The following is a 55,761-nucleotide window of genomic DNA, read 5'->3' as shown; positions in this document are numbered from 1 at the left end:
GGAGAAGCAGGCGGCTCATGTCGGCACCAAGATCGTCAACGATCTCGTCAGCAAGCTCGAACTCGGCCAGCGGCCGTTTCGCCTGACCTGCGATAGCGGGGACGTCTATTTGGCCGAAACCGTCATCCTCGCGACTGGCGCGCAGGCGCGCTGGCTTGGAATACCGTCAGAAGAGAAATTCCAGGGGGGTGGCGTGTCCGCCTGTGCGACCTGCGACGGCTTCTTCTACCGCAACAAGGAAGTCGTGGTGGTCGGAGGCGGCAATACCGCGGTCGAGGAAGCCCTGTTCCTGACCAACCACGCCTCGCAAGTCACCATCGTCCATCGCCGCGATCATTTCCGCGCCGAGCGCATCCTGCAGGACCGCCTGTTCAAGCACCCCAAGATCAAGGTGATCTGGGATAGTGCGATCGACGAGATCTGCGGAACGGAGAACCCGAACAAGGTCACCCATGTGCGGCTGAAAAACGTCAAGACCGGCAGACTGACCGACGTGCGGACGGACGGCGTCTTCATCGCGATCGGGCATGCGCCGGCGACCGAGCTGGTCAAAGGCCAGATCAAACTCAAACCGTCAGGCTATGTCGAGGTGGCGCCGAATTCGACTGCGACCTCGATCCCCGGCCTGTTCGCTGCCGGCGACGTGGCCGACGAAACCTACCGGCAGGCGGTGACCGCCGCCGGCCTCGGCTGCATGTCGGCACTCGAGGCGGAACGCTTCCTGGCTCTTCGCGCGAGCGATCGCGCAGCGGCGGAATAATCATGGCACGCTCTCGCGACGGATTTACGGATATGGATTGGGACAAGCTGAAGGTGTTTCACGCGGCAGCCGAAGCGGGCAGCTTCACGCATGCCGGAGAGCAGCTTGGACTTTCGCAATCGGCGGTCTCCCGCCAGGTCAGTGCGCTGGAGCAGGAGCTCTCGGTCTCGCTGTTTCACCGCCACGCCCGCGGCTTGATCCTCACCGAGCAGGGCGACCTGCTGTTCCGCACCGCGCATGACGTGTTCATGCAGCTGCAGGCGGCGCGCGCAAAACTCACCGACAGCCGCGAGCGGCCGAGCGGCGACCTCAAGATCACGACGCCGCCCGCGCTCGGCATCAACTGGCTGATCCCGCGGCTCGACGAGTTCACCGCGCTCTATCCGGACATCCGTATCTCGCTGATCGTCACCGACGAGGATCTCGATCTGTCGATGCGCGAGGCCGACGTGGCGATCCGCACCCGCAAGCCGACCCAGCCCGACCTGATCCAGCGCAAGCTGTTCTCGATCGGCTTCCACGCCTATTGCTCGCCGGAATACATCAAGCGCTTCGGCACGCCGCGGACGCTGGACGATCTCGACTCGCACCGCATCATCATGCTCGGCGACGCGCAGGTGCCGCCGCATCTGCAGAACCGCAGCTGGTTGATCGATGCCGGGCGCAACGGTTCCGGCCCGCGCGAAGCCTACTTCAAGGTCAACAACATCCTGGGCCTGGTGCGCGCCTGTCAACAGGGGCTCGGCATCGCCGCGCTGCCGGACTATCTGGTCGAGGAGAACAACCGCCTCGTGCAGCTGTTCGGCGAGTCCGACTCGATCGCGCTCGACACCTACTTCGTCTATCCGGAGGAGTTGAAGACGGTGGCGCGGGTGCAGGTGTTCCGCGACTTCGTGGTCAGCAAGGCGCAGCGCTGGCCGTCCTGATTAAGCGGCCCTTATATGATTCAATTATAGGTGGTCGGCCCTGTCCAGAGGCCGACAAGAGGCCCCCCAAATCTCCGCATGTCAGACATGCGGCTCGGACGGTTGCCGCGTGGCGCCGATGGGGATCATAGTGTTGACACGCTGAGCGGTCGCGTCGCGCATATGTCCCCCTCCTCCAGCGGCGCGGAAGTTCAGTAATCCCTCTTGGAAGGTGATTGTGTCGGCCTCACGTGGCCAATACCTCAAGCCGGGCTCTCTCGAGCCCGGCTTTTTTTCATGCGCGCGTCACGTCGGTACATTGCGCGCCACGTCCGTGCGCTGGGCGTCACGACATTGACAATGAGAACGCAGCGCAGCATCATCGCGACATGATCACGACTTCGTGCGCCGTTCTGTCGTCGAAAAAAGCTCCCCTCCCGGGGACACGAGATCGCGCGCGATAAGATCATTTCGCATTTGACCGATCCCGAAACCCCGCCGCCTGGACGGGGTTTTTTATTGGTCCCGTCTCCGGCTTTGCCCCTGAGGAGATGGAACATGACCGATCTACAACAGCAATTGCAGGGCCTGTGGCTGCCCTTGATCACGCCATTTCGCAACGGCGAACTCGACGTCGACTCGCTGCGCCGTCTCGTGCAGCATTACGCCAGCGGCCCGGTGGACGGCTTTATCCTTGGTGCAACCTCCGGTGAAGGCATGTCGCTCGGCTTCAGCGAGCTGGAACGGCTGACGACCGTGGTGCGCGCCGAGTTGAGTGCCGGCTCCCGCCATCTGCCGATCTGCCTCGGGCTATCAGGCGCCAGCACCGCGCGGATGAAGGATGCGCTTGATGATACCGCCGATTGGCCGATCGACGGCTATCTGATCGCCAGCCCGTACTACACCCGCCCCTCGCAGCGCGGGCTGCTGCAGCATTTCAACGCGCTCGCCGATCACGCCGCCTGGCCGATCGTGCTCTACAACATCCCCTACCGCACGGCGGTGAACCTGACCAACGCGACGCTGCTCGCCTTGGCCTGCCACCCGAACATCGTCGGCATCAAGGATTGCTGCGCCGACCGCGCGCAATCCATCGACTTCGTCAACCGGCGGCCGGCCGGCTTCCGCGTGCTGACCGGCGAGGACACGCAAACCTTCGACGCCTTGTCCGATGGCGCCGACGGCGCGATCCTGCTGTCGGCGCATCTTCACACCGACACCTTCGCCTCGATCCGGACGCAGCTGCGGCAGGGCAACCGCGATGCCGCGTTGGCCGCGTGGCAGAGCGTCGCCAACCTGACCAAGCTGTTGTTCGCCGAACCAAGCCCGGCGCCGGCCAAGCACTGGCTGTGGCGGCAGGGACTGATCGACAGTCCCGAGGTGCGGCTGCCGATGGTCGAGGTGAGCGAGGATCTCGCTGCATGTCTCGATGCCGAGATCGAGCGCCGCGCGCCGCTTGTGTTGCAGAGCGCATGACCTCGTAGCCCGGATGGAGCGAAGCGCAATCCGGGGAGCCCTCTCCGTTGGAGGGATCGGCCCCGGATTTCGCTTCGCTTCATCCGGGCTACAAGGGATCTGATCAATCCAGCTTCACCCTGGCCAGCCGCAGCGCGTTGCCGATGACGCTGACCGAGGACAGCGCCATCGCGGCGGCACCGACCATCGGTGACAGCAGGATGCCGAACAACGGATACAGCACGCCGGCCGCAACAGGCACACCGGCGGCGTTGTAGACGAAGGCGAAGGTCAGGTTCTGGCGGATGTTGCGCATGACAGCGACCGACAGCCGCCGTGCGCGGACCAGGCCCATCAGGTCGCCGGTCAGGAGCGTGATGCCCGCGCTCTCGATCGCGACATCGGTGCCGCCGCCCATCGCGATGCCGACGTCGGCGGCGGCCAGCGCCGGCGCGTCGTTGACGCCGTCGCCGGCCATCGCGACCGTGCGGCCTTCGCCGCGCAGTCGCTGCACGACCTCGCTCTTGCGCTCCGGCAGGACGCCGGCCTCGACCTCGTCGATGCCAAGCGTGCGCGCCACGGCGCGCGCCGTCGTCTCATTGTCGCCGGTCAACATCACGATGCGCAGGCCCTCGGCACGCAGCACCTGGAGCGCTTGCACCGCCGACGGCTTGACCGGATCGGCGATCGCGATCACGCCGGCGACACGGCCATCGACCGCGATATAGATCGCGGTGGCGCCGTCCTGGCGTGCGGACTCTGCGGCCTGATCCAGCGCTGAGGTCGCGATCTTGAGTTCGCCCATCAGCACGGCATTGCCGAGCGCGACCTGTTTGCCCTCGACCGTGCCGGTCGCGCCCTTGCCGGAGGGCGAGGCGAAGTTGCCGACCGTGGCGAGTGCGAGCTTGCGGTCCTTCGCGGCCGCGATGATCGCCTCCGCCAGCGGATGCTCGCTGCCCTGTTCGACACCGGCAGCAAGGCGCAGCAGTTCGTTTTCGTCGACGCCGTCGGCAGGGATGATCCGCACCACCTTCGGCTTGCCCTCGGTCAGCGTGCCGGTCTTGTCGATCACAAGCGTATCGATCGCCTCCATCCGCTCCAGCGCCTGCGCGTCGCGGATCAGGATGCCGGAATGCGCACCGCGGCCGACGCCGACCATGATCGACATCGGCGTTGCCAGTCCGAGCGCGCAGGGACAGGCGATAATCAGCACCGTGACGGCAGCAACCAGCGCGAAGGTGAAGCGCGGTTCGGGACCGAAGCTTGCCCAGGCCACGAAGGCGAGCACGGCAGCCGCTATCACCGCCGGCACGAACCAACCCGCGACGCGATCGGCGAGCCGCTGGATCGGCGCGCGCGAGCGCTGCGCCTTCGCCACCATGTCGACGATCCGCGCCAGCATGGTGTCGCGGCCGATCTTCTCGGCACGCATCACGAGGCCGCCGCTTTGGTTGACGGTGCCGCCGATCACCCGGTCGCCCTCTTCCTTCGACACCGGCATCGACTCGCCGGTGACCATGGATTCATCGACCACCGCGCGGCCCTCGATGACGACCCCGTCGACCGGGACCTTCTCGCCGGGGCGCACGCGCAAGCGATCGCCGACCTTGATCGCGTCGATCGCGATGTCCTCATCGCCCTGATCGGTGACGCGCCGCGCGGTCTTCGGCGCCAGGCCCAGCAGCGCGCGGATCGCGCCCGAGGTCTGCGCGCGGGCGCGCAGTTCCAGCACCTGGCCGAGCAGCACCAGCACGGTGATCACAGCCGCCGCCTCGAAATAGACCGCGACCGCGCCATGCATATCGCGGAAGGCCGGTGGAAACAGCTGCGGCGCCAGCGTCCCGACGACGCTGTAAACGTAGGCGACGCCGGTGCCCATCGCGATCAGCGTGAACATGTTGAGATTGCGGGTGAGGATTGATTGCCAGCCGCGCACAAAGAATGGCGCGCCGGCCCACAGCACCACGGGCGTCGCCAGCACGAACGAGATCCAGTTCGACCAATTCGGCGGCACCAGATGCATCAGGCCGAGATGGCTGCCCATCTCGAGCACAAACACCGGCGAGGTCAGCGCCAGCGCGATCCAGAACCGCCTGGTCATGTCGATCATTTCAGGATCAGGCCCGTCATCGAGCGAGACCTGCTCGGGCTCCAGCGCCATGCCGCAGATCGGGCAGCTGCCGGGGCCGACCTGCCGCACCTCCGGGTGCATCGGACAGGTGTAGATCGTATCAGCGGGCGCCGGCGGCTCCGGCTCGCGCGGTTTCAGGAATTTCTCCGGCTCGGCCTCGAAGCGCTCGCGGCAGCGGCCGCTGCAGAAGAAGTAGTCTTCGCCCTGGTAGCTGAAGCGATGCCTGGCGGTCGCCGGATTGACCTTCATGCCGCAGACCGGATCGATCGCCAGCGCCGCCTCGACCGGCTTGTCGCCGTGCTCGTGCTTGCCGCCGCAACAGGCGTGCGCCGTCGCCCCATGCTGATCATGCGCGTGCGAATGGTCGTGTTCTGCGTGTGCCACGAAGCTCTTCCCGGCCGGTATCCCGGCCTCTTGATTATCATACCCTAGGGGGGTATATGACGCTTATGCGCGAAGAGATCAAGACGTCCTGTTTAAAACGGCTCAAACGGATCGAGGGCCAGGTCCGCGGCCTCGCCGGCATGGTCGAGGACGACCGCTACTGCATCGATGTGGTGACGCAGATCGCCGCAGCCCGCGCCGCGCTGCGCCGCGTCGAGGAGGAGGTCCTGCGCGACCATGTCGCGCATTGCGTGGAGCATGCGATCTCGTCCGGCGACAAGGCCGACCAGCGGCGCAAGATCACCGAGCTGATGGATGTGATCGGCCGCGCGGATCGGTGATCGGAGAAGGCTAAAGCAGCAGCGGAAGTTCACCTCTCCCCTTGTGGGAGAGGTCGGATCGCATCGCAGATGAGATCCGGGTGAGGGGTATCTCTCCGCATACTCTCACGTCATGAGTCCGCGGAGACGTACCCCTCATCCGGCGCTTCGCGCCACCTTCTCCCACAAGGGGAGAAGGGAAGAGAGTGCGGCCGCAATCGCGATCAGGTATTGAACCTGAAGTGCATCACGTCGCCGTCGACGACGACATACTCCTTGCCTTCGAGCCGCAGCTTGCCGGCATCGCGCGCGCCGGCTTCGCCATTGCCCGCGATGTAATCGTCATAGGCGATGGTCTCGGCGCGGATAAAGCCCTTCTCGAAATCGGTATGGATCACGCCGGCCGCGGCCGGCGCCTTGGTGCCGCGATCGATGGTCCAGGCACGCGCTTCCTTCGGACCGACGGTGAAATAGGTGATGAGGTCGAGCAGCTGGTAGCCGGCGCGGATCAGGCGGTCGAGCCCGGCTTCCTGGAGCTCCAGCGTCTCCAGGAAGTCGACGCGCTCCTCGCGCGACAACGTTGCGATCTCGGATTCGATCTTGGCCGAGATCACCACCGCGACCGCGCCCTCTTCCCTGGCGCGTTCGAACACCGCCTTAGAGAAATTGTTGCCGTCCTTGGCGGAGCCTTCCTCGACATTGCAGACGTAAAGCACCGGCTTCGACGTCAAAAGGCCGAGCATGCGGAAGGCGCGCTCCTCCTCCGGCTTGCGCTCCAGCCCGCGGGCCGGCTTGCCCTCGCGCAGCAGCACCAACGCGCGGTTGACCAGCTCGAGCTGCTCCTTGGCGTCCTTGTCGTTGCCCTTGGCCTTCTTCGTGAGGTTGTCGACGCGCTTTTCCAGGCTGTCGAGATCGGACAGCATCAGCTCGGTCTCGATGGTCTCGATGTCGGCGAGCGGCGCGATCTTGCCCTCGACATGGGTGATGTCGGAATCCTCGAAGCAGCGCACCACATGGGCCACCGCATCGACCTCGCGGATGGTGGCGAGAAACTGGTTGCCGAGGCCTTCGCCCTTCGACGCGCCGCGGACCAGGCCTGCGATGTCGACGAAGGTCAGCCGGGTCGGGATGATCTGGGCGGATTTGGCGATCGCCGACAGCTTGTCCAGCCGCGGATCGGGCACCGCGACCTCACCGACATTCGGTTCGATGGTGCAGAACGGATAGTTCGCCGCTTGCGCCGCGGCCGTCTCGGTCAGCGCATTGAACAGCGTCGACTTGCCGACGTTAGGCAGCCCGACGATCCCGCATTTGAATCCCATTGTCCGTCCCGAAATCTGTTGGAGAAGCCCCGCGGGTCACGCCGCGCCGTTCTCATCCTTGTCGAAAAATCCCTTGGCCTGCATCACCAGATGCACCTTGTTGGCGAACGACGCATCGTGGCTGGTCGCCAGCAGACCGGCATTGTCGGCGACGGCTGCACACAAGGCCTCCACCCACGCCCGGTCGCTTTTGGCGAAGTCCGACAGCACGTGGCTGTGCACCAGCTCCTTGACGCCGGGATGACCGATCCCGAGCCGCACCCGGCGATACTCGTTGCCGATATGCGCCGAGATCGAGCGCAGCCCGTTATGACCGGCGATGCCGCCACCGACCTTCAGGCGCACCTTCGCCGGCGGCAGTTCGAGCTCGTCCTGGAACACGGTGACGTCGGAGGCCGCGAGCTTGAAAAAGCTTGCCGCTTCCTGCACCGCGCGCCCGGACTCGTTCATGTAGGTGGCCGGCTTCAACAGCACGACCTTCTGATGGTCAAGCACGCCTTCCGCGGTCTCGCCCTGAAAGCGACGGCGCCATGGTGCGAAACCATGACGCCGTGCAATCTCATCGACCGCCAGGAACCCGATATTGTGCCGGTTGCTGGCGTATTTCGCGCCGGGATTACCGAGACCGACGAAGAGGCGCATGGCACGGCATCCCGTATCGGCGCGCCATCAGTTGATCGCGCGCCGACCTGATCGGTTACTTCTTCTTGTCGCCACCGGCAGGCGCCTTGGCACCTGCGGCCGGAGCCTTGGCACCCGCAGCCGGAGCCTTGGCACCTGCGGCCGGAGCCGCAGCACCCGCGGCCGGAGCGGCAGCAGGAGCCGCTGCACCCGCAGCAGCCGGCGCCGCGCCACCAGCAGCCGCCGCAGCCGCGGCCTTCAGCTCTTCGGCGTAACCGGACGGCGGCACGATGGTGACCAGGGTCGCGTCCTCGCGGGTCAGCGACTTCACGCCCGCAGGCAGCTTGATCTCGGAGAGATGCAGCGAGTGGCTGATCTCGAGCGTGCTGACGTCGGCCTCAATGTATGGCGGGATGTTGTCGACCGAGCACTCCAGTTCGAGCGCGTGGGTGACGATGTTGACGGTGCCGCCGCGCTTGATGCCGGGCGCGGCTTCCGCGTTCACGACGTGCAGCGGTACGCTGACGCGGATGGTGGCGCCTTCGCCGAGCCGCATGAAGTCGACGTGGATCGGGAAGTCCTTCACCGGATCGAGGTGGAAGTCACGCGGAATCACCCGATGCTTCTTACCCTCGAGATCGATGTCGTAAATCGTGGTCAGGAACCGGCCTGCGAGGATGCGCTGGCGCAATTCGCGGTCGTCGACCGAGATGGTGACGGGGGGCTGGTTGTTTCCGTAGATCACTCCGGGAACTCTCCCGGCGCGACGCTCTGCCCGGGCGGCCCCCTTGCCGCTCTGCGGACGCGCGGTCGCCTTCAATTCCTTGACGGTCGCCATAGCGTTAAGTCCTTGTATTTAAAAAGTTAAAGGCCGCAGCGCGGCCCATGCACAAGTCCACAGCAAGCCTCCAGGGGTGCGGGGGCCGCGGACGTGGCGGGCTTTTAGCCTCAAAGGGACGAAATGACAAGGAAATGAAGGGACTTTTCTTGCTCGCCGGCCGCAGAACAGCGAATCCGTAGCCCGGATGGAGCGCAGCGCAATCCGGGGCCGCTCCAACCGCGGATGGTCCGGTCCCGGATTTCGCTTCGCTCCATCCGGGCTACGGGTCTCGTTAACCCGTCGTCCCCGTCGCGCCGCCGAGCTTGGCTTCGAGGGCAGCAATGCGGGCCTTCAGCGCCTCGTTCTCCTCGCGGGCCAGGCGGGCCATGTCCTTGACCGCCTCGAATTCCTCGCGCTTGACCAAATCAAGGTCGCGCAGAATGCGTTCGGCCTGGTTGCGCATGACCGTGTCGACCTCACGCTTGACGCCCTGGGCGGCGCCCGCGGCATCGTTCATCAGACGGCCGATCTCGTCGAAAAACCGATTGCTGGTCTGGGTCATCTCGCAAACTCTCCGCGTTCACTTAACTCGCGCACAGACAATGGCGATCCCTGCGATGCGGTTCAAGCCCGCAATGAATGGCTGGCCCCCTGTAGCTTGCCTTGTCATGCTCCGGTTTCCTTGCAATCGTATTGAACCGACAACAGAAATCGCAAATCACAACGCGAACGGAAACGTCATGATCGAGCACACGGTCGATATCGAGACCAAGGACGGCAAGACCACCACCTTCATCACCCATCCCGAGCGCGGCGGACCGTTTCCGGTCGTGATCTTCTACATGGACGCGCCGGCAATCCGCGAGGAGCTGCGCGACATGGCGCGCCGGCTCGGCACCTCGGGCTATTACGTGATGCTGCCCAACATGTATTACCGCGCCGGCGCGATGGAGCTCGGCCCGATCAACCCCGATCCGGAATCGCCGGAGCGCAAGCGCATGTTCGCGCTGATGCACTCGCTCAACATCCCGCTTGTCATGGAAGACACCAAGGGCCTGCTCGCCTATGCCGAGACGCAAAAGGCCGCGAACACCGACATCGTCGGCACCGTCGGCTATTGCATGAGCGGCCGCTATGCGGTGAACGCCGCGACGCATTTCCCCGACCGGGTCAAGGCTGCCGCCTCGATCTACGGTACGCATCTGGCGACCGACCAGCCCGACAGCCCGCATCTCGCCACACAGAAGACCAAGGCCGAACTCTATTTCGCCTGCGCCGAGACCGATATCTACGCGCCGCAGGAGATCATCGAGCAGGTGAAGGTCGGCATGAAGGGATCGAACAACGAGGTCGAGATCTATCCCGGCACGCATCACGGCTTTGCGTTCCCCAAGCGCCCGGTCTATGACCGCGACGCCGCCGAACGCCATTGGGAGCGGCTGCTTGCCCTCTATCGCCGCAACCTCGTGAGCTGAGCCTCAAGACGCACGATGCCGTTCCTGCTGATCGACTTTCCGGTGTTCAACCCCGTCGCGGTCGCGCTCGGGCCAGTCGTGATCCGCTGGTATGCGTTGGCCTATATCGGCGGCATCGTGCTGGGGTGGATCTACGCCCGCTCGCTGATCAAGAAGCAACGGCTGTGGGGCGGGCCGGCGCCGATCACGCTGCCGCAGCTCGACGATTTCATCCTCTGGGTCACGCTCGGCATCATCGTCGGCGGCCGCACCGGCTATGTGCTGTTCTACAACCTGCCCTTCTTCATCGCGCACCCGGCCGAGATCCTCGAGCTGTGGAAGGGCGGCATGTCGTTCCACGGCGGCTTCATGGGCTGCGTCGTCGCGGTGATGTGGTTCGCGCGGAAGAACGACATCTCGATCCTGTCGCTTGGCGACATCACCACCGCGGTCGGGCCGATCGGGCTGTTCCTCGGACGGCTCGCCAATTTCATCAACAGCGAATTATGGGGCCGCCACGCCGAGGCGAGCCTGCCCTGGGCCATGATCTTCCCCAATGGCGGGCCGCTGCCGCGCCATCCGAGCCAGCTTTACGAGGCTGGCCTGGAAGGCATTTTGCTATTTACTGTGCTGGCCGTGATGATCCGGATGGGTGCGCTGAAGCGGCCCGGCCTGATCCTCGGCAGTTTCATCACGATCTACGGTTTTGCCCGAATCGCCGGCGAGTTTTTCAGAGAGCCCGACCCGCAGCTCGGATTCCTGTGGGGTGGGCTAACCATGGGTATGTTGCTGTCAGTGCCAATGATTATTGTGGGCGCTATCATCATCGTGGCCTCCATTCGCCGCAAGGCAAAGGGGCCGGTGCCCGATTCAATTTAAAGGGACGCCTGTGAGCGAACATTCCCCGCTGCTGGACGAGATCAGGAAGCTGATCAAATCGTCCGGACCGATGCCGGTCTGGCGCTACATGGAATTGTGCCTGATGCATCCGCAGCACGGCTATTATTTGTCGCGCGATCCGCTGGGGCGCGAGGGCGACTTCACCACGTCGCCGGAAGTCAGCCAGATGTTCGGCGAGCTGCTCGGCCTGTGGAGCGCATCGATCTGGAAGGCGATCGGCTCGCCGTCGACGCTGCGGGTGGTCGAACTGGGCCCCGGCCGCGGCACCATGATGTCGGATGCGCTGCGCGCGCTCCGGGTGCTGCCGCCGCTGTATCAGTCGCTCAGCATCCACCTCGTCGAGGTCAACCCGGTGCTGCGGGAGAAGCAGCGCGCGACGCTCTCAGGCGTGCGCAACGTCGCGTGGCACGAGACCATCGACGACGTCCCCGAGGGACCTGCGGTCATCCTCGCCAACGAATATTTCGACGTGCTTCCGATCCACCAGATGGTCCGGCGCGAAACCGGCTGGCACGAACGCACGGTCGGGATCGATGCCAATGGCAGCCTGTATTTCGCCGCGGCGCCGGAACCGATGCCGCGCTTTGAGGTACTGCTGCCGCCATTGGTGCGCGCCGCCCCGCTCGGCGCGGTGTTCGAATGGCGGCCCGACACCGAGATCATGAAGCTCGCAACCCGGGTGCGCGACCAGGACGGCGCCGCGTTGATTATCGACTACGGCCATCTGCGCAGCGACGCCGGCGACACCTTCCAGGCGATCGCGCGCCACAGCTTCGCCGATCCGCTGAAGAATCCGGGAGAGGCCGACGTGACCGCCCATGTCGATTTCCAGGCGCTGACGCGGGCTGCCGAGGATGTCGGCGCGCGCGTCCATGGGCCGGTGACGCAGGGCGACTTCCTCAAGCGCCTCGGTGTCGAGGCCCGCGCCGCCGGATTGATGGCGAAAGCCACGCCCGAGGTCTCCGCCGACATCGCCGGCGCCCTGCGGCGCCTGACCGATTCCGGCCGTGGCGGCATGGGCTCGATGTTCAAGGCGATGGCGGTCTCGGATCCACGCATCACCTCGATCGCTGGCCTCAGCGATCCGCCTGACGAGGCCGAAGAGTCATGACATTGGGATCATCTCTGCTGTCGGCCATCCCGGACCTGCGCCACGCTTTCTTCGCGCGCGAGGGCGGCGTCTCCGAGGGCATCTATGCCGCGCTGAATGGCGGCCTCGGCTCACGCGATGACCCCGCAAGCGTCGTTGAAAACAGGCGGCGCATGGCCGAACGACTGGGCGTGTCGCCGGCGCATCTCGTCAGCGTTCACCAGATCCACTCGCCAGACGTCGTGGTCGCCACCGGACCCTGGAACGGCGACGCGCGCCCGAAGGCGGACGCGCTCGTCACCAATGTCGAAGGTCTCGCGATCAGCGTCACCACTGCCGATTGCGGGCCGATCCTGTTCGTCGACCCCAATGCGCGCGTGATCGGCGCGGCGCATGCCGGCTGGAAGGGCGCGCTGACCGGCGTGCTGGAATCGACCATCGACGCGATGGAGACGCTTGGCGCCGACCGCAGTGGCATCGTCGCCGCGATCGGTCCGCTGATCCGGCAGGACTCCTACGAAGTCGGCAGCGAATTCGTCGAGCGCTTCATCGAGGCCGACGCCGGGAACGGGATGTTCTTCATTCCGGGCGAGCGCGACGGACATGCGATGTTCGATCTCGCCGGCTTCATCCGGATGCGGCTGGAGAATGCCGGCGTGCTGATGATCGACGATCTCGGCATCGACACCTATTCCGACGAGCGTTTCTTCAGCTACCGCCGTTCCGTGCACCGCAAGGAAAGCGATTACGGCCGGCACGTACATGCCATCGCGCTGATGCGGGAGTAGCGATCCAGCAAAGCTGGTCATCGTCTGGTCGACCAGGCAAGGAATTCGGTCCTGCCCCGTCGCCTGCCGGCCGGATCCGTTAAGACCTGTGCCCTCCCTGCCCTAGACGTTAAGCCGTTTTAACGATATCGCAGGACGCAATGAGGGAAGCGTCAAAAAGCCAGTTTCAAACTGGGACAGTCGTGCGCGTCGCGATCGCTGCGACGTGGCTTGCGATCGCCTGCGCGCTTGGCGGCTGTGCCGGCGGCGGTGGCGCGGCCGATTCCTATGCCATGGCCGCACCAAGCGGCGGCGCGACCGTCGCGTTCGAATCGATCGACGGCCCGCCGCCTCAGGTGTTCGACCGCATGGTCGGCGTGCTCGACAGTGAATCCAAGCTGCGCAGCCTCTCGATCGTGTCACGCGAAGGCTCTGCCGCCTATCGCGTGCGCAGCTATCTGTCGGCGCAGGTGGTGCGTGGCCGCACCGTGATCTCCTGGGTCTGGGACGTCTACGACAGCAACCAGCAGCGCGCGCTCCGGCTTTCCGGCGAGGAACCCGGCGGCAAGGCCGGCCGCGACGCCTGGGCCGCGGCCGACGACCTGGTCCTGCGCAAGATCGCCCAAGCGGGCCTCAGCGGCCTGTCCAGCATGATCAATGGCGGCCCGGCGGATGGCTCCGCGCGCACCCCGGCACCGGAGCTGCGCGGGCCGGCGGTGGCAAGCGCCCCAGCCGAGACCGTCGCGCTCGGATATTCCGCTAACTAAGCCCCGCGTTATCACGGGGATAGCCCATTTTTGACCGGGAAAACCGGCCCAATGGGTTGCCAGCCAAGGCGGCCGCCTGATATTCCCTCGCCCATCGAAAACCCGCCGGTTCTGTAGGGACTTGTGATGCTGAACGTCTTATCCAGCAAAGAGCGGGAGGAAGCCTCGATGTCGGCCAAGAACGGATCAATCAAGCTCGTCGCCGGCAACTCCAATCCTGTGCTGGCACAGGATATCGCCAAAGCGCTCGGAATCGAGCTGACCAAGGCCGTGGTCCGGCGCTTCGCCGACATGGAGATCTTCGTCGAGATCCAGGAGAACGTCCGCGGTTCGGACATGTACATCCTGCAGTCGACGTCGTTTCCGGCGAACGACAATCTGATGGAACTGCTGATCATCACCGACGCGCTGCGCCGTTCCTCGGCGCGCCGCATCACGGCAGTGATCCCCTATTTCGGCTATGCCAGGCAGGACCGCCGCTCCGGCTCGCGCACACCGATCTCGGCCAAGCTCGTCGCCAATCTGATCACCCATGCCGGCGTCGACCGCGTCATGACGCTCGACCTGCATGCCGGTCAGATCCAGGGCTTCTTCGACATCCCGACCGACAACCTCTACGCAGCGCCGCTGATGGTGCGCGACATCAAGGACAGGTTCGACCTCTCCAAGACGATGGTGATCTCGCCCGACGTCGGCGGCGTGGCGCGCGCCCGCGGTCTCGCCAAGCGCATCAACACCCCGCTCGCCATCGTCGACAAGCGCCGCGAGCGGCCCGGTGAATCCGAAGTCATGAACGTGATCGGCGACGTCTCGGGCTACAACTGCATCCTGGTCGACGACATCGTCGACTCCGGCGGCACGCTGGTGAACGCGGCCGAGGCGCTGATCAAGCACGGCGCCAAGGAAGTGTCGGCCTACATCACCCACGGCGTGCTGTCCGGCGGCGCCGCCGCGCGCATCGCCTCGTCGCGGCTGAAGGAGCTGGTCATTACCGACTCGATCCTGCCGACCGAGGCCGTCAACAAGGCGCCGAACATCCGCACCATCTCGGTCGCCGGCCTGATCGCCGAAGCGATCGGCCGCACCGCGGCGGAAGAGTCGGTCTCGAGCCTGTTCGATTAGTAGTTCACGCCGTCATTCCGGGATGGTCCGAAGGACCAGACCTCAGATGCGCAATTGCGCATCGGGGAATCTCGAGATTCCGGGTTCGATGCTTTGCATCGCCCCGGAATGACGGGATTCAAAACCCCGGCCGCGGCACGTGGCTCATCAGCGTGCGCGCATAACCGCCATCGACGATGATCTCCTCGCCGTTGACGTAGGACGACCGGTCGCTGGCCAGGAACATGATCGCATCCGCCATGTCCTGCGGCGCGCCGATCCGGCGCATCGGCACCACGGCGGTGCGACGCTCGGTAACCCCGGGGGTATCGTAGAAGGCCTGGCTCATCGGCGTGATCACGAGGCCCGGACTGACGACGTTGCTGCGGATGCCATGCGGGCCCCATTCAGCGGCGAGCTGCTGCGACAGCATCACAACGCCGGCCTTGCTGACGCTGTAGGCGCCGCTTTGTCCCTGCGCATTGCTGGCAGCGATCGAGGCGATATGCACGAGACTGCCGCGGCCCGCGTTGCGCATCTGGCGGCCGAACGCCTGCGCGCAGATGAAATAGCCGGTGAGATTGACCGCGAGCACCGCGTTCCATTCGGCGAGCGCGAGCGTATCGAGCCCGCCTGGACGCAGTACTGCGGCGGTGTTGACGAGAATGCCGCACGGCCCGAGCGCGCGCGCGACGGTATCGGCCGCCGCCGCGACACTCTCGGCGCTCGTCGTGTCGCAGCTTGCGATGAGATGGCCGTCGCCGAACTCGCGCAGCTTCGCCTTTGTTTCTGCAAGCCCGTGTTCGTCGCGATCGATCGCGGCGACCTTGACGCCGGCGCGGGCAAAACTGACGGCCGTGGCGCGGCCAATGCCGCCACCTCCGCCGGTGACGACGGCAACCCGGCCTGACAGGCCGAGCCAGTCGGAGGAATGTTGTTCGGTCATGGGCGCCTCCCGCGCTTTTTGGTTTATGCCCGCGAGCATAGCCGAAAGCGCGGCAGGCGAGAGCGATTCCGGCGCGCATGCCGGAATCGCTTTTGTGTGGCCCCTAGTCTAGCCCGCAATCCCCGCGGCGACCTGGCCGCGCAGGCGCTCCAGGCTGAGCAGCGTGTTGGCGCAGGCTTCCGCGACCTCGATGCCCTTGATCGTGAAGTGCCGGCGGAAGAAGTCGAGATGCACCTCGGTTTCGTGGAATTGCTGCGGCGTCAGCACCGCGGAGAACACCGGCACCTCGGTGCGCAACTGCACGTCCATCAGCGCCTTGATCACGGTGTCGGCGACGAATTCGTGGCGGTAGATGCCACCGTCGACGACGAGTCCCGCGGCCACGATCGCAGTGTAGCGGCGCGTCTTCGCCAGTATCTGCGCATGCAGCGGGATCTCGAACGAGCCCGGCACCTCGAACACGTCGACATTGGTGATGTGCCGCGCCTCGATCTCCTTGAGGAACGCGATGCGGCATTCCTCGACCACCTCGCGGTGCCAGGACGCCTGCACGAAGGCGACACGCTGCGGCTTCGCGAAGCGTGGATGGTCTGTCGCCGGCGGGGATACCGGCGTATCGGCAACGATTTCTGCTTGGGAGGTCTGGACGTCTTGGTCTTGCAACATCTGATTCATGGCTTTCCTCTTTCAGGACCAGAATCAGGGCATACGGACAACAACAGCCCCACGCGAAACCGCGCGGGTTGCCGCAACCGTTCTCTTTCATCCGGACTTTAACCGTCGGCCTCGGAATTGCACCGAATCTGCTGACCCTTCCTCAACTTCACGAAGAAGGCGCTCGCGGGCTTGGGCTTGCACCCTTACCGCCGGTGGGGACTTTCACCCCGCCCTGAGAACATCGGCCCGCCCGGGATGGACGTGCCTGCCAGCAAATATGACCAAAGCGCGACAGGCGGGCAAGGACCTTTGGCATGGGAAATTGTCATGTCCCCCATGAGCGATTTGCGAGTCTTGCGGGCCTGAGAGCTGATTCACGGATGCGGCGAAGCCGCGGCAAATAGTTAACAATTCGTTACCGCGCCCGCTCCGATTCCGATTTGTTCTCAAATTAATAAATGTGGCGTGATCAGCTGTGGACGATGCGCGCTTTGGCTGTGGACGGACTCGGCGTGCGGTTGCGCGGATTCCGCAAATCACATCACTTCAACCGCGTCAGGTCCAGGGGCATCCGGAAGCCCGTTTTGGGAACTGCACTCGGCCACGACGCAGTTGTCGCACGTGCCGGCTTCCGTGTGCGTATCAACAGAACATAAGAACAAGGGTCGAGACGGCATGTCCCTGCTCGAAGGCATTATTGATTCCCGGAACAACCCGCTTGCAGTGGTCGAGGATATCGCCGCTCACAACAACTGGGCGTTCGAGCGATCCGGCGAAGATGAAGTAACGATCGTCTCCAAGGGCGACTGGACCGACTATCAGCTCTCCTTTACCTGGATGGGCGAGATCGAGGCGCTGCATCTCGCCTGCGCCTTCGATATGAAGATTCCGCAAGCGCGGCGCGCCGAGGTGCAGCGGCTTGTCGCCGCGATCAACGAGCAATTGTGGGTCGGCCATTTCGACCTGTGGACCCATAGCGGCATGGTCATGCACCGCCAGGCGCTGGTGCTGCCCGGCGGCCTCACCGCCTCCGCCGCGCAATGCGAGAGCATGCTGGTCAGCGCGATCCACGCCTGCGAGCGCTACTATCCCGCATTCCAGTTCGTGGTGTGGGCCGGCAGGTCGGCCGCGGAAGCGATGTCGGCTGCGATGTTCGATACCGAGGGTGAGGCGTAGGGGTTTCTCCCTTCGTCGTCCCGGCGGAGGCCGGGACCCATACTCCGTGACGTCGGGGTTCGGCAAACTGCTTGTGACCTCTCCCTCGCTTCACTAGAACCGCCTGTGGTTATGGGTCCCGGCCTCCGCCGGGACGACGATGGCGGTGATACCTGTGAACACATCCAGCAGCGCATTAGAGAACACCACCGGCACCATCGCGCTTGCAGGCGCGGGCAAGATGGGCGGCGCGATGTTGACCGGCTGGCTGGCGCAGGGGCTTGCGCCGGAGCGCGTGGTGGTGATCGATCCGCATCTTGCGCCGGAGATTGCCGCGCTCGCCGCCAAGGGCGTTCGTCTCAACCCACCGGCGAAGGAGATCGGCGCGGTCGATACGCTTGTCGTCGCGGTGAAGCCGCAGTCGTTTCGCGAGGCCGGCGCTGCGCTGAAGGCGTTCGTGGGACCCTCGACGCTGGTGGTCTCGATCATGGCCGGCACGACGATATCAGTGCTGGAAGAAGTCTGCGGCGGCAGGGTGGTGCGCGCAATGCCGAACACGCCGGCGGCGATCGGCCGCGGCATCACGGTCGCAGTGCCGGCGACAAGCGTCACGTCAGCGCAGCGCGCGACCACGAATGCGCTGTTGCAGGCGACCGGTCAGGTCGAATGGGTCGACGATGAAAGCCTGATGGACGCGGTGACCGCGGTGTCCGGCTCCGGCCCGGCCTATGTGTTCCTGCTCGCCGAAGAGCTCGCCCGTGCCGGCGTCGCGGCCGGCCTGCCCGAAACGCTCGCAACCACACTGGCGCGTGCGACGGTCGCGGGCTCCGGCGAATTGCTGCATCGCTCGGATTTGCCGTCGGCGACCTTGCGCCAGAACGTCACCTCGCCGGGCGGCACCACCGCCGCAGCACTCGAGGTGCTGATGGCCAAGGACGGCATGCAGCCGCTGCTGACCCGCGCGATCGCCGCAGCGACGAGGCGCTCGAGGGAATTGGCGAAGTAGTCAGGATGACGTCGGAGTGTGTGGCCTAAGTGGCCCCGAGCCGCTTGTTGAAACTCTCGACATTGACCAGGCCGCGGGCGTGGCGGCCTTCGCCGAGCTTGCGCGGTCCTTCGAAGGCTTCGACCTCGAAACGGATCACGCGGCGCTCCACCGCGATCACCCTTGCGGTGGTCCGCACCGTGGCGCCGACGAGGGCTGCCGCGAGATGGCGGATGTCGACCTCGGTGCCGACCGTGATCCAGCCGGGCTGCAATGAATTCCTGATGGCATCGCCCGACGCCATCTCCATATCCAGGATCATCATCGGCGTCGCATAGACCATCGGCATATCAGGCACGAAATGCCCGACCGTGCGCTCCGGCGGCACCACGAGCATGCGCTCGGCGCTCATGCCAGGTGTGATGAAGTCGCGTGCGTCCATGGGATGTTTTCAATCATTGCCGTCATTCCGGGATGGTGCGTTAGCACCAGACACGGAATCTCGAGATTCCGGGTTCAGCCCTGGCGGGCTGCCCCGGAATGACGCTATCGCGTCACTTCTTCGCAGCCGCCGCGCGCTCGACGAAGGTCTTGCCGCCCTTCATCTTGTGATGCAGCGGCGCTTCGTTGATCTGGATCACGACCGCGTCGGCATCGACGCCGAGGTTCTTGACCAACGCCTGGGTGATGTCGCGCATCATGCCGGCCTTCTGCTCGTCGGTGCGGCCGGCGGCCATGCTCACGGTGATCTCAGGCATCGTTGCTCTCCCTGTTGTCTTCGTCATGGCCGGGCTTGTCCCGGCCATCCACGTCGTTTTTCCATCAAACAAGACGTGGATATCAGGCACAAGGCCGGACATGACGTCACAAGCGAATGGCTATCCCCACTTCACGTCATGCCGTGCCAGCACTTCGCGGACTTTGGCGACGATATCGGCTTCCGCGCAGGAGAACTGTGCAGGACGCGTCTCACGCCATTCCTGATTGGAGGCGATCGCGGCTGCGGCCTTGGCGCCCTCGATCAGGTCCTTGATCTGCACCTCGCCGCGCGCCTTTTCGTCACTGCCCTGGATGATCACGCAAGGCGAATTACGACGGTCGGCATATTTGAGCTGGTTGCCCATGTTCTTGGGGTTGCCGAGATAGAGCTCGGCCCGGATCTTCGCGTTGCGTAGCTGCGCGACCATCTTCTGGTAGTCGGCGATGCGGTCGCGATCGAACACGGTGACGACCACGGGCCCGAAATCGGGGCGCGTGTCGAGCTTGCCGAGCATGGTGAGCGCGGCCTGCAGGCGCGACACACCGATCGAAAAGCCGGTCGCCGGCACCGGCTCGCCACGGAAGCGAGAAACCAGACCGTCATAGCGCCCACCACCGCCGACCGAACCGAAGCGCACGGGGCGACCCTTCTCGTCCTTGGTCTCGAGGAGGAGCTCAACCTCGTAGACGGGGCCGGTGTAGTATTCGAGGCCGCGGACGACGGAGGGATCGATGCGAATGCGATCTTCTCCATAGCCCGCCGCTGCCGCCAGCTTCACGATCTCAACCAGTTCAGATCTTCCCTGATGAAGTAGATCTGTCCCTTCCTTGCTTTGAAAGAAGATACCCGGCGCGTCGATGACTAAAGATTGGCTCTCAATGCCATCAGAACTTTCGTTGAGTTCGATTTTGTATTTTAAAACCTGAAAGACGGTTTCAATTTGAGCATCATTTAGCTGAGCGCCTTTAGTAAAATCGCCGCTCTCATCCTTGCGTCCTTCCCCGAGCAGAAGACGGACTTCCTCGGGCTTGAATTTATCAAGCTTATCGATGGCTCGGAGCACCGTCAGTCTGCGAGATGCGTTCTCTGCCCCGCTAAGACCAATGCGATCCAGCACGCCGTCGAGCACCTTGCGGTTATTGACCTTCACCACATAGGAGCCACGCGGAATCCCGAGCGCTTCCATCGTATCCGCGGCCATCATGCAGATTTCTGCGTCGGCTGCGGTCGAACCGGAGCCGACCGTATCCGCATCGAACTGCATGAATTGCCGGAAGCGGCCGGGGCCCGGCTTCTCATTGCGATAGACATAGCCGTGGCGGTAGCTGCGATACGGGAGCACCAAGCTCTCCGTTCCGTAGTTCTCACCGACGTAGCGCGCCAACGGCGCGGTCAGATCGTAGCGCAACGAGATCCACTGCTCGTCATCGTCCTGGAACGAGAACACGCCCTCGTTGGGACGGTCCTGGTCGGGCAGGAACTTGCCGAGCGCGTCGGTATATTCCATCGCCGGCGTCTCCACCGGCTCGAAGCCGTAGAGCTCGTAGACGGCGCGGATCTTGTCCACCATCTGGCGCGTGGCCGCGATCGCGGCAGGACCACGATCCTCCAGCCCACGCGGCAGGCGTGCCTTCAATTTCTGCGGTTTTTTCGGTTTGTCGGCCATGGGGCGGGTTGGTACCAGCCGAGGCGCGGTGGGGCAACCTTCCTTCTCCCCTTGTGGGAGAAGGTGGCGCCTTGCGGAGCGAGGCGACGGATGAGGGGTTGTCTCCGCAGGAGAGGTCTGTGTTCGTGGAGAGATACCCCTCACCCGCCCTGCGGGCACCCTCTCCCACAAGGGGAGAGGGGAAGAAATGCGCCTCTGTCCACTCACGCCGCCGCCTGCTTGCCCTTTGGCTGCACTTCGACGGTGTAATCCGTCATCAGTTGCTCCGAAATCCTGCCGGGGGTGAACTTCCACCGGGCGATTTCGGACACCGGCGTCACTTCGGCGGCCGTGCCGGTGATGAAGCACTCCGAGAAGCCGTCGAGCTCGTCCGGCATGATGCGGCGCTCGATCACCTCGAGGCCGCGGCGTTTGGCCAGATCGATCACGGTGGCGCGGGTGATGCCGGCGAGGAAGCAGTCCGCGATCGGGGTGTGGATCTTGCCGTCCTTGACGAAGAAGATGTTGGCGCCGGTGCATTCGGCCACCCGGCGCTGCCAGTCCAGCATCATCGCGTCGGCATAGCCCTCGCGCTCCGCTTTGTGCTTGGAGATCGTGCAGATCATGTAGAGGCCCGCCGCCTTCGCCAGGGCCGGGATGGTGGCCGGGTCCGGCCGCCGATACTCGGCAAGGCTCATGCGGATGCCCTTCAGCTTCTCGGCGGGATCGAAATAGCTCGGCCAATTCCAGGCGGCGATTGCCAGATGGATGGTGTTGGTTTGCGCCGCCACCCCCATCATCTCCGAGCCGCGCCAGGCCACCGGGCGGACATAGGCGTCCGGCAAATTGTTCCTGTCGATCACGAGCTGCTTGGCCGCGTCGATCTCGGCGGCCGAATAGGGAATCTCGAAGTCGAGGATGTTGGCCGACCGCTTCAGCCGTTCGGAATGGTCCGTGCTCCTGAAGACCGTGCCGCCATAGGCCCGTTCGCCCTCGAACACGCTGCTTGCGTAGTGCAGGCCATGGGTCAACACATGGACGTTGGCATCCTTCCACGGCACGAGCTTGCCATCGTACCAGATGACGCCGTCGATCTTGTCGAATGAAACTCCCATGGCTTCTCTCCGGGATGGACGCAATTGTCTGCGCCCGCGCCTAGGCGCTGTTGAGACGAAGGGCCCCAGCCGCCCCCTCGAGGGGCGCCTCCCGCAGCTGCCGCCGCTTCGACGAGCTTTTGCGGAGTGCTGAAGTCCAGTATGTTTGCCGAAATGCCGCTCGACATCGCACGGTGGTCCAATTTGCGGCCCAAACCGCCATCACTGGCTCTTTCAGGCCGCCTCCAACGTTGCCAGCGACGAAGCGACTTAATATTTCGTCGTGACTGGCAGTTTTGTAACATTGAACCCAAGATACGTCAATATGACTGACATAAATTTCTCAGGCATGGCTGCCAAGCCCGATTCGCAGGGGAGCGACCATCCGTCCTCTGCGGCCGGCCCAAGCGACCTGCGCTGGGACATCATCGAACTCCTGTTCTTCGCCTACCGGGACTTTGTCGGCGACGCCGATCAGGAGCTGGAAGCTTTCGGCTTCGGCCGCGCCCACCACCGGGTCATCCACTTCGTCACCCGCTACCCCGGGCTGAAGGTCGCCGACCTGCTCGACGTGCTACGCATCACCAAGCAATCGCTCGGGCGCGTGCTCAAACAGCTGCTCGACGAGGGCTATATCGTCCAGAAGACCGGCAACAACGACCGCCGGCAGCGCCTGCTCTACGCGACGCCCAAGGGCGAGGCGCTGGTCGCCAAGCTCGCGGGGTTGCAGACCGACCGCATCAACCGCGCGGTCGCCGGCATCGATGCTGAAGGCGTCGAGACGGTTCGCCAGTTCCTGCGCGCGATGATCGACCGCGACGATCCCGACAAGGTGTTAGAGGCGATCTTCGGCGCAAGAAAGACAAAGGAGTGATCGTGGCCCAGGTTGCAACCATGATGCGCACGCCGGCCCAGCCGGCCGACGACGCACCGCATCTTCTGCTGGTCGACGACGACCGGCGCATCCGCGACCTGCTGTCGCGCTTTCTCTCCGGCGAGGGCTATCGCGTCACGACTGCGATGAGCGCGAGCGACGCCCGCGCCAAGCTCCTCGGCCTGCATTTCGACCTCCTGATCCTCGACGTCATGATGCCCGGCGAGACCGGCTTCGACCTCGCCCGCTTCATCCGCACCTCGTCGTCGGTACCGATCATTATGCTGACCGCGCGGCACGAGGCCGAGGCCCGCATCGAGGGCCTGCAGATCGGCGCCGATGATTACGTCGCCAAGCCGTTCGAACCGCGCGAGCTCGTGCTGCGGATCGGCAATATCCTCAAGCGCACCGCGACGCCACAGGTCGCCGCCGTCGAGCAGATCGCGTTCGGTCCCTACATCTTCCATATTGAGCGCAGCGAGCTGCGCCAGGGCGAGGAGACCGTCCATCTTACCGACCGCGAGCGCGAGATGCTGCGCATCCTCGCGAGCGCCCCCGGCGAGACCGTGCCCCGCACGGCGCTGACCAGCGGCGGCACCGTCAACGAGCGCGCCGTCGACGTCCAGATCAACCGCCTCCGCCGCAAGATCGAGCGCGATCCCGCCAATCCGCTGTTCCTGCAGGCGGTGCGCGGCATCGGCTATCGCCTGGTGGCCTCGCCGTAAAGCATGATCCGGAAAAGTGGAAACCGGTTTTCCGAGAAGATCATGCTCAAACTAAGGAGATGAGATCATGATGCGATTGCTTGCAATCGCATCATGATCTCAAACACAGCCATGAGCACGCTCGATACCGGCCTGACCCTGATCCGCAACGCGTCGCAGCGCGTGTCGAAGGCCAATGGCTGGATGGGCAACGCGTTCAAGAGCTGGATGCCGACCGGCCTCTATGCCCGCGCGCTGCTGATCATGATTGTGCCAATGGTGATCCTGCAGACCGTGGTCGCGTTCGTCTTCATGGAGCGGCACTGGAACACGGTGACGCGACGTCTCTCGGCCTCGGTGGTCCAGGAGATCGCCGGTCTGATCGACGTCTACAAGGGCTTTCCGCAGGACAAGGATCATGCGCAGCTTCGCCGCATCGCACAGCGGCTGCAGCTCGTGGTCGACTTCCTCCCGGCCGGCGACATGCCGCCGCCGGGGCCGAAGCCGTTTTTCTCGCTGCTCGACCAGACGCTCTCGGTGCAGCTCGGTCGGCAGATCAACCGCCCGTTCTGGATCGACACCGTCGGCAACTCCAACCTGGTCGAGATCCGCGTGCAGCTCGACGACTCCGTCATGCGGATCTTCGCCCAGCGCAGCGCGGCCTACGCCTCCAATTCGGAGATCTTCATCTTCTGGATGGTCGGCACCTCATCGATCCTGCTGATCGTCGCGGTGCTGTTCCTGCGCAACCAGATCAAGCCGATCCTGAGGTTGGCCGATGCCGCCGAAAGCTTCGGCAAGGGCCGCGAGGCACCGAATTTCCGGCCGCGCGGCGCGCGTGAGGTGCGGCGCGCGGCGCAGGCGTTCCTGGAGATGAAGGCTCGCATCGAACGCTCGATCGAGCAGCGCACCGCGATGCTCGCCGGCGTGTCGCACGATTTGCGCACCATCCTGACCCGCTTCAAGCTCGAGCTCGTCCTGCTCGGCGAAGGTCCCGAGATCGACGCGATGCGCAAGGACGTCGACGAGATGTCGATGATGCTCGAGGACTATCTCGCCTTTGCGCGCGGCGATTCCGGCGAGATCGCACAGCCGACCGACATGGCGCTGGCGCTGGAGGAATTGCGCTACGACGCCGAGCGTCACGGCCATACCACCACCGTGGCATTCCACGGCCTGCCCGTCGTCACGGTGAAGCCGGCCTCGTTCAAGCGTTGCCTCGCCAATCTCGTGTCGAATGCGGCGCGCCACGCCAACACGATCTCGATCACCGGCAACCGCGATCACCGTTATCTCACCGTGACCGTCGACGACGACGGCCCGGGCATTCCGGCCGACATGCGCGAGGAGGTGTTCAAGCCGTTCCTGCGGCTCGACGATGCCCGCAACCAGGACGAAGGCGGCACCGGGCTCGGCCTTGCCATCGCCCGCGACATCGCCCGCTCGCATGGCGGCGACATCATGCTCGGCGAAAGTCCGATGGGCGGCTTGCGGGCCGCGGTGCGGGTGCCGGTGTAGCGAAGATTTCGTAGCCCGGATGGAGCGAAGCGCAATCCGGGACATTGAACTGGGGGAGCGGCCCCGGATTGCGCTTCGTTCCATCCGGGCTACAGATCGGCGCGCTACTTCTGCTTGGGCAGCAGGTCCTTCAGCTTCTGCATGTCCTTGATGTTCATCTTCATGCCGCCGGGCATGATGATGTCGCCGGGCTTCTGGTCGCTCTTGCAGGTGCCGAGCCACTTCGCCTCGACGGTCGTGGTGGCGTCGCGGGGGCCTGAGGGGCGGCCTTCGGAATGCGACGTGCTCTTGACCGTATAGGCCGAATTGAAGTCGCCGGTGATCTCGGTATGCGACGTCACCGACACGCCCGCCACGCCACAGACGCTATCGCCGACATAGCCGGTCGCGGTCTTCTGGATATCCTGCTTCGAGCAGATCTCCTTCGCCAATGGCGAGGCCGCCGTGCTCATGTCCTTGTCGGTGGTCTCGTCGGTGCAATGCTGCATGGTGATTTCCGGCATCGGCCCGCCGGTCCTGACCATCTTCATTTCCCACAGGCCCGGCTTGCGGATCGGCAGGTCGACCGCACTGGCAGCGCCGACCGACAACACGAGGCAAACGGCCGAACCAAGCAAAGCAAGCTGGCGCGTCATGGCGATTGGCTCCCGGCTGAACGATTGCAGGATTCGAGACCGCTCTCAGTAGAGCGTGCGCAAGGGCCGGCCTGCGGCGCCGTAGGGGACCCAGCGACAGGCAAACGAGATGTAACCGCCCGGATAGGCCTGCACGGCGAGGAATTTCACCACCTTGCCGTAGGAGGCGCAATGGTCGACGGCAAGCTGCCGTGCATCGCTCTGGACCGCCAGCGTATAGGCGATGATCCCGCCGGTATCATTGGCCTTGAACGGTGGCACCGGCTGCAGCCAGTCGGCCCGTGCCGGGGCAACGGCCAGCATCCCGCAAACGGCAACCAGGCACGCAGCCAATTTCCTTCGCATCGCAGACTCCATTTCGCTTGGCACCAACATAGAGTGCGCCGCCGGCCATGGAAAGAACGAGCCACCTCCGAAAGTGGACTTCTCTGCAGGTGTTGCCGCGCTGCACTTGACCTTGCCGGGGCTTCACGGCACCGTCCGCGGCATCTGATCATCGGGCGGATTCCCATGCGCAACCTGTTTACCTCCCCCAAGAAACTCGGCCTTGGTGCCGCGCTCATGTTCGGCCTGCTGGCTTTTGGGGGCACGGCACATGCCGCAAATCCGCTTGAGCTGAACTTCTGGCTGTCCGGTCCGCGCTATGACGGCCGCGTGCCCGACTGCGAGACGGCCTTGCCCACCATCAGCTCGCAGTTCCACGAGAAGGAAGCCACCTTCTGGAATTCGCCGCTGGAGATCACCGGCTACGACCGGATTCACGAGACCGCATTCCGTCCCTGGCAGTCAGACAATATTCCGCGCCGCTATTGTGCCGGCGACGTGATGCTGAGCGACGGCAAGAAGCGCTCCGTACATTATTCGATCATCGAGGATGGCGGCTTCGCCGGCTTCGGCAAGGGCGTCGAATGGTGCGTCACGGGCCTCGACCGCAACTGGGCCTACAACCCTTCCTGCAGGGCCGCGCGACCCTGATCTCCTGCTAGACTGGCGAGCCGTCGTTTGCGCCCTGCCCTCCGAAGCGGGGCAGGCGGCATTTTTGTTCTTGAAATGTTCCGACCTCCTGCTAGGTTCGCCATGGTCAAGTTAGGGAGCGTTTGATGCCTCGGTTGGTCACAATTTCCCGATTTCTGATTTCGCTTGCAGCTTTGGTTCTGGTTTCCGGCGGCTTGGCGTCAGCCCAGGACCAGCGGCAGAACGCGCCGGGCGAGTTCGATTTCTATGTGCTGTCGCTGTCTTGGTCGCCCTCCTTCTGCGAGTCGGCGAGCGAACGCGGCAACAACGGCCGTGGCACGCAGGCACAGTGCGGCGGACGGCCGTTCTCCTTCGTGGTGCACGGCCTGTGGCCGCAATATGAACGTGGCTTCCCGGAATACTGCCAGCGGCCCTCGCCGCGCCTTGCCCGCAACATCATGACCTCGATGCTCGATCTGATGCCGGCGCCCGGGCTGATCTTCAATGAATGGGACAAGCACGGCACCTGCTCCGGCCTCGGCGAGCGCGCCTATTTCGAAGCCATCCGCAAGGCACGCGCCGCGGTGAAGATCCCTGAGGAATTCCTGCAATTGTCGGAGCCGAAGACGATCGCGCCCAACGACCTGGAAGCGGCGTTCATCAAGGCCAATCCGGGGCTCAGCAGCACAGCCATCTCGGTCACCTGCGACCGCAATCGGCTCAGCGAGGTGCGGATCTGCCTCTCCAAGGACCTGCAATTCCGCTCCTGCGAGGAAATCGACCGTCGCGCCTGCCGCCGCGAGGAGGTGGTAATGCCTCCGATGCGCGGCGGATAGGTCTCGCTTCGGCGTTGTCGCGAGGGGCGCGAGCGACGACCGGGTCCGCTGAAGCTCTATGAGCGAAGGCCGACAGTCGCTACGCCGGCAATGACGTGGTAACTGCTAGCTGATGAACTACCGTCACGCCTTTCATGCCGGCAGCTTCGCCGATGTCATCAAACACATCGTGCTGGTGCGCATGCTCAGCTACCTGCAGGAAAAGCAGGCGCCGTTCCGCGTCATCGACACCCATGCCGGCGCCGGGCTCTACGATCTGGCATCGAGCGAAGCGCAGCGCAGCGGCGAATGCCTCACCGGCATCGCCCGTGTGATGCAGGCGCGGCTCTCCGACAAGGCGTTGCCGCTGATCGCGCCCTATCTCGATATCGTCAGAGCGTTCAATCCGAAGGCCGAGTTGAAAGCCTATCCGGGCTCGCCCTTGATCGCGCGGGCGCTGTTGCGACCGCAGGATCGCCTCACTGCCTGCGAGATCGAACAGACCGCGCGCAAGCAACTGATCGACGCGCTGCGGCGCGACACCCAGGCCCGCGTTGTCGATCTCGATGGCTGGACGGCGCTGCCGGCCTTCGTGCCGCCGAACGAGCGGCGCGGTCTGGTGCTGATCGATCCGCCGTTCGAGGCGAAGAATGAGTTCGAGCGGCTGGCCAAGGGTTTTTCGGAAGCGTTCGCAAAATGGCCGACCGGCATGTACCTGATCTGGTATCCCGTAAAAACACGGAGAGCTACCGAGGAACTCGCGCGCAGCGTGGCCGCCACAGCAGCAACGAGTCGGCCGCCTGGCAAATGTTTGCGTTTGGAATTCAGTGTGGCGCCGCAAGAAACCGGCAGCGGCCTCGTTTCCACCGGCCTTTTGATAGTGAATCCGCCGTGGACGCTTGCCAACGAGCTGAAGATCATCCTGCCCGAACTCGAGAAGCCGCTCGGCCAGGGCGGAGCCGCCCGCTTCAGACTCGATACTCCCAAACCCTAATCCGGCGCGCCCACTGAAAAGTTCGATTGAAGCGTAGGCAATCTGCGCGGAACCGTATTATGCTCATCCTGTTACGACTGGCTTTACGTTCCGCTTCCGCGAATGGTTGCGGCGGAGTGACGAGGCCGAAATAAAATCCAGGCAAACCGGCGGCGTGACGCCGGCCTGCTCAGGTGGCCAGGCTCCCGACAAGCGAATGTCGGTCAACCGCTACGCGGCGTGCGCGTAGCGGTGGAGCAATACGGGGGAGGAGTTTCCCGATGGCCATGACTGGGACCGTCAAGTTCTTCAATGGAGAGCGCGGCTACGGCTTCATCAAACCTGATGATGGCGGTCGCGACGTGTTCGTTCACATCACCGCCGTCGAGCGGGCAGGATTGAAGGACTTGACTGAAGGACAACGCATTACATTCGAGGTCGAACCGGACAAGAAGGGCAAGGGCCCCAAGGCGGTCAACCTGGTGATTTCTTCGTGAGTGCGCGCGTGATCCGGACAAGTGGAAGCCGGGTTTCCGACTGGATCATGCGCGAATGTAGAACCTGAGGCTGCGTCGCGGTTGCTTGCGATCGCGTCATGACCCCGGGCTCACGGCGAAAGCGGAATGAAGCGTTTCGTGTAAGCTGCCTGCCGAGCGCTTGACGCGTGCTCGCTGCGTGATCGCCTGCACGATGTGGTCGCCAACTGGCTGATTCCGCAGAGTCGCAATGTGCGGCCGATCGAACAATCGCTCCAAGCCGTCAGCACAAAAAGAAACCCGGCCGCGCGAGGCGCAGCCGGGAGTTGGTGGTCGAAATTTTCTTGTTCTCAGAAGTGATAGTTGACGCCGGCGCGGACCAGGCCGAAGCTGTAGCCGTTCGCCGCACCACCGGTGAGCGCGAAGTTGCTGTTGGCGAGATCGACGTAGAGATATTCGATCTTGGCGCTCCAGTTCGGGGCAAAGCCCATTTCGGCGCCGACGCCGACGGTCCAGCCCGCATTGGTGTGCGACTCCGACACGCCGAAGGTCTCGCCGCGCAGTTCGCCGAAGGCCAGACCGCCGGTCCCGTAGAACAGCACGTTGTTGAAGGCATAACCGACGCGGCCGCGCAGGGTGCCGAACCAGGGATTGGAGAACTTCCAGGGCGCGAACGTATCGTCCGCGGCCGAGGCCTGGATATCGGCCTCGATGCCGAACACCCAGGGGGTGCCGTTCTGGAAGTTGTAGCCGGCCTGGACGCCGCCGGCGAAACCGGAGGGCTTGGTCGGATTGTTGGCGACCGATCCCCAGCCGTAGCCGATATTGCCGCCAAGATAGGGGCCGGCCCAGCTATAGGCATTGAGCGGCTGGGGGACGGTGTAGGGCGATCCGTAATTGAGGTCGGCGGCCGCCGCCGAGGTCGTCCAGACTGCCGCGATCAGTGCCAGCGCACGCAAAACCAACCGGGTCATCGGTACTCTCCACCACGCAACTGCCGTGACCAGCCGGCTCGCGGCCGGCGTGGTTACGGATTTCCACTTTATTTCGCTAAGGTTTATCGAGAGTTTTAAGTTAAAGGGCTGTTAAGGCCGGTTACCGCCCCGCTCATCAGTCTTAACAATGTGTTACCTGTCCTCCCCGGCGGCTGCGTGGAGCCGGAAACCGCCTGCAATCGCCCTCTTCCCAGCGTCGCCGACGCTGGCGACCGCCGCGTCCAGCGCTTAATTTACAGCCATGGTTCACGATTCTCCCGAGCGTCCGACGCCGCCCCCGCGACCGGCCCGGCGCGGTTCAAAATCCGATCTGCCGCAAGACGACCTGACGCTCGACACGGGCGACGTCGATCCCGCAAGCTCCGTCACCGACGAGGATGACGAGGCGCGCCTGCCCGATGCGACGGAGGACGCAGCCGAGGCGATCGCCGAAGGGCGGCTGGCAAGCGGGCACGCCACGATCGAGAACGCGGTCCGCCTCGCGCCGACGTCGCCCGGCGTTTACCGCATGCTCAACGCCGCCAACGACGTGCTCTATGTCGGCAAGGCGAAGAACGTCCGCAAACGGCTGTCGTCCTATGCGCGGGCGAACGCCCCCTTGCCGGCGCGCATCCTGCGCATGATCGCGGCGACCACGCATGTCGAGATCATCTCGACCACGACCGAGACCGAGGCGCTGCTGCTCGAGGCCAATCTGATCAAGCAGCTGCGCCCGCGCTTCAACGTGCAGCTGCGCGACGACAAGTCGTTTCCCTATATCCTGATATCAGGCGATCATTGGGCGCCGCAGATCCTCAAGCATCGCGGCGCGCAGTCGCGGCCTGGACGCTATTTCGGTCCGTTCGCCAACGCGGGCGCGGTCAACCGCACCATCACGGCGCTGCAACGCGCATTCCTGATCCGCTCATGCACCGACGGCTTCTTCGAGAGCCGGACGCGGCCCTGCCTGCTCTACCAGATCCGGCGCTGCGCCGGTCCCTGCACGCGCGAGATCGATTTCCCCGGCTACACTGAGCTGGTGCGCGAGGCGACCGAATTCCTGTCGGGCCGCAGCCACGCCGTGAAGCAATTGCTCGCCACCGAGATGGAGAAAGCGTCGGGCGAACTGGAGTTCGAGACCGCGGCGCTCTACCGCGACCGTCTCGCGGCGCTGTCGGCGATCCAGTCACAGCAGGGCATCAATCCGCGCACGGTCGAAGAGGCCGACGTGTTCGCAATCCACCAGGACGGCGGCTATTCCTGCGTCGAAGTGTTCTTCTTCCGCACCGGCCAGAACTGGGGCAACCGCGCCTATTTCCCGAAGGCGGAGAAGACCTTCACACCCGAGGAGGTCCTGGCCTCGTTCCTCGCGCAATTCTACGATGACAAGCCGCCGCCGAAACTGATCCTGCTGTCGCACGAGATCGAGGAGAGCACGCTGCTCGCCGACGCGCTTTCGGTCAAGGCCGGGTACAAGGTCGAAGTCTCGGTGCCGAAGCGCGGCGAGAAGAAGGAGCTGGTCGGCCACGCGCTCACCAATGCGCGCGAGGCGCTCGGCCGCAAGCTCGCCGATACCGCGACCCAGAGCCGGCTGCTGCAGGCCATGGTCAGCACGCTCGGCCTGCCGCACACGCCAAAGCGCGTCGAGGTATACGACAACAGCCACATCCAGGGCACCAACGCGGTCGGTGCGATGATCGTTGCCGGGGCCGACGGGTTCATGAAGAACCAGTACCGCAAGTTCAACATCAAGTCCGAGGGGCTGACGCCCGGCGACGATTACGGGATGATGCGCGAGATGCTGGAACGGCGTTTCAAGCGCCTGTTGAAGCCGCCCGAGGGCGACGCCGCCAAGGACGGTGCCGAAGACAACGTAAAGCCCAAGGCAAACGACAAGCCGGATGACGATTCGTTCCCGCAATGGCCCGACCTCGTGATCATCGACGGCGGCCGCGGCCAGCTCAACGCCGTCAGGGATATTTTCCAGACCCTCGGGCTGACCCAGGTCTCGCTGATGGCCGTCGCCAAGGGACCGGACCGCGACGCCGGCCGCGAAACCCTGTTCATGCCGGATCGCGAGGCCATCAAACTCGAGCCGCGAGACCCGGTGCTCTATTTCATCCAGCGGCTGCGCGACGAGGCCCACCGCTTCGTCATCGGCTCGCACCGCAAGCTGCGCAAAAAGGACATAAGGGAGGCCGGCTTGCAGGAGATTCCGGGCATCGGCCCGTCGCGCAAACGTGCATTGCTGCATCATTTCGGAACGCTCAAGGAGATCGAGCGGGCCTCGATCGCCGACCTCGGCAAGGTTCCCGGCGTCAGCGCCGAGAGTGCCCGCAAGATTTTCGAGTTTTTCCACGCCCAGCCGGGTTAAAGGGAAAATCGAGTCATCAGGGCGTTGCCTGCGACGGGCCTTCTTGGGTACGCATAGTTGACCTTCTCGCCTCAGCGGTATTGGTAAGACGGATGAACATCGCCACGACCCGGGGACAGGGCAAGACCCTGTCCCTCCCGAATATCCTGACCTACGCCCGGATCGCCGCCATCCCGGTGGTGATCGGCTGTGTTTACTGGCAGTCGATCCTCGACGGCCCGTTGTGGCTGCGCTGGGTGGCACTGGCCGTGTTCATCGCGGCCGGGGTGACCGATTACCTCGACGGCTACTACGCGCGGATTTGGGACCAGCAATCCGCCTTCGGCCGGATGCTCGACCCGATCGCCGACAAGCTTCTGGTCGCATCCTGCCTTTTGATGCTGGCTGCCGACAACTCAATCCACGGCTGGACGCTGTGGGCCGCGATCGTGATCCTGTGCCGCGAGATCCTGGTCTCGGGCTTGCGCGAATATCTCGCGGGCTTAAGGGTCAGCGTTCCCGTTACCAAGCTGGCGAAATGGAAGACCACGATCCAGCTGGTGGCGATCGGCTTCCTGATCGCGGGCGAAGCCGGCGAGCAGATTTTTTCGCCGACCACCATGATCGGCATCGTGCTGTTGTGGATGTCGGCGATCTTCACGATCTACACCGGCTGGGACTATTTCCGCGCCGGCATCCATCACCTCATCAAGGAGGATGAGGGATGAAGGTGAAGTATTTCGCCTGGGTCCGCGAGCGGATCGGCAAGGCCGAGGAGACCGTCGAGCCGCCGGCCGAGGTGCGCACCGTCGGCGACCTGATCGGCTGGCTCGCCGCGCGCGGCGAGACGTATGCCTACGCCTTCGAAAAACCCAAGGTGATCCGCGCCGCGATCGACCAGACCCATGTCAAACCGGACGCGGCGATCTTGGGCGCCCGCGAGATCGCATTTTTTCCGCCGATGACCGGCGGCTGAATCCTTAGCATGACCGTTGCTGCGACCATTCGTATCCAGGACGCCGACTTCGATGTCGCGCGGGAAATCGCTGACCTGAGCAAGGGCCGCATCGACATCGGTGCCGTCGTCAGCTTCAGCGGAATCTGCCGCGGCAGCGAACAAGGCGAACCGATCGCGGCGCTGACGCTCGAACATTACCCGGGCATGGCGGAAGCCGAGATCCAGCGCCACGCCGACGAGGCGCTGTCGCGCTGGCCACTGCAGGGCCTCACCGTGATCCATCGCGTCGGGCGCATCGAGCCGGGCGAGAACATCGTGCTGGTCGTGACCGCGTCAGCGCACCGGCAAGCCGCGTTCGAGGCCGCCGAATTCCTGATGGACTATCTGAAGACCAGCGCGCCGTTCTGGAAGCGCGAGGAAAGCGCGCGCGGCCCGAGCTGGATCGAGGCGCGCGGCCATGACGACGCGGCTGCCGCGCGCTGGACCAAATCCTGATGGCCAAGCTCTTGGAGGCCAAGCGCAGCAAACTGCCAATGAAGCGCAGCCCTGCCGTGCCGAAGGTTCCAAAGGTCGCACCCGGCGAACTCCGGACCCTGTTTGATTATTTGCGCTACGCGGTCAGCCGCTTCAACGCCGCAAAACTCGTGTTCGCGCACGGCACCACCGATCCGGTGGCGGAGGCCGCCTTCCTGGTCAGCGAGACGCTGCATCTGCATCCCGACCAGTTCGAGAGCTTTGCGACCGCACGGGTGACCGTGGCCGAGGGCAACCAGATCCTCGATCTGATCGAACGCCGCATCGCGACGCGAAAGCCGGCCGCGTATCTCGTCAACAAGGTCTATATGCGCGGCCTGCCGTTCTATGTCGACGAGCGCACCATCGTGCCGCGCTCCTTCATCGGCGAGTTGCTGGATTCGCATTTCGGCGGCGACGAAGATAGCACCTCGCTGATCGGCGATCCCGCCGAGGTCGAACGCGTGCTCGACCTCTGCACCGGCTCCGGCTGCCTTGCGATCCTGGCCAGTCGGAATTTCCCCTACGCCGCGGTCGATGCGGTGGACATTTCAAAAGACGCGCTCGCGGTCGCCGCGCGCAACGTCGCCGACCACGGCCTCGAGGATCGCCTGACACTGCATCGCGGCGACCTGTTCAAGCCGCTCGGCGGCACGCGTTACGACCTCATCATCTCCAACCCGCCCTATGTCGACGCCGAGGGCATGGCGGCGCTGCCGCGCGAGTGCCGCGCCGAGCCGAAGCTCGCCTTCGATGGCGGTGCCGACGGGCTCGATATCGTCCGCCGCATCATCGATCAAGCCGGGCAACATCTGACCCCGCAGGGCGGATTGCTCTGCGAGATCGGCCGCGGCCGCGACCATCTCGAGGCCGCCTATCCGAACCTGCCGCTGCTCTGGCTCGACACCGAGGCGTCCGAGGGCGAGGTGTTCTGGATCGCTGCCGCGGATCTCTGATCCGGCGCCGTCTGGGCCCAGCCCGGACTAGTACGGGCCGGACTCGAGACGAGACGAAAATCGTGTGCAGTTCCAGCCGGTTCCAAAGAACGCTGGCCCGTCGAATCAACATTGATGCTAAGCTTGTGCGGCCTGGAGGGCATAGCGCGCGACATGATTCGCATTTCGACGATTTTCATCGCCATCTGCATGGTGCTGGTCGCAGCCTCGCTCGGCTTCGTCCTGTATTCGGTGGCGGGCATCAGCGGATCGGAATCGGCGATCGTGGCGCTCACCGCCCTCACCTTCCTGATCCTCTACAACGCGGTCTCGATGCGGCTGCGCGACCGCAGCGACGTCGGCGGCCAGATCGCGGATCTGTCGCGCGGCACCGCCGACCTCGCCCGTCAGGTCGCCGAATTCGGCCGCCGGCTGGCTGCCGTCGAGGGCCGCGTGACGTCGGCCAATTCCACTGGCGCCGACCGGATGCAGGCGATGGCCGGCGAGATCAATGAGCTTGGCGTGCTGGTGAAGCAGCTCGCAGCCTCCGTGGCCAGCCAGGAAGACCAGCTCGCGGCAAATCCGGCCCCCGCATTGCCGCGGGACGACCTGCTGCAGGCGGCCGCGCCGATCCCGACCGTCACTGCGGCACCTCAGCCGGTGCCGGTCGCCGCGGTCGCACGCAACGGGAGCCAGCTCCTCGGCGCGGTGAAGAGCGCTATCGAGGACAACCGTCTCGACATCTACCTGCAGCCGATGGTGACGCTGCCGCAGCGCAAGGTGCGCTACTACGAGGCGGTGACGCGGTTGCGCGACGAGCGCGACCAGATCCTTGCCGCCGACGACTTCATCGGCGTCGCCGAGGCCGGCGGCTTGATCGGCCGCATCGACCACATGGTGATGCTGCGCTGTATCCAGGTGCTGCGCCGCCTGATGGTGCGCAACAAGGACGTCGGCGTGTTCTGCAATGTCTCGGCAGCGACGCTCGCAAGCCCGGTCAATTTCACCCAATGCCTCGACTTCCTCGAAGCCAACCGCGCGCTGGCGCCCTCCTTCGTGCTCGAGTTCAAGCAGGCGACGTTCCGCAATCTTGGGCCAACCGAGAGCGACAATCTCGCCGCGCTGTCGCAGCGCGGTTACCGCTTCTCGATCGACCATGTCAGCGACCTTCGTATCGAGCCGCGCGAGCTCGCCGACCGCGGCGTCCGCTTCATCAAGGTGCCCGCGTCGCTTTTGCTTGATCCCAGGCAGAGTGCCGCCACGGACATCCACCCGTCAGACCTCTCCGACCTGCTCGGCCGCTACGGCATCGACCTGATCGCGGAAAAGATCGAGGGCGAGCGCGCCGTGGTCGACCTGCTCGACTACGATGTCCGGTTCGGCCAGGGCTTCCTGTTCGCGCCGCCGCGGCCGTTGCGGCCGGAGGGGGCATCTGCTACCGCCGAGGTTCCCCAGACCAAGCCGCAGGACCTCAATGGCGCCAGCAATTCAGCCCCTGTCTCCAGCTCCGCAATGGAACAGCCGCCGCGCACAACCGGCAATGCCGCACTGGCACGCCGCGCCGTCGGTCCGAGCTAACGGGCGTTTCCGGTCATGACCTCGCTTCGATTCGCGGATCGGCTGCGTGACCTCGTCGGCGGCGTCGACGTCGTGCTGTCGGACATCTGGGGCGTCGTGCACAACGGGCTGGAATCCTTTCCGGAGGCCTGCGAGGCGCTGCACACATTCCGTCAGCAGGGCGGCACCGTCATCCTGATCACCAATGCGCCGCGGCCGGCCGATTCCGTGCAGAGGCAGCTCCGCAAGCTCGGCGTCGCCGACGAGACCTATGACGCCATCGTCTCGTCGGGCGACCTGACCCGTCATTTCGTGGCCGATCATCCCGGCCAGAAAATCTTCTGGGTCGGCCCGGAGCGCGACAGCTCGATCCATCGCGGCCTCGATGCGACGATGGTGCCGCTGGAGCAGGCGGACTACATCATCTGCACCGGCCTGTTCGACGACGAGACCGAATCCGCCGAAGACTATCGCGACATGCTGATGAAGGCGCTCGCGCGCAAGCTTCCGCTGGTCTGCGCCAACCCGGACATCGTGGTCGAGCGCGGCGACCGGCTGATCTATTGCGCCGGCGCGATCGCCGAACTCTATCGCGAGCTCGGCGGCGAGGTGATCTTCTACGGCAAGCCGCACCGGCCGATCTATGAGCGCGCCATGGCGCTGGCCACCGAACGCCGCGGCCGACCGGCCGAGCTGAGCCGCGTGCTGGCGATCGGCGATTCCGTGCGCACCGATCTCGCCGGCGCCCATGGCTTCGGCATCGACCTCCTGTTCATCACACGGGGTATCCATTCCGAGGAATTCGAGGGCATCGACCAGCTCGACCCGGCCTCGGTGAAGGAATTGTTCGGCCACCCACCCCGCGCGCTGATGCGCGAGTTGAAGTGGTAGCGACAAGCGACGCTGCGCCCCGTAACTCGACCGTCGCAGGGGCGCGCGACCAAAATATCGAAAACAACCCCATGCAAAGTAGCCGGCGGCGGCCGACGCCCGACCAGGCAACTTGACACGTCGGGCAACTCAGGGATATATTCCAATATTCCGAAATTGTGCGCACATCCCCTCGCCGCACCCCAAAGACGTGGATGCCCGGGACAAGCCCGGGCATGACGAACATTGATGCTTGCAAGTAGCGGGCGCGTTACGCCGTCGCCATGTCCGGGAAGACCGCCTCGATCTTGGTCTTCAGCGTCGCCGCGTTGAACGGCTTGACGATGTAGTTGTTCACGCCGGCCTTCTTGGCCGCGATCACGTTCTCGGTCTTGGATTCCGCCGTGATCATGATGAAGGGCGTGGTGGCGAGATTGGGATCGGCGCGGACTTCCTTGAGCAGGTCGTAGCCGGTCATCGGCTCCATATTCCAGTCGGAAATCACCAGGCCATACTTCTTGACGCGCATCTTGTTCAGCGCCGCCGAGCCGTCGGAGGCGTCGTCGATGTTCTCGAAGCCAAGCTGCTTGAGAAGATTCCGGATGATGCGGATCATGGTGCTGTAGTCATCAACCACCAGAACCGACATGGACAAATCAACCGCCATCTTCTTCCCCCACACGACGCTAACGCAATTACGCTTCTGCGCGACCCGCAGCTCTCCGCCAAGGACTAGCAGCAGGCGTTAAACAGCGCGTTAACCGGCGGGAACCGGATTGTTACGGATTTGACGCGATTTTGGCCTGCTTGACTTCCAAGCCGTCGACACGTCACCGTCCGGCCGCAACAATCATGCTTAAGAATCCTTGAAGAACCCCTGACATGAGCACTGGTTTTACCGTTATCCGCGACAACACCCCAGCGAGTGCGATCCCGAAAGGCGCCGTGGTCGCGATGGGCAATTTCGACGGCGTCCATCTTGGCCACCGCGCCGTGATCGGCGCAGCCCTGGCGATGGGCAACGCGCGTGGCAGGCCCGCGCTGGCAGTCACCTTCGAGCCGCATCCACGCAGCTTCTTCAGCCCGAACAGCCCGCAATTCCGTCTCACGGACGAGAGCAACAAGCTGCGGCTTCTCGCAGCCACCGGGCTCGCCGGCGCGGTGGTGATGACCTTCGACAAGGCGCGTGCCGGGACCACGGCGCAGGATTTCATTCATCATGATCTGATCGGCCGGCTCGGCATCAGCGGGATCGCGGTCGGCTACGACTTCCATTTCGGCAAGGGCCGGGTCGGCTCGCCAAGCCTCCTCGTCAGCGAAGCGCCGCGGCTCGGCATCGAGGTCGACGTGCAGGCCCATGTCGACATTGAGGAGCGACCGGTATCCTCCAGCGCCATCCGCATGGCGCTCGCCGAAGGCCAGATCGCCGATGCCACCACCATGCTGGGTGGGCCGTGGTTCGCGACCGGCGAGGTGATCCACGGCGAGAAGCGCGGCCGCGATCTCGGCTATCCCACCGCCAATATGCGGCTCGACAAGACTTGCGGGCTGAAGCACGGCATCTATGCGGTGCGGGTCGGTCTCGGCCAGGGAAGTGACCAAATGCGGTTCGACGGCGTCGCGAGCTTCGGCCGCCGCCCGACCTTCGACAACGGCGCGCCGCTGCTCGAGGTGTTCCTGTTCGATTTCAAGGGCGACCTCTACGGCAAGGTCCTCGACGTCGCCTTCATCAGCTTCATTCGCGACGAGCTGAAATTCGACGCCATCGAAGCGTTGATACGCCAGATGGATGACGACAGCGCCACCGCGCGCGCGGCCCTGGCTGCGGCGCCGGACGCGTTCCCGAAGCTCGGAGTGATTGGTTGAACAAGACCGAAAAGCAGAAGATGCTCGCGGGCGAACTCTATCGCCCGGATGCCGAGCTCGCCGCCGACCACACGGCGGCAGAACAATGGATGGCGCGCTACAACATATCGGGGGCATCTGCGGCAAGCGAATTGCACGCGCTGCTCGGCGAACGCTTCCGCCGGGTCGGCAAGGATGCCGTGATACGGCCGCCGTTCTTCTGCGATTACGGCAGCAATATCAGCCTCGGCGACGGCGTTTTCCTCAACTTCAATTGCGTGATCCTCGACGTCGTCGAGGTCACGATCGGCGATCGCACCCAGATCGGACCCGCCGTGCAGATCTATACCGCCGACCATCCCCGTGACGCCGAAACCCGGCGCGCCGGGCTGGAATTCGGCCGTCCGATCCGGATCGGCAGCGACGTCTGGATCGGCGGCGGTGCCATCATCCTGCCCGGCGTCAGCATTGGTGACGGCGCACTGATCGGCGCCGGCAGCGTGGTCACGCGGGACGTCGCGTCAGGTGCGACCGTAACGGGAAATCCGGCCCGGCCACGCCCAGGTTAACGGGTGCCGCGGGGGCGGCCTGCGGGCAGCCCGGAGGGCTTTGCGATTTCCCCGCCCGGCTGCTATGGAAACCCCATGTTTTCGCGGCGCATCATACGGATTAGCGGCCCGGCTTCCGCCTGAGCCTCACGGCTCGGCGCAAGACCGGGATGTCCTCGTTTCACCGCGTTTCCGCGCCCCTCCGAGCCAAAATCAGAGCATTTATGTCCGACAAGCCGCAAAAGACCGACGCCAGCGACTATTCCAAGACCCTCTACCTGCCGCAGACGGATTTCCCGATGCGCGCCGGCCTGCCCCAGCGCGAGCCGGAAATCCTGAAACGCTGGACCGAGATCGACCTCTACGGGAAGCTGCGCCAGTCCGCCGAGGGCCGCGCCAAATTCGTGCTGCATGACGGCCCGCCCTACGCCAACGGCCATATCCATATCGGGCATGCGCTGAACAAGATCCTCAAGGACGTCGTGACCAAGAGCCAGCAGATGCTGGGCTTCGACTCCAACTACGTGCCGGGCTGGGACTGCCACGGCCTGCCGATCGAATGGAAGATCGAGGAGGAGAATTACCGCTCCAAGGGCAAGCAGAAGCCCGACTTCCGCGACTCCGCCGCGATGGTGGCGTTCCGCAAGGAGTGCCGCGCCTATGCGACGCACTGGATCAACGTGCAGCGCGAGGAGTTCAAGCGGCTCGGCATCATCGGCGACTGGGACCATCCCTACGAGACGATGAGCTATCCGGCAGAGGCTGCGATCGCGCGCGAGCTGATGAAGTTCGCGGCCAACGGCACGCTCTATCGCGGCTCCAAACCGGTGATGTGGAGCGTGGTCGAAAAGACCGCGCTCGCCGAGGCGGAGGTCGAGTACGAGGATTACACCTCCGATACAGTATGGGTGAAATTCCCCGTCACCTCGCCGGCGCATGGCATGCTCGCCAATGCCTCGGTGGTGATCTGGACCACCACGCCGTGGACGCTGCCCGGCAACCGCGCCATCTCCTTCTCGCCGAAGATCGCCTATGGCCTCTACAAGGTCGCCGACGCGCCGGCCGACAATTGGGCCCGCAATGGCGATCTCCTGATCCTCGCCGATGCGCTGGCGGAGGGCGTATTCAAGCAGGCGCGCGTCACCGCTTACGAGAAGGTGCGCGTCATCCCGGGAGACACCTTGGATGCGGTCGAATGCGCGCATCCATTGAAGGGTCTCGCGGGCTATGAATTCACCGTACCGCTGCTGGCCGGTGACCACGTCACCGACGACACCGGTACCGGCTTCGTGCACACCGCGCCCGGTCATGGCCGCGAGGACTTTGACGTCTGGATGGCGAACGCGCGCGAGCTGGAGAGCCGCGGCATCAACACCACGATCCCCTACACCGTCGATGAGAACGGCGCCTTTACCGATCACGCGCCCGGCTTCACCGGAAAGCGCGTGATCAACGACAGGGGCGAAAAGGGCGACGCCAACGAGGCCGTGATCAAGGCGCTGGTCGAGCGTGGCATGCTGCTCGCGCGCGGCCGCCTCAAGCATCAGTACCCGCACTCCTGGCGCTCCAAGAAGCCGGTGATCTTCCGCAACACGCCGCAATGGTTCATCGCGATGGACAAGCCCATCGTAGACGAAGGCCATGCGAAGAAGGGCGATACGCTGCGCGCCCGCGCGCTGCATGCGATCTCGGTTGCGCAATGGGTGCCGCCGGCGGGCAAGAACCGCATCAATGGCATGATCGACAGCAAGCCCGATTGGGTGATCTCGCGCCAGCGCGCCTGGGGCGTGCCGATCGCGGTATTCGTGCGCGAGAAGGACGACGGTTCCGCGGAAATCCTGCAGGACGAAATCGTCAATCAGCGCATCGCCGAGGCGTTCATGGAGGAAGGCGCCGACGCCTGGTACATGGACGGGGCGCGCGAGCGCTTTCTGGGTTCGCGCGCCGGCGAAGACTGGAAGAAAGTCGACGATATCTGCGACGTCTGGTTCGATTCCGGCTCGACCCACGCCTTCGTCCTGGAGGACCGCCAGCATTTTCCCCAGCTCGGCCAGATTGTCCGCAAGGTCGATGGCGGCAACGACACGGTGATGTATCTGGAAGGCAGCGACCAGCATCGTGGCTGGTTTCAATCCTCCCTGCTGGAAAGCAGCGGCACACGCGGTCGCGCACCGTTCGACATCGTGCTCACTCACGGTTTCACGCTCGACGAAAACGGCCGCAAGATGTCGAAATCGGTCGGCAACACCGTCGAGCCGCAAAAGGTGATGAAGGATTCCGGCGCAGATATTTTGCGGCTGTGGGTCTGCGCCACCGACTATGCCGACGACCAGCGCATCGGGTCGGAGATCCTGAAGAACACCATCGAGACCTATCGCAAGCTGCGCAACTCGATCCGCTGGATGCTCGGGACGCTGCACCACTTCAAACCGAGCGATAAGGTCGCCACGGCCGACATGCCCGAACTCGAGCGGCTGATGCTGCACGGGCTTGCCGGCCAGGCCGAGACCATCCGCAAGGCCTATGCTGAATTCGACTACAAGACCGTGGTCGCAAGCCTCTCCGCCTTCATGAACACCGAGCTGTCGGCGTTCTACTTCGATATCCGCAAGGACACGCTGTATTGCGATCCGCCGTCCTCGGTGGCGCGCAAGGCGGCGCTGACCACGATCGACATGCTGTGCGACGCGATCCTGCGCTGGCTTGCGCCGGTGCTGAGCTTCACCACCGACGAAGCGTGGCGGATGTACCGGCCGGACGCCGAGCCGTCGGTGCACCTGACGCTGTTCCTGGACGGGCTCGAGCAGTTCCGCGACGACGCCCTCGCCGCGAAATGGGAGACGATCCGCAACGTGCGCCGCGTCGTCACCGGCGCGCTCGAGCTCGAACGTGCCGCCAAGAACATCGGCTCGTCGCTGGAGGCCTCGCCGGTCATCTACATCGCTGACAGGGACACATTGGCTGTTTTGTTCGACGTCGACCTCGCCGAGGTCTGCATCACCTCGAACTACGAGGTGCGCGAGGGCGAAGCGCCCGCCAATGCATTCCGTCTGGATGCCGTGCCCGGAGTGGCCGTGGTGGTCGAGAAGGCGGTCGGGACGAAATGCGCGCGCTCGTGGAAGATCCTGCCCACGGTCGGCGAGGATGCCGAATATCCCGACGTCTCGCCGCGCGACGCGCAGGCGCTGCGCGAGTGGAAGGCGCTGGGGGGCACCGCTTGACTCCCACGCTGCGCGCCGGCGTGCTCGCCGCCATCGCGACCCTGATCGTCGATCAGGCCTCCAAGCTGTGGCTGCTGTACGTCTTCGACATCGTCCATCGTGGCGCGGTGCGGGTGACGCCGTTCTTCGACCTGGTGCTGGCCTGGAATCCCGGGATCAGCTTCGGCTGGTTTCAGAGCGAGAGCCCGGCGGCACAGATCCTGCTGATGGTGGTCAAGGCGGCCGCGGTGATTGCGCTGGCCATCTGGATGGCCCGGTCCCGGACCTGGCTTGCCACGGTGGCGCTCGGCCTGATCATCGGTGGCGCCATCGGTAACGGGATCGACCGCTTCGCCTATGGGGCAGTGGTCGATTTTGCCTTGTTTCACGTTCAGATCGGCGAAAAAACCTTCAATTGGTATGTGTTTAACCTCGCCGATACGGCCATCGTTGCTGGGGTCGCGACCCTGTTGTATGATTCCTTCCTGGGGGTACCCGCCGCAAAAGCGCCCTGATCCCGGCCGATACGAGCCTGTCGGCGGTAGACCGGTCGCATGCAGCGAAACTGTGCCTAAGCCAGTGATCGCTTTGCCGAAATTTGAGATGGGAAGAGCGCGATGCGCAACACCGATATCAGCGGTTACCTGACCTGGACCTCCCGGCTGACGCTGATGCGCGGCCTTCGCCTGGCGCTGGTTGCGGCCGGCATCGGCCTCGTCATGTCGGCTGGCCCGGTACGCGCCGGCGACGATGACGAAGATGACGACGGCCTGACCTTCGAAGAGCGGATCGTCGACAATCTTATGAGCGGGCTCGGCGCCAGGAGCGCGGCAAGCAAGGGCATCGACTACCGCGAGCGCTCCCCGCTGGTGGTGCCGCCGAAACTCGACCTGCCCCCGCCGGCCTCCGCCGTCCAGGCCAATGCACCGAACTGGCCGAAGGATCCCGATATCGCCAAGCGCAAGGCTGCGATCGAGGCACGGAAGAAGGAAGTCAAGAAGCAGCCGTGGCAGGAGTCTGCTCCGCTTACGCCAGCCGAGATCGATGCAGGCAGGAAGCAACAGACCGCCGTCGACAACAGCAGGGAGCCGATTGAACCCGGCGTGACCAAGAATCCTTCGCTGCTGCCGGACCAGCTCGGCTACACCGGCGGCCTGCTCGGCGTCTTCAAGGGAAACAGCAGCGAGTCGGCACCGTTCAAGGGTGAGCCGCCGCGCGATTCCCTGACCGCGCCGCCTGCGGGCTACCAGACACCATCATCGAACTTTGCCTATGGCACCGGACCGCAGAAGCCGAAGGCCAATGAAGGCAAATACGACGCCATGACCGGCAAACCGCTCGAGTAGTTGCGTGACATCTGCCGGCCGGGCCTGACATGGTCAAAGCTTAATTCGGGGTGGCGCGCGTCTCTCCGCTTTGTGACATCAGGCACGGGCAGTCCCGTGTAGCATGCCCTGCTTTCGCGCCCCGACCGCGTGTCCGGGCTTCCATAAGGACTATGATGCCCTCACGCCGAGCGACTGCCCTTTTCGCTGCCGCACTTGTTTCCACAATCTTGCTGTCGAGCAGCGGCCTCCGCGCCCAGACCACGGTGACCTCCGAACGCCCCGCCAGCTTCACACTCGATAACGGACTGCAGGTCGTGGTGATCCCCGATCACCGCACGCCTGTCGTGACGCAGATGATCTGGTACAAGGTCGGCTCCGCGGACGAGACGCCCGGCAAATCCGGGCTCGCACACTTCCTTGAGCATCTGATGTTCAAGGGCACCGCCAAGCACCCGGCCGGCGAGTTCTCGCAGACCGTGTTGCGGGTCGGCGGCAACGAGAACGCCTTCACCTCGGTCGACTACACCGGCTACTTCCAGCGCGTGCCGCGCGAGCAGCTCGCCTCGATGATGGAGTTCGAGGCCGACCGCATGACCGGCCTGATCCTCAAGGATGAGAATGTGCTGCCCGAACGCGATGTCGTGCTCGAAGAGTACAACATGCGCGTCGCCAACAATCCGGATGCCCGGCTGACCGAGCAGATCATGGCCGCGCTCTACCTCAACCATCCCTATGGTCGCCCGGTGATCGGCTGGCACCAGGAGATCGAGAAGCTCGACCGCGAGGATGCACTCGCGTTCTACAGGCGCTTCTACGCGCCGAACAACGCGATCATGGTCATCGCCGGCGACGTCGACGTCAAGGATATCCGCCCGCTGGTGGAGAAGAATTTCACGCCGATCCCGGCGCAACGCTCGATCGCTGAAAAACGCATCCGGCCGCAGGAGCCGACGCCGGTGGCGCCGCGCACCGTGACGCTGGCAGATCCGCGCGTCGAGCAGCCCGGCTTGCGCCGCTATTATCTGGTGCCATCGGCCGCGACCGCGGCAGCCGGCGAAAGTCCCGCGCTCGATGTGCTCGCGCAATTGATGGGCGGCGGCGCCAACTCCTATCTTTACCGCGCGCTGGTGATCGACAAGGGGCTGGCGATCAGCGCCGGCGCCGGCTACCAGGGCACGTCCCTCGATCCGTCGCAGTTCTCGATCTCGGTGACGCCGAAGCAAGGCGTCGAGTTTGCGCCGATCGAGGACGCCGTCGACAAGGTGATCGCCGACCTCGCGCAGAACACCGCGCGCGCCGAGGACCTCGAGCGGGTCAAGACCCAGCTGATTGCCGAAGCGATCTACGCCCAGGACAATCAGGCGACACTGGCGCGGTGGTATGGCGGTGCCCTGACCACTGGACTCAGCATCGACGATATCAGGAGCTGGCCGGACCGCATCCGCGCCGTCACCGCCGAGCAGGTGCGCGACGCCGCGGCCAAATGGCTCGACAAGAACCGGTCGGTGACCGGCTATCTGATCAAGGATACTGCGCCGAAACGCGAGGAGAAGCGCTCGTGACCTATTCCCTCACCCGCCGCGTGGCGCTGATCGGCGGCGCCTGCGCCGCGATGCTGACGCTGTCATCGGCGCCCTCGCAGGCCGCGGCCAAGATCCAGAAGCTGGTGTCGCCCGGTGGCATCGAGGCGTGGTTCGTGCAGGACGCGACCGTGCCCTTGATCGCGATGGAGTATGCCTTCAGCGGCGGCGCGAGCCAGGATCCGGCCGGCAAACCCGGCGTCGGCAACCTGGTCGCCGACCTGCTCGACGAAGGCTCCGGCGATCTCGATTCCAATGCCTACCATGAGCGGCTCGACCGCCGTGCCATCGAACTGAGCTTTGCCGTGGCACGCGATCACTTCCGCGGCTCGCTTCGGATGCTCAAGGACAACAAGGACGAAGCCTACGAGCTGTTGCGGATGGCACTGACCTCGGCGCATTTCGAGCCTGTAGACGTCGAACGCATCCGCGGCCAGGTGATCTCGACCCTGCGCCGTGAATCGACCAACCCGTCCTCGCTGGCCGGCCGCAAGTTCCTCGAAGTCGCGTTCGGCGATCATCCCTATGGCCGATCGGCCACCGGCACGCTGGAGACCGTACCGAAGATCGAGATCGCTGACCTGAAGGACTACACGCGTCGGGTCATCGCCAAGGATACGCTGCGCATCGCCGTGGTCGGCGACATCGACCCCGACACGCTCGGCAAACTGCTCGACAAGACCTTCGGTAGCCTGCCGGCCAAGGCCGAGCTGACGCCGGTCCCCGACGTCGTCGTGACCAAGCCGCCACAGCGCGCCTTCATCCCGCTCGACGTGCCGCAGACCGTCGTCACCTTCGGCGGCCCCGGCATCAACAGGCATGACCCGGACTTCATGACCGCCTATGTACTGAACCACATTCTCGGCGGCGGCGGCCTGTCGTCGCGGCTCTATAAGGAAGTGCGCGAGAAACGGGGACTGGCCTATTCGATCTACGAAGCTCTGATCTGGATGGATCACTCTTCGCTGTTCATCGGCAACACCGGCACCCGCGCCGATCGCGCCGGCGAGACCGTCGATGCGATCGACAAGGAAATCCGCCGCATCGCCGAGGAGGGCCCAACGCAGCAGGAGCTCGACGAGGCGAAGTCCTATCTGAAGGGCTCGCAGATGCTGGCGCTCGACACCTCCTCCAAGCTGGCGCAGGCGATGCTGCAATACCAGCTCGACAAGCTGCCGATCGACTACATCGAGAAACGCAGCGCCATCGTCGACGCGGTGACGCTTGACGACACCAGGCGGGTTGCGAAGAAGCTCTGGGGCGACGGCCTGCTCACCGTGATCGTCGGCCGCGCCCCGCAGGCAGCCGCCCAACCGGCGTCGGCTCCGCCGAAGTCGAACTGACGCGGTTCTATAAAAGCAGACCTCCATCGCGGCTTACCCTCTCCCCGCCCTCCCCCACAAGGGGGGAGGGTTGGGGAGAGGGGTAGCCACGCGCTCTGATCGCAGACGTAGTCGACCTCAACACGCCCCGAGCACACGCAACGCAAACCCGCTATCTTGCATCTGCCGATTCTTTTCCCCTGGTGATGCCATGCTGCGGGTTTCCCGCGACCTTGTAATCGACGAGAACGACATCGAGATCGTTTTTGTCCGCGCCTCCGGTCCGGGCGGGCAAAACGTCAACAAGGTCTCGACCGCAGCGCAGCTCCGCTTCGACACCAACAAGATCAATTTGCCGGCGGACGCCGCGCAACGCCTCGCCCGCCTGGCCGGCAGCCGCATGACCAAGGACGGCGTGATCGTGATCCAGGCCGTTCGCTTTCGTTCCCAGGAGCGGAATCGGGCCGATGCGACCGAGCGGCTGCTCGAGATGTTGAAGGAGGCGATGGTACGGCCGACGCCGCGGCGGCCGACCAAGCCGACGTTCGGCTCCAAGCAGCGCCGGCTCGAAGGCAAGAAGCGCCGCGGCGACATCAAGGCCGGGCGCGGCGGCCCCAGCTTCGACGATTAAGATCGGAGTTCCAGATGCGGTGCGAGACACCGCATCTGGATTTTGCGGAATCAGTCGCGCTTGCTGCCGGACTCCGTACCGATCGCCTTCGGCGGCGTGGCGTGGCCGGACCCGACGGTGGTCTTGCTGCCCGCCTTGGCGTTGACGCTGCCTTTTTGTGCCGGCGCGGCCGTTTGCGACTCGAGTTCCTCGTCGCCACCGCCTGACATTCCTCCCGGCGCGGTGGTTTTACCCTGTGCGCCGCCGCGCATCTGCGTGTCGGACGACGCGCCTTGCGCAAGGACGGGGCTGGCCAGCGCGGCTGAGACGGCAAAGGCGAGCACGGTGGTTTTCGCAAACTTCATCCAATTCTCCTCGAACATTGATTGACGATGGACGGCGCGGCGCATGTGTGCGCCGTTTGCGGCACCGAACCTGACCCATCGCACGCGATTGAATTTGCACAAACGACGCAGGTGCGATGCAAGCCGCATCGTGTGGTCATCGTGCAGGGATATCGCGGTCATTTTGCGAAATTCTCGTTCGCATATGCGGCAGCCCGGTTCCGCTCTCCGGTTCTCGCCTGCTTTTGTTCTGCAGTGAAACAGCCCGCTACTACCACCGGCAGTTTTGCGCGCCCTACAGTCGTTGCACGCCAACGGTGATGTAGATGACAAAGCTGCGCGCAGCATGGACGATCGGGCTGGGATGTTGCGGCGCGATGCTTGCGGTGCAAATGACGGTTGCGCAAATGCCCCTGCCTGCCGCCAAGCCACCCGATGGTCCTACGCTGTTCAAGCAGCAATGCGCGACCTGCCACACCACCAACACGTCGGATCCGGTTCGGCAGGGGCCGTCGCTTGACAAGATCGTCGGCCGGCCCGCCGGCAAGGCTGATGGCTTCAAATATTCCGCAGGCTTCGCCACGGCCGACTTCGTCTGGGACGAGGCCAAGCTCGATGCCTGGCTGACCAATCCGCAAGACCTCATCCCCGGCGCCGTGATGGCCTATCGGCAGGCCAAACCCGAAACCCGCGCCCTGATCATCGCCTATCTGAAGGAGCTGAGCTGAATGGCGAAACCCGTTCATTCCATGATCCGCGTATTCGACGAGGCCAAAGCGCTCGACTTCTACCAGCGCGCGTTCGGCCTCGAGATTGCCGACAATCTGAGATTTCCCGATTTCGCGCTGATCTATCTGCGCCATCCCTCCTCGCCGTTCGAGGTCGAACTCACGGTGAATTTCGATCGCAAGGAGCCTTACGCGCTCGGCGACGGCTACGGCCATCTCGCGGTGGTCGTCGATGACGTCGACACCGAGCATGCACGCTTCGAAAGGGAGAAGCTGTCGCCCGGGCCACTGCGTGATTTCAAGCATGACGGCGAGACGCTGGCGCGCTTCTTCTTCGTCTCCGATCCCGACGGCTACAAGATCGAGGTGATCCAGCGCGGCGGGCGCTTCGGGTAATAACAATCGCAATCAAACAATAATTTTACGGAGGAAACCCATGAGAGAAGTCGATCGTCGCAGCAAATTTGACCGCCGAATCTTCCTGAAGGGCGCCGCAGCGACCGCGCCTGCGGTCGCAATCGCGACCAGCACAGGGCTCGGCGTTACCGACGCCTGGGCCGATGAGGCGAGCACGCTGCCGCCGGCCACGCTGAAGACGCTGTTGAAGATAGCGCGCGACATCTACCCGCAAGATTTCCTCGGCGACAGCTACTACATATCAGCGATCAAGCCGTGGGATGACAAGGCGGCCAAGGATCCGGCGGTGAAATCGCTGATCACTGACGGCGTCGCGCGCCTCGATCAGGAGGCCAACGACCGTCACAAGATGCCTTACGTCCAGCTTGCCTGGGAGAACGACCGCGTCGCGCTGCTGCAACGAATCGAACAGAGCGCCTTCTTCCAGAAGATCCGCGGCGACCTCATCGTGTCGCTCTACAACAACAAGGAGGTTTGGCCGAAGTTCGGCTACGAGGGCTCCTCCGCCGAGCATGGCGGCTACATCAAGCGCGGCTTCGCCGACATCGACTGGCTGCCGAAGGCTTGAACCCACGCAACGAACGTCAGGAGGAAACCAACAATGGCAAAATTCGATCTGAATGACAGCGGCGTTGTCGTCATCGTCGGCTCCGGTGCCGGCGGCGGAACGCTCGGCAATGAACTGGCGCAAAAGGGCATCAAGGTCGTGATCCTGGAAGCCGGCAGCCGCATCGAGAACCAGGATTTCATCAATGATGAATGGGACAGCTTCACCCAACTCGCCTGGTCGGACATGCGCACCACGTCGGGAAGCTGGCGCGTAGCCAAGGATTTCGCGAACCTGCCGGCCTGGATCGTGAAGGCGGTTGGCGGCTCGACCACGCACTGGGCCGGCGCCTCGCTGCGCTTCGACGAGCACGAGTTCAAGGCCAAGTCGACCTACGGCAACCTGCCCGGCGCCAACCTTCTGGATTGGCCAATCACGCTCGCCGATATGGAGCCATACTACGCCAAGGCCGAGAACAAGATGGGCGTGACGCGCACCAACGGGATCCCTGGGCTACCCGGCAACAACAATTTCAAGGTGCTGGAGGCCGGCGCCAAGAAGCTCGGCTACAAGGAGGTCCATACCGGGCGGATGGCGATCAACTCCGAGCCGCGTGACGGGCGTGGAGCGTGCCAGCAGATCGGCTTCTGCTTCCAGGGTTGCAAGTCCGGCGCAAAGTGGTCGACGCTCTACACGGAAATCCCGAAGGGCGAAGCCACCGGCAATCTCGAAGTGCGCCCCAACAGCATGGTGATCAAAATCGAGCACGATCAATCCGGCAGGGTGACCGGCGTGGTCTATGCTGATGCTGCGGGCGCGACGCAGCGCCAGAAGGCGCGCGTCGTGGCGGTCGCCGGCAATTCGATCGAGAGCCCGCGGCTGCTGCTCAACAGCGCCTCGACCATGTTCCCGGACGGCCTTGCCAACTCATCGGGGCAAGTCGGACGCAACTACATGCGGCACATGACCGGCAGCGTGTACGCCGTGTTCGAGCAATCGGTGCACATGTATCGCGGCACCACGATGGCCGGCATCGTCCGTGACGAGGCAAAGAACGATCCGAAGCGCGGCTTCGTCGGCGGCTACGAGATGGAGACGCTGTCGCTCGGCCTGCCGTTCATGGCGGCGTTCCTCAATCCCGGCGCGTGGGGGCGTTCCTTCACCAGCGCGATCGATGGCTATCCGCGGATGGCGGGCATGTGGCTGGTCGGCGAAGACATGCCGCAGGAGACCAACCGCATCACGCTCGATCCGGTGGCCAAAGACAAGTTCGGCATGCCGGTCGCGAGCGTGCATTTCGACGATCACCCCAATGACGTCGCGATGCGCGAGCACGCCTACAGACAGGGATCTGCCGTCTACGAGGCGGTCGGCGCCACGGTGACCTACCCCACGCCGCCCTATCCCAGCACCCACAACATGGGCACCAACCGGATGAGCGAGAAGCCGCGCGACGGCGTGGTCAACAAATTCGGCCAGAGCCACGACATCAAGAACCTGTTCGTCTCCGACGGCAGCCAGTTCACCTCGGGTGCAGCCTGCAATCCGACGCTGACGATCGTGTCGCTGGCAATCCGGCAGGCCGACAGCATCGCCGGTGCGATGCAACGCAAGGAGATCTAGGTTCGGCAGTCTCAAACGAAAGCGGCTCTGCCCGGAACGGGCGGAGCCGCTTTTCATTGCCGTCAGTGCCGCCTTGCCTATTCGGCGGCGTCCAGGATGGACTCGCGGTGAAACACGGCGGGCGCACTCTGTGAGCGGTAGATCAGGCAACAGCAGCGCAACAGCGACGCGAAATTATTGACTTCGCCATGGTGGTCGAGGACCTCGCCGTACAACGTGGTGAGGAACTTGGCCACGGTCATGCCTTCCTTGGCCGCGATTTCCTCCAGCGTATCCCAGAACGACATTTCCAGCCGGATCGAGGTGCAATGGCGGCCGATCCGCAGCGATCGGGTCTGCGATTCATAGTTGCGTTGCGGCTGGTGCCCGAACAAATGGCACATGGCGATCCTCCGGCAAGATTATAATTTTTCTAAACGATATACCTGCGCGTCGGGCCTCACAATCACCACGTAGGAACTAGCGGGGTCCGATGCCGAAGATGAGCATCTTCAAGGCGATGTGCCGGCTCCATCCCCAGCTAACGGGTGACATTCCCGGGCCACCCGATGCATTTGCCCGCGCGGCGCTCTAGAATGGCCCAAGCCTCGAATCTCCTCAAAACGTAGCGTCATGCCCGTCCGCCAGCTCCCCGAACAGATCGTCAACCGCATCGCCGCCGGCGAGGTGGTCGAGCGTCCCGCGAGCGTGGTCAAGGAACTCGTGGAGAATGCGATCGACGCCGGTGCTGTCAGGATCGATGTTTTCACCGATGGCGGCGGCCGGCGCCGGATCGGCATCACCGATGACGGCAGCGGCATGACGCGCGGCGATCTCGCGCTCGCGGTCGACCGCCATGCCACCTCCAAGCTCGACGACGAGGACCTCTTACGCATCCGGACGCTCGGGTTCCGCGGCGAGGCGCTGCCGTCGATCGGCGCGGTCGCGAAGCTCGGCATCACCACGCGCCATGCCGGCGAGCCGCATGCCTGGTCGCTGTCAGTCGAAGGCGGCGCGAAATCGGACGTGATGCCGGCGGCGCTCGGCCACGGTACCCGCGTCGAGGTCAATGACCTGTTCTACGCCACGCCGGCGCGGCTCAAGTTTCTGAAGACCGACCGCACCGAAGCGGAGGCGATCCGCGAGGTGGTGCGGCGCCTTGCCATGGCGCGTCCCGACATCGCCTTTACGCTGGCCGGCGAGGAGCGCGCGCCGGTGACCTGGGCCGCCGCCCTGCCCGGCGCGGCCGGCCGGCTGACGCGGCTTGGCGATATCCTCGGCGCCGATTTTCGCGGTTGCGCCATCGAGGTCCATTCCGAACGCGAGGGCGTCTCGGTCGAGGGGTTTGCCGCCGCGCCGTCGCTGACCCGCGCCAATGCGCTCGGGCAGTATCTGTTCGTCAACGGTCGCCCGGTCCGCGACAAACTGATCCTGGGCGCGGTGCGTGCCGCCTATTCCGACTACCTGCCGCGTGATCGTCATCCTGTGGTGGCGCTGTTCGTGACCTGCGACCCGCAAGAGGTCGACGCCAATGTGCATCCGGCCAAGACCGAGGTCCGGTTCCGCAATGCCGGACTGGTCCGCGCGCTGATCGTGCACGCATTGAAGGACGGCCTGGCGCGCGAGGGCAAGCGCACCGCGGCCAACGCCGCCGACGGCGCGACGTTGCAGGCGTTCCGCACCGGCTTTGCGCCGCCGCGCCCGGGCAATTGGGACTGGCGCAGTTCGCCGTCCTTTCCGGTCAACCCGATGCGCGCGTTCGAGGGCGCGGCGGCGACCGCGTTCGCCGAACCCGGGCAGGCTGCCTTCGATGTCGGCACGCCGACCGCCGATGTGCGTTTCGAGGCCGCGCCTGCCCCCGATATGCTCGACCGCCCGCTCGGCGCCGCGCGCACCCAGATCCACGAGACCTATATCGTCTCGCAGACCCGCGACGGCCTGATCGTCGTGGACCAGCACGCGGCCCATGAGCGCATCGTCTACGAGAGACTGAAGGCCTCGCTGGCGAAGAACGGCGTGCAGCGGCAGATCCTGCTGATCCCCGAGATCGTCGAGCTCGATGAGGCGACCGTCGAGAAGCTGCTCGATCGCGCCGAGGAGCTGGCGTCATTTGGCCTGGCGATCGAATCGTTCGGCCCCGGCGCAGTCGCGGTGCGCGAAACGCCCTCGCTGCTCGGCAAGGCGAATGCTGCGGGGCTTCTGCGCGATCTCGCCGAGCACATGGCGGAATGGGATGAGGCGCTGCCGCTCGAACGCCGCCTGATGCATGTCGCCGCCACCATGGCCTGCCACGGCTCGGTCCGCGCCGGCCGCCGCCTCAAGCCGGAAGAGATGAACGCGCTGCTCCGCGAAATGGAAGACACGCCGAACTCCGGCCAATGCAACCACGGTCGCCCGACCTATGTCGAATTGAAGCTGAGCGATATCGAGAAGCTGTTCGGGCGGAGGTAAGGCCTCGTCGTCCCGGGCAAGCGAAGCGCGACCCGGGACCCATAACCACCGGCTTTTGTTTTGTGAAGGCTGTGGCTCCAGCGCGCGTCGGCAATGCGCATTTGTGGTTATGGGTCCCTGCTTTCGCAGGGACGACAGATTAGGCTGCGGCCACAGCGCGCAAAAACACAAACTCCGTATCGTCATACGCGCGCCGCTCAAGCTCTTCGAATCCCTCCGGCGCTGCGATCGCCGCGGCCTTTGTCTCCTCGACGACGACCAGCGCCCCCGGCGTCAACCAGCCGCCGTTGCGCAGCGAGGCGAGCGCCTTGTCGGCGAGACCCTTGCCGTAGGGCGGATCGAGGAACGCCAGCGAGAACGGCTCCATCGGGTGCGCGGGGCCGAGATCGGTGGCATCGCGGCGATAGACTTTTGTCACGCCGCCGAGGCCCAATGACTCCACGTTGTTGCGCAACAGCGCACGCGCCTCCGCGCCGTTGTCGACGAACAGCGTGAATTTTGCGCCGCGCGAGACGGCTTCGATTCCCAGCGCGCCGGTGCCGGCGAACAGATCGAGCACACGCGCGTTCTCGATCGGGTTGTCATAGGCATGGATCAGGATGTTGAACACGGACTCGCGCAGGCGGTCCGCGGTTGGCCTGATCTCGCGGCCCGAGGGCGACGCGAGATTGCGGCCTTTCAGTCGACCCCCGACGACGCGCACGACGTATTACTCGTCCTTCGGCGTGAGATCGCGCTTGCCGTGATAGCCGCGCTTGGGGCGGCGCGGCGGGCCGTAGCCGTTGGCTTCGTCCTCGTTGCGCGCGCGCGCCTCGTCGCTGCCGGTGCGCTGCACCAGCACGCGACGGCCCTTGCGGTCATTGATCAGCGCGCTTTTTCCCGCGGGCTTGAACGGCTTCTTGCCATCAGGCGCATCGCTGGCCTCGTCGGCCCCGACCTCGGCCTTGCGCTGCTCCGGCCGGTTGAAATCCGCGCCGGCAAGCTTTGCGATCTTCTCGCCGAGCTGCTCGCGCAGCACGCGCGTCTTGACCTCCTCGACCTTGCCCTCCTCGAGCTCGCCGAGCTGGAACGGGCCGTAGGAGATCCGAATCAGCCGGTTCACCTCGAGGCCGAGATGCGCCATCACGTTGCGCACCTCGCGGTTCTTGCCCTCGCGGATCGCGAACACCACCCAGACATTGGCGCCCTGGTCGCGCTCCAGCGTCGCATCGATCGCGCCGTATTTGACGCCGTCGACCTCGATGCCGTTCTTCAACTGGTCGAGCTGTTCCTGCGTCACCTCGCCATGCGCGCGGACGCGGTAGCGGCGCAGCCAGCCGGTGTCGGGATGCTCAAGCGTACGCGCCAGTCCGCCGTCATTGGTGAGCAGCAACAGGCCCTCGGTGTTGAAATCGAGCCGGCCGATCGAGATCAGCCGCGGCAGGCCTTCCGGCAGATTGTCGAACACGGTCGGCCGCCCTTCCGGGTCGGCGTGCGTCGTCATCAGCCCGCGCGGCTTGTGATACATGAACAACCGCGTTCGCTCGCGCGGCGGCAATTGCTTGCCGTTGACGGCCACGACATCGTTCTCGGTGACATCGAGCGCCGGCGAGTTGATCACGCGGCCGTTGACGGTGACGCGGCCCTGCGTGACCATCTCCTCGGCATCACGGCGCGAGGCGAGACCGGCGCGTGCCAGCACTTTTGCGATGCGCTCGCCTGCCTTCTTCGGCTTCGGTTCGGGACGCTCGCGCCGATCGAAGTCGGGCCGTTCGCGATAGGCGCCGCGGCCGCCAAAGGCCGGGCGCTTCGCGAAGACCTTGCTGTCGTCCTCGTTCTCGCGGCGCGGGCGATCGCCGAAGCCGCCTTCGCTGCGCGGATGTTCCTGCCAGCCCGTGCGGCCTTCGGGCCGCTCACGACGGTCGCCGCCTTCCTCTTTGCGATCCCCGGAGCGATCCCAGCGCGGACGGCTGAATTTCGGACGATCGCCCTGTTCGCGATCCTCACGCGGCTTATCGGAGCGCGGCCCGTCGAAACTCCGCGCGCCATCGCGCGGCGGGCGAGAATCGCGGTCGCCCCGGTCATCGCGCTTCTGCCACGGCTTGGATTCGC

The 55,761-nt window shown here is 64.6% G+C and carries 57 protein-coding genes, 1 pseudogene and 1 riboswitch (2 of these 59 running past the window's edge); of the genes and pseudogenes, 39 read left to right on the top strand and 19 right to left on the bottom strand.

Annotated features, from left to right (window positions below; translation table 11 throughout):
* The 3 genes from trxB to UP09_RS15085 all read left to right on the top strand — a co-directional run.
* On the top strand, positions 1-760 hold the 3' portion of the coding sequence (gene trxB, locus UP09_RS15095) for a thioredoxin-disulfide reductase (protein WP_044538969.1). 206 nt of this gene lie to the left of the window's left edge; the window shows 760 of its 966 coding nt (coding positions 207-966); its start codon lies beyond the left edge, outside the window; it ends in the stop codon at positions 758-760.
* A 2-nt stretch (positions 761-762) separates the two neighbouring features.
* Positions 763-1,686 carry a LysR family transcriptional regulator gene (locus UP09_RS15090; RefSeq protein ID WP_044538968.1) on the top strand — a complete coding sequence of 308 codons (924 nt, stop codon included), beginning with the start codon at positions 763-765 and terminating at the stop codon, positions 1,684-1,686.
* A 537-nt stretch (positions 1,687-2,223) separates the two neighbouring features.
* The gene (locus tag UP09_RS15085; RefSeq protein WP_044538967.1) at positions 2,224-3,141 is read left to right on the top strand and encodes a 4-hydroxy-tetrahydrodipicolinate synthase family protein; all 918 of its coding nucleotides are present in this window, start codon (positions 2,224-2,226) and stop codon (positions 3,139-3,141) included.
* A 103-nt stretch (positions 3,142-3,244) separates the two neighbouring features.
* Here UP09_RS15085 and UP09_RS15080 read toward each other — a convergent pair whose 3' ends face one another.
* On the bottom strand, positions 3,245-5,635 hold the full coding sequence (locus UP09_RS15080) for a heavy metal translocating P-type ATPase (RefSeq protein ID WP_044538966.1): 2,391 nt from the start codon (positions 5,633-5,635) through the stop codon (positions 3,245-3,247).
* Between the two features lie 65 nt (positions 5,636-5,700).
* Between UP09_RS15080 and UP09_RS15075 the strand changes: the two genes are divergently transcribed.
* A complete protein-coding gene (locus UP09_RS15075; RefSeq protein WP_044539192.1) occupies positions 5,701-5,976 on the top strand; it encodes a metal-sensitive transcriptional regulator in 276 nt (91 codons plus the stop codon).
* Positions 5,977-6,179: 203 nt separating this feature from the next.
* Here UP09_RS15075 and ychF read toward each other — a convergent pair whose 3' ends face one another.
* The 4 genes from ychF to UP09_RS15055 form a co-directional block, all read right to left on the bottom strand.
* Positions 6,180-7,277 carry a redox-regulated ATPase YchF gene (gene ychF, locus UP09_RS15070; RefSeq protein WP_044538965.1) on the bottom strand — a complete coding sequence of 366 codons (1,098 nt, stop codon included), beginning with the start codon at positions 7,275-7,277 and terminating at the stop codon, positions 6,180-6,182.
* A 36-nt stretch (positions 7,278-7,313) separates the two neighbouring features.
* Positions 7,314-7,919, bottom strand: coding sequence for an aminoacyl-tRNA hydrolase (gene pth, locus UP09_RS15065; RefSeq protein ID WP_044538964.1), 606 nt, complete (start codon positions 7,917-7,919; stop codon positions 7,314-7,316).
* Between the two features lie 55 nt (positions 7,920-7,974).
* Positions 7,975-8,736: a 50S ribosomal protein L25/general stress protein Ctc gene (locus UP09_RS15060; RefSeq protein ID WP_044538963.1), complete on the bottom strand. Its 762-nt coding sequence runs from the start codon at positions 8,734-8,736 to the stop codon at positions 7,975-7,977.
* Between the two features lie 274 nt (positions 8,737-9,010).
* Positions 9,011-9,280, bottom strand: coding sequence for an accessory factor UbiK family protein (locus UP09_RS15055; protein WP_044538962.1), 270 nt, complete (start codon positions 9,278-9,280; stop codon positions 9,011-9,013).
* Positions 9,281-9,458: 178 nt separating this feature from the next.
* On the opposite strand from UP09_RS15055, the gene UP09_RS15050 reads away from it, so the two are divergent.
* The 6 genes from UP09_RS15050 to UP09_RS15025 all read left to right on the top strand — a co-directional run bounded on the left by UP09_RS15050 (position 9,459) and on the right by UP09_RS15025 (position 14,818).
* Positions 9,459-10,193 carry a dienelactone hydrolase family protein gene (locus UP09_RS15050; protein ID WP_044538961.1) on the top strand — a complete coding sequence of 245 codons (735 nt, stop codon included), beginning with the start codon at positions 9,459-9,461 and terminating at the stop codon, positions 10,191-10,193.
* Positions 10,194-10,208: 15 nt separating this feature from the next.
* Positions 10,209-11,051, top strand: coding sequence for a prolipoprotein diacylglyceryl transferase (lgt, locus tag UP09_RS15045; protein ID WP_044538960.1), 843 nt, complete (start codon positions 10,209-10,211; stop codon positions 11,049-11,051).
* A 70-nt stretch (positions 11,052-11,121) separates the two neighbouring features.
* The gene (locus UP09_RS15040; RefSeq protein WP_044539191.1) at positions 11,122-12,183 is read left to right on the top strand and encodes a class I SAM-dependent methyltransferase; all 1,062 of its coding nucleotides are present in this window, start codon (positions 11,122-11,124) and stop codon (positions 12,181-12,183) included.
* Entirely contained in the window at positions 12,180-12,950 is a 771-nt protein-coding gene (pgeF, locus tag UP09_RS15035; protein WP_044538959.1) for a peptidoglycan editing factor PgeF, read from the top strand. Before UP09_RS15040 ends, pgeF begins: the two co-directional genes overlap by 4 nt.
* Before the next feature lie 140 nt (positions 12,951-13,090).
* Positions 13,091-13,696: a hypothetical protein gene (locus tag UP09_RS15030; protein WP_044538958.1), complete on the top strand. Its 606-nt coding sequence runs from the start codon at positions 13,091-13,093 to the stop codon at positions 13,694-13,696.
* Positions 13,697-13,864: 168 nt separating this feature from the next.
* Positions 13,865-14,818: a ribose-phosphate pyrophosphokinase gene (locus UP09_RS15025; RefSeq protein ID WP_044539190.1), complete on the top strand. Its 954-nt coding sequence runs from the start codon at positions 13,865-13,867 to the stop codon at positions 14,816-14,818.
* A gap of 118 nt (positions 14,819-14,936) precedes the next feature.
* Here the strand turns inward: UP09_RS15025 and UP09_RS15020 are convergent, their stop codons facing one another.
* Together UP09_RS15020 and UP09_RS15015 are read right to left on the bottom strand one after the other, a co-directional pair.
* Positions 14,937-15,743: an SDR family NAD(P)-dependent oxidoreductase gene (locus UP09_RS15020; protein WP_044538957.1), complete on the bottom strand. Its 807-nt coding sequence runs from the start codon at positions 15,741-15,743 to the stop codon at positions 14,937-14,939.
* Between the two features lie 108 nt (positions 15,744-15,851).
* Complete coding sequence (locus UP09_RS15015; RefSeq protein ID WP_044538956.1) at positions 15,852-16,418, bottom strand: 6,7-dimethyl-8-ribityllumazine synthase; 567 nt, start codon at positions 16,416-16,418, stop codon at positions 15,852-15,854.
* A gap of 75 nt (positions 16,419-16,493) precedes the next feature.
* A riboswitch (FMN riboswitch) is annotated at positions 16,494-16,644 on the bottom strand.
* Positions 16,645-17,075: 431 nt separating this feature from the next.
* On the opposite strand from UP09_RS15015, the gene UP09_RS15010 reads away from it, so the two are divergent.
* On the top strand, positions 17,076-17,576 hold the full coding sequence (locus UP09_RS15010) for a type III secretion system chaperone family protein (protein ID WP_044538955.1): 501 nt from the start codon (positions 17,076-17,078) through the stop codon (positions 17,574-17,576).
* 154 nt (positions 17,577-17,730) lie between these two features.
* Positions 17,731-18,561 (top strand): pyrroline-5-carboxylate reductase, encoded by an 831-nt coding sequence (gene proC, locus UP09_RS15005; RefSeq protein ID WP_502689054.1) that lies wholly within the window; start codon positions 17,731-17,733, stop codon positions 18,559-18,561.
* 25 nt (positions 18,562-18,586) lie between these two features.
* Here proC and UP09_RS15000 read toward each other — a convergent pair whose 3' ends face one another.
* From UP09_RS15000 to UP09_RS14985, 4 genes and pseudogenes are all read right to left on the bottom strand, one after another.
* A complete protein-coding gene (locus tag UP09_RS15000) occupies positions 18,587-18,982 on the bottom strand; it encodes a thioesterase family protein (protein WP_044538953.1) in 396 nt (131 codons plus the stop codon).
* 112 nt (positions 18,983-19,094) lie between these two features.
* Entirely contained in the window at positions 19,095-19,298 is a 204-nt protein-coding gene (locus tag UP09_RS14995; RefSeq protein WP_044538952.1) for a tautomerase family protein, read from the bottom strand.
* A gap of 120 nt (positions 19,299-19,418) precedes the next feature.
* Positions 19,419-21,062: pseudogene (gene hisS, locus UP09_RS14990) on the bottom strand (histidine--tRNA ligase); the annotation flags it as partial.
* 107 nt (positions 21,063-21,169) lie between these two features.
* Positions 21,170-22,060, bottom strand: coding sequence for a branched-chain amino acid aminotransferase (locus UP09_RS14985; RefSeq protein WP_044538950.1), 891 nt, complete (start codon positions 22,058-22,060; stop codon positions 21,170-21,172).
* A gap of 304 nt (positions 22,061-22,364) precedes the next feature.
* Here UP09_RS14985 and UP09_RS14980 point away from each other — a divergent pair, with 304 nt between their 5' ends.
* From UP09_RS14980 to UP09_RS14970, 3 genes are all read left to right on the top strand, one after another.
* Complete coding sequence (locus UP09_RS14980; RefSeq protein WP_044538949.1) at positions 22,365-22,913, top strand: MarR family winged helix-turn-helix transcriptional regulator; 549 nt, start codon at positions 22,365-22,367, stop codon at positions 22,911-22,913.
* A gap of 20 nt (positions 22,914-22,933) precedes the next feature.
* On the top strand, positions 22,934-23,638 hold the full coding sequence (locus UP09_RS14975) for a response regulator (protein ID WP_044539189.1): 705 nt from the start codon (positions 22,934-22,936) through the stop codon (positions 23,636-23,638).
* A gap of 111 nt (positions 23,639-23,749) precedes the next feature.
* Positions 23,750-25,135 (top strand): ATP-binding protein, encoded by a 1,386-nt coding sequence (locus tag UP09_RS14970; RefSeq protein WP_044539188.1) that lies wholly within the window; start codon positions 23,750-23,752, stop codon positions 25,133-25,135.
* A 104-nt stretch (positions 25,136-25,239) separates the two neighbouring features.
* Here the strand turns inward: UP09_RS14970 and UP09_RS14965 are convergent, their stop codons facing one another.
* Together UP09_RS14965 and UP09_RS14960 are read right to left on the bottom strand one after the other, a co-directional pair.
* Positions 25,240-25,770, bottom strand: a complete 531-nt coding sequence (locus UP09_RS14965) for a DUF3617 domain-containing protein (RefSeq protein ID WP_044538948.1) — start codon at positions 25,768-25,770, stop codon at positions 25,240-25,242.
* 45 nt (positions 25,771-25,815) lie between these two features.
* Complete coding sequence (locus tag UP09_RS14960; protein ID WP_044539187.1) at positions 25,816-26,115, bottom strand: hypothetical protein; 300 nt, start codon at positions 26,113-26,115, stop codon at positions 25,816-25,818.
* 216 nt (positions 26,116-26,331) lie between these two features.
* Here UP09_RS14960 and UP09_RS14955 point away from each other — a divergent pair, with 216 nt between their 5' ends.
* The 4 genes from UP09_RS14955 to UP09_RS14940 all read left to right on the top strand — a co-directional run bounded on the left by UP09_RS14955 (position 26,332) and on the right by UP09_RS14940 (position 29,009).
* Positions 26,332-26,745 (top strand): hypothetical protein, encoded by a 414-nt coding sequence (locus tag UP09_RS14955; protein ID WP_044539186.1) that lies wholly within the window; start codon positions 26,332-26,334, stop codon positions 26,743-26,745.
* A gap of 125 nt (positions 26,746-26,870) precedes the next feature.
* On the top strand, positions 26,871-27,560 hold the full coding sequence (locus tag UP09_RS14950) for a ribonuclease T2 family protein (protein ID WP_044538947.1): 690 nt from the start codon (positions 26,871-26,873) through the stop codon (positions 27,558-27,560).
* A gap of 112 nt (positions 27,561-27,672) precedes the next feature.
* Positions 27,673-28,533, top strand: coding sequence for a 23S rRNA (adenine(2030)-N(6))-methyltransferase RlmJ (locus UP09_RS14945; protein ID WP_044538946.1), 861 nt, complete (start codon positions 27,673-27,675; stop codon positions 28,531-28,533).
* Positions 28,534-28,793: 260 nt separating this feature from the next.
* Positions 28,794-29,009: a cold-shock protein gene (locus UP09_RS14940; protein WP_028350729.1), complete on the top strand. Its 216-nt coding sequence runs from the start codon at positions 28,794-28,796 to the stop codon at positions 29,007-29,009.
* Positions 29,010-29,338: 329 nt separating this feature from the next.
* Here UP09_RS14940 and UP09_RS14935 read toward each other — a convergent pair whose 3' ends face one another.
* Positions 29,339-29,962 (bottom strand): outer membrane protein, encoded by a 624-nt coding sequence (locus UP09_RS14935; protein ID WP_044538945.1) that lies wholly within the window; start codon positions 29,960-29,962, stop codon positions 29,339-29,341.
* 262 nt (positions 29,963-30,224) lie between these two features.
* Here UP09_RS14935 and uvrC point away from each other — a divergent pair, with 262 nt between their 5' ends.
* The 7 genes from uvrC (at position 30,225) to UP09_RS14900 (ending at position 37,169) form a co-directional block, all read left to right on the top strand.
* Positions 30,225-32,336, top strand: coding sequence for an excinuclease ABC subunit UvrC (uvrC, locus tag UP09_RS14930; RefSeq protein ID WP_044538944.1), 2,112 nt, complete (start codon positions 30,225-30,227; stop codon positions 32,334-32,336).
* Between the two features lie 92 nt (positions 32,337-32,428).
* On the top strand, positions 32,429-33,043 hold the full coding sequence (gene pgsA, locus UP09_RS14925) for a CDP-diacylglycerol--glycerol-3-phosphate 3-phosphatidyltransferase (protein ID WP_044538943.1): 615 nt from the start codon (positions 32,429-32,431) through the stop codon (positions 33,041-33,043).
* On the top strand, positions 33,040-33,291 hold the full coding sequence (gene moaD / locus UP09_RS14920; RefSeq protein ID WP_044538941.1) for a molybdopterin converting factor subunit 1: 252 nt from the start codon (positions 33,040-33,042) through the stop codon (positions 33,289-33,291). Before pgsA ends, moaD begins: the two co-directional genes overlap by 4 nt.
* Positions 33,292-33,300: 9 nt before the next feature.
* Entirely contained in the window at positions 33,301-33,768 is a 468-nt protein-coding gene (locus tag UP09_RS14915; RefSeq protein ID WP_044538940.1) for a molybdenum cofactor biosynthesis protein MoaE, read from the top strand.
* The gene (gene prmB, locus UP09_RS14910; protein WP_044538939.1) at positions 33,768-34,742 is read left to right on the top strand and encodes a 50S ribosomal protein L3 N(5)-glutamine methyltransferase; all 975 of its coding nucleotides are present in this window, start codon (positions 33,768-33,770) and stop codon (positions 34,740-34,742) included. The genes UP09_RS14915 and prmB overlap by 1 nt, the downstream gene beginning before the upstream one ends.
* A gap of 153 nt (positions 34,743-34,895) precedes the next feature.
* Positions 34,896-36,299: an EAL domain-containing protein gene (locus tag UP09_RS14905; protein WP_044539185.1), complete on the top strand. Its 1,404-nt coding sequence runs from the start codon at positions 34,896-34,898 to the stop codon at positions 36,297-36,299.
* Positions 36,300-36,314: 15 nt separating this feature from the next.
* On the top strand, positions 36,315-37,169 hold the full coding sequence (locus tag UP09_RS14900) for a TIGR01459 family HAD-type hydrolase (RefSeq protein ID WP_044538938.1): 855 nt from the start codon (positions 36,315-36,317) through the stop codon (positions 37,167-37,169).
* 250 nt (positions 37,170-37,419) lie between these two features.
* On the opposite strand, the gene UP09_RS14895 is transcribed toward UP09_RS14900, so the two are convergent.
* Complete coding sequence (locus UP09_RS14895) at positions 37,420-37,815, bottom strand: response regulator (RefSeq protein WP_044538937.1); 396 nt, start codon at positions 37,813-37,815, stop codon at positions 37,420-37,422.
* Between the two features lie 215 nt (positions 37,816-38,030).
* Here UP09_RS14895 and UP09_RS14890 point away from each other — a divergent pair, with 215 nt between their 5' ends.
* The 8 genes from UP09_RS14890 (at position 38,031) to arfB (ending at position 47,602) form a co-directional block, all read left to right on the top strand.
* Positions 38,031-39,014 (top strand): bifunctional riboflavin kinase/FAD synthetase, encoded by a 984-nt coding sequence (locus UP09_RS14890; RefSeq protein ID WP_044538936.1) that lies wholly within the window; start codon positions 38,031-38,033, stop codon positions 39,012-39,014.
* On the top strand, positions 39,011-39,562 hold the full coding sequence (locus tag UP09_RS14885) for a sugar O-acetyltransferase (protein WP_044538935.1): 552 nt from the start codon (positions 39,011-39,013) through the stop codon (positions 39,560-39,562). The genes UP09_RS14890 and UP09_RS14885 overlap by 4 nt, the downstream gene beginning before the upstream one ends.
* A gap of 203 nt (positions 39,563-39,765) precedes the next feature.
* A complete protein-coding gene (gene ileS / locus UP09_RS14880; RefSeq protein ID WP_044538934.1) occupies positions 39,766-42,762 on the top strand; it encodes an isoleucine--tRNA ligase in 2,997 nt (998 codons plus the stop codon).
* Positions 42,759-43,256 (top strand): signal peptidase II, encoded by a 498-nt coding sequence (gene lspA, locus UP09_RS14875; RefSeq protein WP_044538933.1) that lies wholly within the window; start codon positions 42,759-42,761, stop codon positions 43,254-43,256. Before ileS ends, lspA begins: the two co-directional genes overlap by 4 nt.
* 102 nt (positions 43,257-43,358) lie before the next feature.
* Positions 43,359-44,087, top strand: coding sequence for a hypothetical protein (locus tag UP09_RS14870; protein ID WP_044538932.1), 729 nt, complete (start codon positions 43,359-43,361; stop codon positions 44,085-44,087).
* A 152-nt stretch (positions 44,088-44,239) separates the two neighbouring features.
* Positions 44,240-45,631, top strand: a complete 1,392-nt coding sequence (locus tag UP09_RS14865; RefSeq protein ID WP_197082671.1) for a M16 family metallopeptidase — start codon at positions 44,240-44,242, stop codon at positions 45,629-45,631.
* Positions 45,628-46,992 (top strand): M16 family metallopeptidase, encoded by a 1,365-nt coding sequence (locus UP09_RS14860; RefSeq protein WP_044538931.1) that lies wholly within the window; start codon positions 45,628-45,630, stop codon positions 46,990-46,992. Before UP09_RS14865 ends, UP09_RS14860 begins: the two co-directional genes overlap by 4 nt.
* 190 nt (positions 46,993-47,182) lie before the next feature.
* Positions 47,183-47,602 (top strand): alternative ribosome rescue aminoacyl-tRNA hydrolase ArfB, encoded by a 420-nt coding sequence (arfB, locus tag UP09_RS14855; RefSeq protein ID WP_044538930.1) that lies wholly within the window; start codon positions 47,183-47,185, stop codon positions 47,600-47,602.
* Between the two features lie 50 nt (positions 47,603-47,652).
* On the opposite strand, the gene UP09_RS14850 is transcribed toward arfB, so the two are convergent.
* Positions 47,653-47,946 (bottom strand): hypothetical protein, encoded by a 294-nt coding sequence (locus tag UP09_RS14850; RefSeq protein ID WP_044539183.1) that lies wholly within the window; start codon positions 47,944-47,946, stop codon positions 47,653-47,655.
* Between the two features lie 386 nt (positions 47,947-48,332).
* Between UP09_RS14850 and UP09_RS14845 the strand changes: the two genes are divergently transcribed.
* Genes UP09_RS14845 through UP09_RS14830 form a run of 4 tightly spaced genes read left to right on the top strand, consistent with a single transcriptional unit; the run spans position 48,333 to position 51,240 of the window.
* Complete coding sequence (locus UP09_RS14845; RefSeq protein ID WP_044539182.1) at positions 48,333-48,653, top strand: c-type cytochrome; 321 nt, start codon at positions 48,333-48,335, stop codon at positions 48,651-48,653.
* Positions 48,654-49,049: a VOC family protein gene (locus UP09_RS14840; protein WP_044538929.1), complete on the top strand. Its 396-nt coding sequence runs from the start codon at positions 48,654-48,656 to the stop codon at positions 49,047-49,049.
* A gap of 40 nt (positions 49,050-49,089) precedes the next feature.
* Entirely contained in the window at positions 49,090-49,638 is a 549-nt protein-coding gene (locus tag UP09_RS14835) for a twin-arginine translocation pathway signal (protein WP_044538928.1), read from the top strand.
* Positions 49,639-49,671: 33 nt separating this feature from the next.
* On the top strand, positions 49,672-51,240 hold the full coding sequence (locus tag UP09_RS14830; RefSeq protein ID WP_044538927.1) for a GMC family oxidoreductase: 1,569 nt from the start codon (positions 49,672-49,674) through the stop codon (positions 51,238-51,240).
* Positions 51,241-51,317: 77 nt separating this feature from the next.
* On the opposite strand, the gene UP09_RS14825 is transcribed toward UP09_RS14830, so the two are convergent.
* Positions 51,318-51,623, bottom strand: coding sequence for a ribbon-helix-helix domain-containing protein (locus UP09_RS14825; protein WP_044538926.1), 306 nt, complete (start codon positions 51,621-51,623; stop codon positions 51,318-51,320).
* A 229-nt stretch (positions 51,624-51,852) separates the two neighbouring features.
* Between UP09_RS14825 and mutL the strand changes: the two genes are divergently transcribed.
* Positions 51,853-53,670, top strand: coding sequence for a DNA mismatch repair endonuclease MutL (gene mutL, locus UP09_RS14820; RefSeq protein WP_044538925.1), 1,818 nt, complete (start codon positions 51,853-51,855; stop codon positions 53,668-53,670).
* Positions 53,671-53,809: 139 nt separating this feature from the next.
* Here the strand turns inward: mutL and rsmD are convergent, their stop codons facing one another.
* Complete coding sequence (gene rsmD, locus UP09_RS14815) at positions 53,810-54,373, bottom strand: 16S rRNA (guanine(966)-N(2))-methyltransferase RsmD (protein ID WP_044538924.1); 564 nt, start codon at positions 54,371-54,373, stop codon at positions 53,810-53,812.
* 6 nt (positions 54,374-54,379) lie between these two features.
* Positions 54,380-55,761, bottom strand: partial view of a pseudouridine synthase gene (locus tag UP09_RS14810; RefSeq protein WP_044538923.1) — the 3' portion only. The gene runs 802 nt beyond the window's last position; only the last 1,382 of its 2,184 coding nucleotides appear in the window; its start codon lies off the right edge, out of view; the stop codon is at positions 54,380-54,382.

Origin of the sequence: Bradyrhizobium sp. LTSP885 (assembly GCF_000938305.1) — a bacterium.
GTDB lineage: Bacteria > Pseudomonadota > Alphaproteobacteria > Rhizobiales > Xanthobacteraceae > Bradyrhizobium.
The sequence above is the reverse complement of the archived record's forward strand: the minus strand, read 5'-3'. Positions and strand labels throughout refer to the sequence as shown.

Coding starts and splice junctions, on each gene's coding strand:
- UP09_RS15090 (WP_044538968.1), top strand. CDS start 763: ATGGCACGCTCTCGCGACGGATTTACGGATATGGATTGGGACAAGCTG.
- UP09_RS15085 (WP_044538967.1), top strand. CDS start 2,224: ATGACCGATCTACAACAGCAATTGCAGGGCCTGTGGCTGCCCTTGATC.
- UP09_RS15075 (WP_044539192.1), top strand. CDS start 5,701: ATGCGCGAAGAGATCAAGACGTCCTGTTTAAAACGGCTCAAACGGATC.
- ychF (WP_044538965.1), bottom strand. CDS start 7,277: ATGGGATTCAAATGCGGGATCGTCGGGCTGCCTAACGTCGGCAAGTCG.
- pth (WP_044538964.1), bottom strand. CDS start 7,919: ATGCGCCTCTTCGTCGGTCTCGGTAATCCCGGCGCGAAATACGCCAGC.
- UP09_RS15060 (WP_044538963.1), bottom strand. CDS start 8,736: ATGGCGACCGTCAAGGAATTGAAGGCGACCGCGCGTCCGCAGAGCGGC.
- UP09_RS15055 (WP_044538962.1), bottom strand. CDS start 9,280: ATGACCCAGACCAGCAATCGGTTTTTCGACGAGATCGGCCGTCTGATG.
- UP09_RS15050 (WP_044538961.1), top strand. CDS start 9,459: ATGATCGAGCACACGGTCGATATCGAGACCAAGGACGGCAAGACCACC.
- lgt (WP_044538960.1), top strand. CDS start 10,209: ATGCCGTTCCTGCTGATCGACTTTCCGGTGTTCAACCCCGTCGCGGTC.
- UP09_RS15040 (WP_044539191.1), top strand. CDS start 11,122: ATGCCGGTCTGGCGCTACATGGAATTGTGCCTGATGCATCCGCAGCAC.
- pgeF (WP_044538959.1), top strand. CDS start 12,180: ATGACATTGGGATCATCTCTGCTGTCGGCCATCCCGGACCTGCGCCAC.
- UP09_RS15030 (WP_044538958.1), top strand. CDS start 13,091: ATGAGGGAAGCGTCAAAAAGCCAGTTTCAAACTGGGACAGTCGTGCGC.
- UP09_RS15025 (WP_044539190.1), top strand. CDS start 13,865: ATGTCGGCCAAGAACGGATCAATCAAGCTCGTCGCCGGCAACTCCAAT.
- UP09_RS15020 (WP_044538957.1), bottom strand. CDS start 15,743: ATGACCGAACAACATTCCTCCGACTGGCTCGGCCTGTCAGGCCGGGTT.
- UP09_RS15015 (WP_044538956.1), bottom strand. CDS start 16,418: ATGAATCAGATGTTGCAAGACCAAGACGTCCAGACCTCCCAAGCAGAA.
- UP09_RS15010 (WP_044538955.1), top strand. CDS start 17,076: ATGTCCCTGCTCGAAGGCATTATTGATTCCCGGAACAACCCGCTTGCA.
- UP09_RS15000 (WP_044538953.1), bottom strand. CDS start 18,982: ATGGACGCACGCGACTTCATCACACCTGGCATGAGCGCCGAGCGCATG.
- UP09_RS14995 (WP_044538952.1), bottom strand. CDS start 19,298: ATGCCTGAGATCACCGTGAGCATGGCCGCCGGCCGCACCGACGAGCAG.
- UP09_RS14985 (WP_044538950.1), bottom strand. CDS start 22,060: ATGGGAGTTTCATTCGACAAGATCGACGGCGTCATCTGGTACGATGGC.
- UP09_RS14980 (WP_044538949.1), top strand. CDS start 22,365: ATGACTGACATAAATTTCTCAGGCATGGCTGCCAAGCCCGATTCGCAG.
- UP09_RS14975 (WP_044539189.1), top strand. CDS start 22,934: ATGATGCGCACGCCGGCCCAGCCGGCCGACGACGCACCGCATCTTCTG.
- UP09_RS14970 (WP_044539188.1), top strand. CDS start 23,750: ATGAGCACGCTCGATACCGGCCTGACCCTGATCCGCAACGCGTCGCAG.
- UP09_RS14965 (WP_044538948.1), bottom strand. CDS start 25,770: ATGACGCGCCAGCTTGCTTTGCTTGGTTCGGCCGTTTGCCTCGTGTTG.
- UP09_RS14960 (WP_044539187.1), bottom strand. CDS start 26,115: ATGCGAAGGAAATTGGCTGCGTGCCTGGTTGCCGTTTGCGGGATGCTG.
- UP09_RS14955 (WP_044539186.1), top strand. CDS start 26,332: ATGTTCGGCCTGCTGGCTTTTGGGGGCACGGCACATGCCGCAAATCCG.
- UP09_RS14950 (WP_044538947.1), top strand. CDS start 26,871: ATGCCTCGGTTGGTCACAATTTCCCGATTTCTGATTTCGCTTGCAGCT.
- UP09_RS14945 (WP_044538946.1), top strand. CDS start 27,673: ATGAACTACCGTCACGCCTTTCATGCCGGCAGCTTCGCCGATGTCATC.
- UP09_RS14940 (WP_028350729.1), top strand. CDS start 28,794: ATGGCCATGACTGGGACCGTCAAGTTCTTCAATGGAGAGCGCGGCTAC.
- UP09_RS14935 (WP_044538945.1), bottom strand. CDS start 29,962: ATGACCCGGTTGGTTTTGCGTGCGCTGGCACTGATCGCGGCAGTCTGG.
- uvrC (WP_044538944.1), top strand. CDS start 30,225: ATGGTTCACGATTCTCCCGAGCGTCCGACGCCGCCCCCGCGACCGGCC.
- pgsA (WP_044538943.1), top strand. CDS start 32,429: ATGAACATCGCCACGACCCGGGGACAGGGCAAGACCCTGTCCCTCCCG.
- moaD (WP_044538941.1), top strand. CDS start 33,040: ATGAAGGTGAAGTATTTCGCCTGGGTCCGCGAGCGGATCGGCAAGGCC.
- UP09_RS14915 (WP_044538940.1), top strand. CDS start 33,301: ATGACCGTTGCTGCGACCATTCGTATCCAGGACGCCGACTTCGATGTC.
- prmB (WP_044538939.1), top strand. CDS start 33,768: ATGGCCAAGCTCTTGGAGGCCAAGCGCAGCAAACTGCCAATGAAGCGC.
- UP09_RS14905 (WP_044539185.1), top strand. CDS start 34,896: ATGATTCGCATTTCGACGATTTTCATCGCCATCTGCATGGTGCTGGTC.
- UP09_RS14900 (WP_044538938.1), top strand. CDS start 36,315: ATGACCTCGCTTCGATTCGCGGATCGGCTGCGTGACCTCGTCGGCGGC.
- UP09_RS14895 (WP_044538937.1), bottom strand. CDS start 37,815: ATGGCGGTTGATTTGTCCATGTCGGTTCTGGTGGTTGATGACTACAGC.
- UP09_RS14890 (WP_044538936.1), top strand. CDS start 38,031: ATGAGCACTGGTTTTACCGTTATCCGCGACAACACCCCAGCGAGTGCG.
- ileS (WP_044538934.1), top strand. CDS start 39,766: ATGTCCGACAAGCCGCAAAAGACCGACGCCAGCGACTATTCCAAGACC.
- UP09_RS14870 (WP_044538932.1), top strand. CDS start 43,359: ATGCGCAACACCGATATCAGCGGTTACCTGACCTGGACCTCCCGGCTG.
- UP09_RS14865 (WP_197082671.1), top strand. CDS start 44,240: ATGATGCCCTCACGCCGAGCGACTGCCCTTTTCGCTGCCGCACTTGTT.
- arfB (WP_044538930.1), top strand. CDS start 47,183: ATGCTGCGGGTTTCCCGCGACCTTGTAATCGACGAGAACGACATCGAG.
- UP09_RS14850 (WP_044539183.1), bottom strand. CDS start 47,946: ATGAAGTTTGCGAAAACCACCGTGCTCGCCTTTGCCGTCTCAGCCGCG.
- UP09_RS14845 (WP_044539182.1), top strand. CDS start 48,333: ATGCCCCTGCCTGCCGCCAAGCCACCCGATGGTCCTACGCTGTTCAAG.
- UP09_RS14840 (WP_044538929.1), top strand. CDS start 48,654: ATGGCGAAACCCGTTCATTCCATGATCCGCGTATTCGACGAGGCCAAA.
- UP09_RS14835 (WP_044538928.1), top strand. CDS start 49,090: ATGAGAGAAGTCGATCGTCGCAGCAAATTTGACCGCCGAATCTTCCTG.
- UP09_RS14830 (WP_044538927.1), top strand. CDS start 49,672: ATGGCAAAATTCGATCTGAATGACAGCGGCGTTGTCGTCATCGTCGGC.
- UP09_RS14825 (WP_044538926.1), bottom strand. CDS start 51,623: ATGTGCCATTTGTTCGGGCACCAGCCGCAACGCAACTATGAATCGCAG.
- mutL (WP_044538925.1), top strand. CDS start 51,853: ATGCCCGTCCGCCAGCTCCCCGAACAGATCGTCAACCGCATCGCCGCC.